Here is a 55,765-nt window from a genome sequence, read left to right as displayed (position 1 = left end):
CGTGTGGCGCCTCGTGTCCCCGGTCTTCTGGTCGGAGCACCCGGAGGTGGCCGACCCCGATCTCGTGCACGGCGACAAGGAGCACTGAAGATGTCGGTCGTTGTCGGCTACGACGAGTCCCCGGGCGCGGTCCGCGCGCTGCACGTCGCCATCGAGGTGTCGGCCGCGTTCGGCGAGCCGCTCGTGCTGGTCTACGGCGCGGCGGCGCCCGGCGCCCTCGGCGAGGAGTACACCGCGCACCGCGACGCCGTGCGGGAGGCAGGGCGCACCGCGCTCTCGCACGCCGTCGAGGTGGCCGCCGAGGCCGGGGTGCGGACCACCGTGGAGGTCATCGACCGCAAACCGGCGGAGGCCCTGATCGACGCCGCGACCCGCCATGCGGCAAGGGTCATCGTGGTCGGCAGCTGGGGTGAGAGCCCGCTGCGCGGGGCCCTGCTGGGCTCCACACCCCACAAACTGCTGCATCTCGCGCGCACTCCGGTGCTGTGCGTGCCCACCGAACCGTGAGCGCCGCCCTAGGCCGTCCGGCCCGCCACGGTCCACTTCGACGGCAGCTCGATCCGGGTGCCGTCGGTCGCGTGTTCCGCCGTGGTCAGCGGCAGGTCGCCGCTTGCGATGACCGTGAGACCGGCCGCGCGCAGATACTCGGGCACGGAGGCGTCGGCGACCTCGCCGGGCGCGATGCCGTGCCGGAAGATCGGCGCGAGCTTGGCCGGCGGTCCCGACGGGCTCTGCGCGAGGCCCAGCAGCACCGGCTTGGCGGTCTCGGAGAGTTCGACGAGGAAGACCCGGCCGCGCTCACCGACCAGAGTGGCGATCGCGTCCACCATCGACTGCCGGTCGTCGGGCTCGGCCTGGTGCAGCACGCCCCGCATGTAGATGTTGACGTCACCGAGCTCGGCGTGCAGCGTCTCCGCCTCGGCCTTCTCCACGGCGTCGAACACCCGGTAGGTCGCCTGCCCGGCGGGGTCGGCGCTCTTCGCGTGGTCGACGGCCGCCGCGGACAGGTCGGCGCCGACGACGCGCGGGAAGCGTTCGGCGAGGAAGCGGGTCTGGGTGCCGTTGCCGCAGCCCAGGTCCACCATCGGCAGGCCCGGATCGGTCAGGTGCGGTTCGAAGAGGGCCAGATGGCGTCCGGCGGTCAGGGCCGGCTCCGCGTCCCAGAACACCGCCCCCTGCTCGGCGGGCGCTTCACGCCAGAAGCCCTCCCAGGCCTCCCGGTACCGACTCGTCACGCTCATGACCGACTCCCCAGGTAGCGATGGCGGCCCGTCGTGAAGTGACGGGCGAGTACGGTCTATCGCGGCCCGGTTTCAGCCACAAGCGCGCGGCGCATACCTTCACTCCCCATTCGACATGGGAGCGCCGTCGTACGCCCGTCGGGGCGCACGGGGTCAGCGTCGCGGGAGCGTGAGTTCGAACCAGACGGTCTTGCCGGCGTTCCTCCGGCTCGTGCCCCACTCGCGTGCGAGCGTGCTCACCACCCGCAGCCCGCGCCCGGCCTCGTCCTGCGGGCCGGCACTGAGCAGGGTCGGCAGCTCGTGATCGTCGTCGTCCACCTCGCACAGCAGCGTGTCGCCCCGCACCAGGCGCAGTTCGACCGGGCGGCCGTGGGAGTGCCGTACGGCGTTGGTGACGAGCTCACTGACCATCAGCTCGGCGGGTTCGGCGAGGCCGGCCAGCCGCCACTCGTGCAGCTGCTCGCGGACGGCGGCGCGGGCCCGGCCGACCTCCGCCGGGTCGAGGGCGATCCGCCATTCGGCGACGTCCTGCGGCTCGATGCCGTTCAGACGGGCCATCAGCAGCGCCACGTCGTCCTTGCGGCCGCCGCGGGTGTTGAGGGCGCGGATGATCGTGTCGCAGGCGTCGTCCATGGAGGCGGCCGGGTGGGCGGCGGACTCGCACAGGGTCGCGAGCCCGACACCGATGTCTTCGCCGCGCACTTCGACCAGGCCGTCGGTACACATGACAAGCCGGTCGCCGGGCTCCACGCGCACGCGCACCGCCTCGAAGGGCACTCCGCCGACGCCGATCGGCGCCCCCGTGGGCAGGTCGAGCAGCTCGCTGCGCCCGTCGTCGGCGCGGACCAGGACGGGCGGGATATGACCGGCGTTGGCGATCTGCAGTTCGCTCGCGATCGGGTCGTAGACGGCGTACAGACAGGTCGCCAGGTAGCTGTCGCCGAGGCGCTGGGCGAGGTCGTCGAGGTTGCGCAGGAGCTGGGCGGGCGGCAGGTCCAGGGCGGCCATGGTCTGCACGGCCGTACGCAACTGGCCCATCATGGCGGCCGAGTTGAGGCCGTGGCCCATGACGTCGCCGACGACGAGGGCGGTGCGGGCGCCGGGCAGTTTGACGGAGTCGAACCAGTCACCGCCGACGCGACCGAGCAACGTACCCGGCAGGTAGCGGGTGGCGATGTCGCAGCCCGCCATGCGCGGCGGGATGTGCGGCAGCATGCTGTCCTGGAGGGTCTCGGCGACGCTCTCCTGGTAGGTGTACATGCGCGCGTTGTCGAGCACGAGGCCCGCGCGGGCGGCGAGTTCGGCGCCGGTGACGCGGTCCATGTCGTTGAACTCGACGCGCTCCGGGTGCCGCAGCAGGATCATGAAGCCGAGCACGACGCTGCGGGCCTTGAGCGGTACGACCAGCATGGAGCGGTTGGTGATCAGCGGCCGGATGTCACGCTTCTCGAACTGCGAGGCGATGGCGTGGCCCATCTGCTCGCTGATCCGCGGCACGAGCACGGGCTCACCGGTGGTCATGCACTGGAAGAACGGCGTGTGGGCCGGAAAGGGCATGGCCTCGCCGACCGGCACGACGTCTTCCCAGCGGCCGGGTTCGTCCGTGTGCTCGAGGGCGACCCGGTGCCACATGGTGGTCGTGTCCGGCACGCCCTCGGAGAATCCCTCGCCGGCGACGACCTGTTCGCGCAGATAGGTGCCGGCGACGTCGGTGAAGCGGGGCACGACGGCCCTGCTGACCTCGATGATGGTCTGCGCCAGGTCGAGGGAGGTGCCGATACGGCCGCTGACCTCGTTCAGGAACTCCAGCCGTTCGCGTACGGCGGCGTATTCGAGGTCCTCGACGTCGTCGGCCTCCTCCTGCGCTAACGGCAGCCCCTGAGCGGCGGCGCGGGCGGCCCGCTCCCGACGGGCCCTGCGCTCCACGCGCCGGGGCACGCCCCAGTCGGGCGTGACGGGCACCCGGTCGTTCTGGCTGAACTCAAGTACCGGATAGCCCAGTTCGAGGATCTGCCCCACGATGCGCGCGCTCTCGTCGACGCTCATGCTGGGCAGGATCTCGGGGAGCCTGTGGGCGAGTTCCTCGGCACCGGGAAAGTCGGTGTGCAGGGCGAAGCCGGGGGCGACGCGCTCGTAGCCGGAGTCGTCGTCGCGGTCATCCTGCTGGAGGCGGCCCACGTCGGCGCCGAGCACGAGCATGCGCTCCGGGCCGGGACCCACCAGGGGGTAGGCCCACCACAGGACATCGACCCGGTCACGCTCGGGCACGGTGAGGCGGGCGCGCCCCGCGGCGGGGTAGTACAGCCGTCCGTCGAGGGACGTCTCCAGGTCGTGACCGAGTCCGTCGTAGGCCGAGTACGCGCCGTACGGGGAGATGTCGTCGTCCTCGGGCAGCGCGCCGGAGACGGGCAGCAGATCGACCGCCGGACGTCCGATCGCCTCTTCCTTGGTGGCGCCGAACAGACGGCGTGCGCCGGAGCTCCAGTGGGAGACGAGGCCCTCGCGGTCCACGACGACCACGGCCAGCGGGATGCGTCCGGACACGGCGTGCTCCGCCACCGCGCCGTCCCTCTCGGTGCCACGGTCCATGGCCCAGGCCCTCTCTCCCCAAGGCTCCGCAAGATCTGCGCGCCCACACCACCGTACGGCTCCGGGCCGCGATGGTGTGCGGCAATGCGGGAATTGGTGTATCGGGATCACAACGACCGGTGGGGGTACCGGAGTTCCCGCCCGGCGCGCGTCCGTGCAGCACAGCCCCGGTGCGCGGGCACCGGCGTCAGTCCTCGTGACCCAGCTGAAGATCGCGTTCCGTACGGCCTCCGCCGGCGACCTGGAGGACGGTGGCGACCGGCGGGTAACCCGCGGCGATGACCGTGTACTCGCCGGTGGCCAGGTCGACGAACCGGAAGGTTCCGTCGGGGCCCGTCGTGAGCGTGTCCATGACGTTGCCGGCCGCGTCGAGGAGGGTGACGCGCGCGTCCTCGACGGGCCGTCCGCCGCCCGCCCGTACGGTCCCGCGCAGCAGGGCGCCGCCGGCGAGTTCGATGTCCTGACGGGTCTCGCGGGCCGCCTTGACGGTGACCGGGACGGCGGCGGGGCGGAAGGCGGGCGCGCTCGCGGCGAGGGTGTACTCGCCGGCGACCAGTTCGGTGATGACGTAGCCGCCCTCGCGCCCACTGCGGGTGGTGGCCACGACCTCGCCCTGGACGTCGGTGAGCGTGACGGTGGCGTCGACGGGTGTGCCGTCCGGGGTGAGCACCCTGCCGGCGAGGCGTCCGGCACCGCCGAGGACGATGTCCAGCTCGACGGGACGCTCCCCGACGGTCACGGTGACGGCCTGCGGCTGGTGGCCGCCGGCCGCGGCGATCATGACGTAGGTCCCGGAGCCGGGCATGGCCAGCGCGTAGTGCCCGTCGTCGCCGCTCGCACCGCGTCCGACCTGCTGCCCGGCGACGTCGATGAGGGTGAGCGCCGCGTGCGCGACCACGGTGCCGTCGTGGTGCTGCACGGTGCCGCGGACGGTGACCGCGCCGCCGCGCGCCGAACGGGCCGGAGGGATCTGGCTGTTCACCGGCGCCGATTCCGTCTCCGGGGCCGGGGCGTTGTGGGACACCAGGGGTTTCTCCTTGAGGAAGAAAGCGATGAGCAGGCCGAGGACGAGCACCGGCACGAGGTACAGGAAGATCCTCGGCATGGCGTCGGCGTAGGCCTGGATGTAGTCGTCGCGCAGGGCCGGGGGCAGGCTGTGGACGAGCTGCGGGGTGATGGACTCGGCCTCGGGCAGCCGGCCGCCCGCGCGCGGGGGGAGTCGTTCGGCCAGGGCGTCGGTGAGCCGGGCGGCGAAGAGGGTGCCGAAGACGGCCGCGCCGACGCTGCCGCCGATCTGCCGGAAGTAGTTGTTGGCGCTGGTGGCGGTGCCGAGGTCGGCGGGCCGCACCGAGTTCTGCACGGCGAGGATCAGGACCGGCATCACCATGCCGATGCCTGCGCCGAGGACGGCCATCCAGATGCTGTAGTGCAGCCGGGGCGTGTCGGTCTCCAGGCGGGACAGCAGCCACATGCCGACGGCCGCGAGGGCGCTGCCCAGCACGGGGTAGAGCTTGTAGCGGCCGGTGTGGCTGATGAGCTGGCCGCAGATGATCGAGGCGCCGACGATGCCGCCCATCATCGGCAGCATGAGCAGGCCCGACTCGGTGGCCGTGGCCCCGTCGACCATCTGGAGGTAGGTCGGCAGATAGCTGGCGGCGCCGAACAGGGCGACGCCGATCACGAGCCCGACCAGGCCGGTGACGTTGAAGACGGCGTCCCGGAACAGGCGGAGCGGGATGAGGGGTTCGGCGGCGAAGCGTTCGACGACGAGGAAGAGGACGGTGGAGAGCGCGGCGCCCGTGCCGAGGCCGAGGATGACGCGGGAGTCCCAGGCGTGCTCGGTGCCGCCCCAACTGGTCAGCAGGACCAGGCAGGTGGAGGCGGCGGCGAGCAGCAGACAGCCGAGGACGTCGAGCCGGGCCCTGGCCCGGGGCTTGGGGAGCTTCAGTACGACGGCGACGACGGCCAGGGTGACCAGCCCGAAGGGGACGTTGATGTAGAAGCACCAGCGCCAGGAGAGGTGGTCGGTGAAGTAGCCGCCCAGCAGGGGCCCGGCGACCGACGCCAGTCCGAAGGCGGCGCCGATCAGGCCCATGAAACGGCCGCGCTCACGGGCCGGCACGATGTCCGCGATGATCGCCTGGACGCCGATCATGAGCCCGCCCGCGCCGACGCCCTGGACCGCGCGGTAGGCGATCAGCTGGTCCATGGTCTGCGCCCGCCCGGCGAGCGCGGAGCCGACGACGAAGACGACGATCGCGAACTGGAAGACGCCCTTGCGGCCGAGGAGGTCGCCGAGTTTGCCGTAGATCGGCAGGCCGACGGTGGCGGTGAGCAGGTAGGCGGTGATCGCCCAGGACATCCTGTCCAGGCCGTGCAGTTCGCCGACGATCTTCGGCAGCGCGGTGGCGACGATCATCTGCTCCAGCGCCGCCAGCAGCAGCGCGAGCATCAGCCCGACGAAGACCAACCGCACGCGGCGCGGGCTCAGTTGGTTTCCGGCGCCTGGGGGCGGAGCCTGTGGAGGAGGTGCGGTGACGGTTTCGTCCTGCACCAGAGTCGTGCCGCCCACGGACCGCTCCCCTCGCCGTACCTGCTCACATTTCCCGCATTAGGCGACAACTACGAGCAAGCACGGCGAGTTACGGCACTGTCCCGGTCTCGGCGGAGATCCACTCGATCCGGTGAGGGGACCAAGGACCCGCGGGCGACCGGGACTTACTTCTCGACCTCGGTGGCGAGCTTGGCGAGCAGCGCGTCGTAGATCCGGCCGAGGCCCTTGGGCGCGAAGGTCTTCTCGAAGAAGCCGCCGATGCCGCCGGCGCCCTGCCAGGTGGTGGTGACGACCACCCGGGACTTGCCCTCGCCGGCCGGGGTGACCCGCCAGACGGTGACCATGGAGGAGTTGCGGTCCTTCTCGACGAGCTCGCCGTCGGTGGGCTCGCTGACCTCCAGGAGGCAGTCGCGCACGCGCTTGCTGGTGGCCTGGAGCTTCCAGTGGACGAGGGTGCCCTCGCCGTCGCCGCCCTCGCGCACCTCGTACTCGCTGAAGTGCTCGGGCAGCAGACGCTGCCGGGTGCCGCTGTAGTCGGCGAGGGCGTCGAACACCTTCTCCGCGTCCGCCGCGACGACCCGCTCCGTAGTGGCCTCGACCTGCGCCATTGACTTCCTCCAGGACCAGAGTTCTCGGGGTTGGAGCAAGCCAACCACCCCGCTGGCCGCCCACCCAAATCGGGGTCCCGAACTGCTCCCCGAAGCGATCGCACAGTGATCGAAAACGAAGCTCCGGCAGAGGTCGCACGATCAAGGGAACATGTGTTCTATTCTGAGGGCAGTGCTACCGAGGAGGCACCATGCGCTGGGAAAACCTCACCCTGGAGTCCGAACACAGCCGGGCCGACGCCGCGCTGTTCGGCGCGGACGCCGTGGTCACCCGCACCTTCGACACGCCCGAGTTCGCCGGGATCACGTTCCACGAGATCCGGGCCCGGTCGATCATCAACCGGGTGCCGGGCGCCTCGCGCATGCCCTTCGAGTGGACGGTGAACCCCTATCGAGGCTGCTCGCACGCGTGCGTGTACTGCTTCGCCCGCAAGACCCACAGCTATCTGGACCTCGACACCGGCCTCGGCTTCGACTCCCAGATCGTGGTCAAGGTGAACGCCCCGGAGCTGCTGCGCCGCCAGCTGTCCTCGCGCCGCTGGCAGGGCGACCACATAGCGATGGGCACCAATGTCGACTGCTACCAGCGCGCGGAGGGCCGCTACCGCCTGATGCCCGGCATCCTCGCCGCCCTGCGCGACCAGGCCAACCCCTACTCGATCCTGACCAAGGGCACACTGATCCTGCGCGACCTCGACCTGCTGAAGCAGTCGGCCGCGGTGACGGACGTCGGCATCTCCGTCTCGGTCGGCTTCGTCGACCCCGAGCTGTGGCGCACGGTGGAGCCCGGCACACCCGCCCCCGAGCGGCGGCTGGACGTCGTACGGACCCTGGCCGAGCACGGGCTCGGGTGCGGGGTGCTGATGGCGCCCGTGATCCCGTTCCTGAGTGACAGCCCGGCCCAACTGAGGGCCACCGTGCGGGCGATCGCCGCGTCCGGGGCGACCTCCGTCACTCCGCTCGTGCTGCATCTGCGGCCCGGGGCCCGCGAGTGGTTCATGGCGTGGCTCGCCCGGCGGCACCCGCACCTGGTGCGCCGGTACGAGCGGCTGTACGCCGACGGCGCCTACGCGCCGAAGTGGTACCAGCGCCGGATCACCCGCCAGGTCCACGAGCTGGCACAGGAGTACGGCATCGGGCCGACGCACGCGGGCATGCCCCGGCGGATCCCCGAGCCCGAGCCGGCCGAGCCCGCGATGACCGAACCGACCCAACTCACCCTCATTTGAGAGCATTCGAGGGCATCCCTCGACCCAATCGGGTCAAGTCTGATCATAAGATGTTCTTCCGGGCTCCCTTGCCGGGACGATGCGGCCAGGACCGTGACCCGCGCGGTCCGCGAACCTCCGTCCTGGGAAGGACCCCATGGGAAAACGCGCAGCCGTACTGTGCGGTGCCGCCGTCCTCGTCGCCGGGACCGTGACGGCCGTCCCCGCCCAGGCGCACTCCGCGCCCCTCAGCTGGAAGAAGTGCGGCACCGAGAAGTACCCGACGCTCCAGTGCGCGTCCCTGAAGGTGCCGCTCGACCACAGCGCCCCGCACGGGCGGCAGATCACCCTCGCGCTGTCCCGCGTCCCGCACACCGCGAAGAAGTACCAGGGCCCGCTGCTGGTCAACCCCGGCGGCCCGGGCGGGAGCGGCCTCACACTCGCCGGATTCGTCGCCTCGGCGCTGCCCAGGGCGGTCGCGGCCCAGTACGACGTCATCGGCTTCGACCCGCGCGGGGTCGGCAGGAGCAGCCCGGCCCTGTCCTGCCGGCCCGGTCACTTCTCCCCGGTGCGCTCCGACTCGGTGCCGAGCACCTGGCGGATCGAGCAGGCCAACCTCGACCGCGCCAAATCCTTCGCGCGGGCCTGCGCCAAGAAGTACGCGGACGTGCTGCCGTACATCGACACGGTCAGCGCGGCGCGGGACATGGACCGGATCCGGGTCGCGCTCGGCACGCGGAAGATCAACTACTTCGGCTACTCCTACGGCACCTACCTCGGCGCGGTCTACGCCAAGCTCCACCCCGGGCGGGTGCGGCGCGCGGCCCTGGACTCGGTCGTCGACCCGACCGGTGTCTGGTACGAGGACAACCTCGCCCAGGACCTCGCCTTCGACGACCGGCACCGCGCCTTCCTGGCGTGGGTCGCCAAGTACGACGCGCGCTACCGGCTCGGCACCGATCCGGCGAGGGTCGAGGACAAGTGGTACGCGATGCGGGCGGAGCTGGCGAAGAAGCCGGCCGGCGGCAAGGTGGGGGCCGCCGAACTGGAGGACACCTTCCTGCCCGGTGGCTACTTCAACGGCTACTGGCCCTATCTCGCGGAGGCGTTCGCGGCGTACGTGACCGCCGGGAAGACCGAGCCGCTGGTCAAGGCGTACGAGACCCTGGGCGCCTCCGACGCGTCGGACGAGAACGGCTACAGCGTCTACACGGCCGTGCAGTGCCGGGACGCCGCCTGGCCGCGCGGCTGGCCGCGGTGGCGGGCGGACAACCGGGCCGTGTACGCCAAGGCGCCGTTCATGACCTGGAACAACGCCTGGTACAACGCGCCCTGCGCGTTCTGGCCGACCGACGCGCTCCGCCCGGTGGACGTCGCCAACCGGAAGCTGCCGCCGGTCCTGCTCTTCCAGGCGACCCACGACGCCGCCACCCCCTACCAGGGCGCCGTCACGGTCCACCGCCGGCTGGCCCGCTCCAGCCTCGTCGTCGAGCGCGGCGGCGGCAACCACGCCGTCACCCTGGGCGGGAACGCCTGCCTGGACAAACACCTCGCGGCCTATCTGCGGGACGGCACGGTGCCGCGCGGCACGGGCACGGTCGACGCGACGTGCGAGGCACGCCCCGACCCGAAGCCGCTGAACTCCAAGTCGGCGTCACCGGGCACCGAACTGCACGAGCTGGTCGGGTTCCGGCCCTGAGCGAACCGGCGGTCCGCCGGGGGCGTTGTCAGACCCGTGGTCCAGGATGGACGCATGAGTGAGCTGACCAGGATTCCCGCCCCCGACGGGGTCGCCCCCGCCGCCCAGTACTCGCATGTCGTGCTCGGCCGGGGCCGTTTCGTCGCCGTCTCCGGTCAGCTCGCCCTCGACGAGGACGGCAGGATCGTCGGCGAGGGCGACCCGGCGGCGCAGGCCCGCCAGGTCTTCGAGAACCTGCGGCGCTGCCTGGCCGCGGCCGGGGCGACCTTCGACGACGTCGTCAAGCTCACCTATTTCGTCACGGACATGGCCCATATGCCCGCCGTCCGCGCGGCCCGCGCGGAGCACATACCCGACGACCGGCTGCCGGCCGCGTCGGCGGTCGAGGTCGCCGGGCTGGTGCGGCCGGAGTTCCTGATGGAGGTCGAGGCGTACGCGGTGCTGCCGGACTGAGCGGTGCTGCCGGATTATTCGGAGGCGGCCGTCCGGCCCGCTGCCTATCGTCCCCTCATGAGCGACGACCTCCTACGGATCCGCCCCATGACCCTGGCCGACTGCCACCGTGTCGCCGAGATCCGGATCGGCGGCTGGCGCAGTGCCTACCAAGGCCTGATGCCGCAGTCCTATCTCGACGGGCTCGACGTGAGCGAGGACGCCGAACGTCGCCGCACCCACTTCTCCCGGGCCGACGGCAGCGTGGTGAACCTGGTCGCCGAGCGGGACGGCGAGGTCGTCGGCTGGGCCTGCCACGGCCCCTACCGGGCCGGCGAGACGCGCACCGAGGACGCCGAGTTGTACGCCCTCTACGTCGATCCCGGCCGGTACGGCACCGGACTGGGCCACGCCCTGATCCAGGAGTCCGTGCGCCTGTGCACGGCGGCCGGGCACGCCCGGATGCTGCTGTGGGTCCTCGAGGGCAACGCCCGGGCCCGGCGCTTCTACGAGCGGGCGGGCTTCCGGGCCGACGGCGCCGTGGAGCCCTTCGAGGTGGGCGGGGTGGAGGTGCCGGAGGTGCGGTACGGGCGGGCGCTGGGGGCTCATCGCTGATGCGGGATCCTCGCCAGGGCCCGTACGGCCGCCTCCGCCAGGGCCGGGTGGGCCAGGGCCTCGTTGAGGACCTGGCGGGCGCGGGCGTCGCCCAGCGCGCCGAGGCCCTCCACGCAGGCCAGCGCCACGCGGCGGTAGGGGTCGTGCGGGCGCAGACGTCGTTGCAGGGTGGTGATCAGGGCGGGGACGGCCTCGGGGGCGCGCAGTTCGACCAGGAGCCGGACGGGGTGCAGGGCGTAGGCGACGCGGAGTTCGTTGGTGGCGAGGGCGGCCGCCGCGCGGGCCGTGCGCGGGTCGCCGAGGCGGGCGAGGGCGTGGGCGGCGGAGACACAGCGCTCCGGGTCGCGGTGGTTCAGCAGCAGGACGAGTGACTCGAAGGCCCGCCGGTCCCCGGCCAGGCCCAGCCGGAACGCGGCCAACTCCCTGGCCCACAGCGGCTGTCCGGGCGCGGTGAGCACGCCGGCCAGTTCGTCGAGGTCCTCGGTCGCCGCCAGACTCTCGTACGCGGCCGACGCCCCGGCCTCCTGCCGTAAGCGCTCCGTGAGTGATCGCAACTCTTCGTCCATGAAAGGGAGCGTAGGCAAGCGATCGTCTTCGCGGGACCTACATCACAAAGACGAGGTCTGGCGCGCTCGTTACCCGCCGGTTAAGCTCATTGGAGCGAGTCACCCACTCGCAGAACTGCTTGCAGCGGCCTGGTGACGCAGCCGCCGCGAGTGTGTGTCGGTTCGGTACATCGAGTACCGCAGGACGACCCGGCTCCGGGACAGGGCCGGTCGGATTCACCGTTCCCCGAGGCGTGTGCGCGCTCTCGGCGACGGTCCCGGGCGTGTGCGCCCGTAGCCCGGCAGTACACCCGCATTCACTCCTTTCCGCACCCGGTGCGCCTTCCCGGCGCACCCGGGCGCGTTTCCAGTCGTCACCCTCATTCCTGGAGTCCCGCGATGGCCACTCCCCTGTCCGACACCCCTCTGTCCCCGCTCACGACCGTCGCCGTCGTCGGCCTCGGCACCATGGGCACCGGCATCGCCGAGGTCCTGGCCAAGGCCGGTCGCGAGGTCATCGGCATCGACATCAGCGAGGCCGCGACCGCCAAGGCCGTCGCCGTCCTGGAGTCCTCGACCGCCCGCGCCGTGCAGCGCGGCCGGCTGACCGAGGACGAGCGCGCGGAGGCCCTCGCCCGCATCCGCACCTCCACCGACCTGCGGGCCGCGGCCGACGCGGACCTGGTCATCGAGGTGGCTCCGGAGTCGTACGAGATCAAGCACCAGATCTTCCGTGAGCTGGACGGGATCGTGCGCCCCGAGACGATCCTGGCCACCGGCACCAACGCGCTGTCGGTCACGCGTCTCGCCGCCGACTCGGCCCGCCCCGAGCGCGTCCTCGGCCTGCACTTCTTCAACCCGGCCCCCGCCATGCGGCTGGTCGAGGTGGTCTCCTCGGTGCTGACCGCGCCGACGGCCGTCTCCGCGGTCACCAACCTCGCCCTGGACCTCGGCAAGGAGCCCGTCGCGGTCGGCGACCGGCCCGGATTCGTCGCCGACGGGCTGCTGTTCGGCTACCTCAACCAGGCCGCCGCGATGTACGAGGCGAAGTACGCCTCCCGCGAGGACATCGACGCCGCCATGCGGCTCGGCTGCGGACTGCCGATGGGCCCGCTGGCCCTGCTCGACCTGATCGGCATCGACACCGCCCGCACGGTCCTGGACGCCATGTACGCCGAGTCCCGCGACCGGCTGCACGCCCCCGCGCCGATCCTCAAGCAGCTCAGCGAGGCCGGCCTGACGGGCCGTAAGTCGGGCCGCGGCTTCTACACCTACGAGGCCCCCGGCAGCGCCACCGTCGTGCGGGACGGGCTGACGCCGCCGGAGGGCGCCGCCCTCACCCCCGGCCGTACCGTCCGCTCCGTCGGTGTCGCGGGCTCGGGCACCATGGCGTCCGGCATCGCGGAGGTCTTCGCCAAGGCCGGCTACGAGGTCGTGCTGGCCGCCCGCAGCGACGAGAAGGCGCAGGCCGCGAAGGCCCGGATCGGCAAGTCGCTGTCCCGCTCCGTCGACAAGGGGCGGATGACCGCCGAGGCCGCCGCGCAGACCCTCGACCGCATCACCGCGGCCGGTACGTACGACGCGTTCGCCGACGTCGACCTGGCCGTCGAGGCGGTCGCCGAGGACCTGGAGATCAAGCGGCAGCTGTTCGCGACGCTGGACAAGGTCTGCAAGCCGGGCGCGGTGCTGGCCACCACCACCTCGTCGCTGCCCGTCGTGGCCTGTGCCCGCGCCACCTCGCGCCCGCAGGACGTGATCGGCATGCACTTCTTCAACCCGGCGCCGGCGATGAAGCTGGTCGAGGTCGTCCGTACGGTCCTGACGGTCGACGACGTCCACGCGACGGTCCGCGAGGTCTGCGCGAAGGTCAGGAAGCACGCGGTCGACTGCGGCGACCGGGCCGGGTTCATCGTGAACGCGCTGCTGTTCCCGTACCTGAACAACGCGATCAAGATGGTCCAGGAGCACTACGCCTCGCTGGACGACATCGACGCGGCGATGAAGCTGGGCGGCGGCTACCCGATGGGCCCGTTCGAGCTGCTGGACGTCGTCGGTCTCGATGTCTCGCTGGCGATCGAGAAGGTGCTGCACCGCGAGTTCCGCGACCCGGGCCTGGCCCCGGCGCCGCTCCTGGAGCACCTGGTCGCCGCGGGCTGCCTCGGCCGCAAGACGGGCCGGGGCTTCCGCGAATATGCCCGGCGCTAAGGGGCGCCCCGGCGACTGGTTCGCAGGCGGTCAGGAGTGGGGCGGGCTGCTGGACCCCGGCGGCCCTCCCCCGGCCGCCCGGCGCGGCCCGCCCCCGCCCGCCCCGGGCGGGGGAAACCCCGTACATGCGCATCAAGCTGCGCACATGCAGTACGTTCGGGTCATGTCCCAGCCCGCCAAGTCCTCACGTACCTCAGCCGCGTCCGACGCGCCGGAAAGTGCCGCCGGCAGTCGCGCGGCCGCCCAACGGCTCAAGATGCGCCGCGAACTGGCGGCCGCGGCGATGGAGCTGTTCGCGACCAAGGGGTACGAGGCGACCACCGTCGACGAGATCGCGGCCGCGGCCGGGGTCGCCCGTCGTACCTTCTTCCGCCACTTCCGCTCCAAGGAAGAGGCGATCTTCCCCGACCACGACGACACCTTGATCCGCGCCGAGGCGGTCCTCAACGCGGCACCCGCGCACGAGCACCCGCTCGACACCGTGTGCCGCGGCATCAAGGAAGTCATGAAGATGTACGCGGCCCGGCCGGAGATCTCGGTCGCCCGCTACAAGCTCACGCGCGAGGTGCCCACCCTGCGCGAGGCGGAGATCGCCTCGGTGGCCCGCTACGAGCGCCTGTTCACCCGCTATCTCCTCGGCCACTTCGACGAGCACGCCCACGACGACGACGCCAACGACGACCCGCTGCTGGCGGAGGTCGCCGCGTCCGCCGTGGTCACCGCGCACAACCACGTCCTGCGGCGCTGGCTGCGCGCGGGCGGCCAGGGCGACGTGGAGTCGCAGCTCGACCACGCCTTCGCGATCGTGCGCAGGACCTTCGGGACCGGGATCGGGGCGGGCCGGGACACCACACCGCGCAGCTCACCGGCCTCCGTGGCCGCGCAGGGCGAGGTGCTGGTGACGGTCGCCAGGACCGACGCCCCGCTGGACGAGGTGATGCGGACGATCGAGCAGGCGCTGAAGGAGCGGGTCTAGGCGGTCCCGGCCCGGGGGCCCTGGGCCCCACGCCGTGCGCACGCGATGGATCCCCGGTGGGAACCATCGCGTGGGCTCGTCCGTCCTCCATGTCGAGGCACGATCTTCGTGGTGTGCGACGGAAGCGAGTTGCCATGCAGGCGGACGACCCGACCAAGCTCGAAGCCACTCTCGCCGACGGACGGCGCCTGACCCTGTCGCTCCCGCGGAGCGACGCGAGGTGGGCCGCGGACGGCATCCAGGGCCTGCGCGTCGTCCCGCCCACGCACACGGGCCGCGGCGAGGAGCCGCCCGCCCTCCCCGACGAGCCGATGCTGCCCCTGAAGGTGGCCCTGCTCGGTCTGGACGGCTAGCCCCGAGGCCCGACACCCGACGCCAGGCCGCCCCGTGACCGGGGCGGCTTTTTCGTGCCCGCGGACCCATGCCGTGTCCGGCCGACAACTTTCGGATGGACGGCAGAGGGCGACCGATAGCGCCCGATTGATACCTACTCGCGAGTAGCTTTGATCGATCATCGCTCATTTGTTACGTAAAGATTTCATCTGAGAGCAACTTCTGGCACCCAGTGCCTTGCCGGATGACACGCGGTGCCATACGTTGAAGTAGTCCGGGCGGCCGGCGTGCAGAGACCTTTCGTACGCCGGCTGTCCCCGCAAGTCCCTCCCGGGGCCTGCGCGCCCGGACGCCTGCGTCACAGGCAACCTCCCGCGCCACAAAGCGCTGCCGAACAGCACAGCTCGCCGAACCGACGGCACCCACAAAAAATCCCTCAGCAGCACCGACGTAACCCTCAGCACCCCTCCCTCAGGGTGCGTATCGCCGGAGGCAACACCGTGACCACTCAGGCCATTCTGGACGCGATCCAGTCGCCGGACTCGACGCCGGCCGACTTCGCCGCCCTGCCGCTCCCCGAGTCGTACCGCGCGATCACCGTGCACAAGGACGAGACGGAGATGTTCGCGGGTCTGGAGACCCGCGACAAGGACCCGCGCAAGTCGATCCACCTCGACGAGGTGCCGCTGCCCGAACTGGGCCCGGGCGAGGCCCTGGTGGCCGTCATGGCCTCCTCGGTCAACTACAACTCCGTGTGGACCTCGATCTTCGAGCCGCTGTCCACCTTCGGCTTCCTGGAGCGCTACGGCCGCACCAGCGAGCTGGCCAAGCGCCACGACCTGCCGTACCACATCATCGGCTCCGACCTCGCGGGCGTCGTCCTGCGCACCGGCCCCGGCGTCAACTCCTGGAAGCCCGGTGACGAGGTCGTCGCGCACTGCCTGTCCGTCGAGCTGGAGTCCTCGGACGGCCACAACGACACCATGCTCGACCCCGAGCAGCGCATCTGGGGCTTCGAGACCAACTTCGGCGGCCTCGCCGAGATCGCGCTGGTCAAGTCCAACCAGCTGATGCCCAAGCCGGGTCACCTCAGCTGGGAGGAGGCCGCCGCTCCGGGTCTGGTCAACTCCACCGCGTACCGCCAGCTGGTCTCCCGCAACGGCGCCGGCATGAAGCAGGGCGACAACGTCCTGATCTGGGGCGCGAGCGGCGGACTCGGCAGCTACGCCACGCAGTTCGCGCTCGCGGGCGGCGCCAACCCGATCTGTGTCGTGTCCTCGCCGCAGAAGGCGGAGATCTGCCGCTCGATGGGCGCCGAGGCGATCATCGACCGCAACGCCGAGGGCTACAAGTTCTGGAAGGACGAGAACACCCAGGACCCGAAGGAGTGGAAGCGCTTCGGCAAGCGCATCCGCGAGCTCACCGGCGGCGAGGACATCGACATCGTCTTCGAGCACCCCGGCCGCGAGACCTTCGGCGCGAGTGTCTTCGTCACCCGCAAGGGCGGCACCATCACCACCTGCGCCTCGACCTCGGGCTACATGCACCAGTACGACAACCGCTACCTGTGGATGTCGCTGAAGCGGATCATCGGTTCGCACTTCGCCAACTACCGCGAGGCCTGGGAGGCCAACCGGCTCATCGCGAAGGGCAAGATCCACCCCACCCTGTCGAGGGTCTACTCCATCGAGGAGACCGGCCAGGCCGCGTTCGACGTGCACCGCAACCTCCACCAGGGCAAGGTCGGCGTCCTCTGCCTCGCCCCCGAGGAGGGCCTCGGCGTGCGCGACGAGGAGATGCGCGCCAAGCACATCGACGGCATCAACCGCTTCCGCAACGTCTGAGACACCCGAGGTCATAGATGACTGAGCGTCAGAACGCCGACGGGGCAAGGGAGAAGGACCGGCCGTGGCTCATGCGCACGTATGCCGGTCACTCCACGGCCGAGGCGTCCAACGAGCTGTACCGGCGCAACCTCGCCAAGGGCCAGACCGGCCTGTCGGTCGCGTTCGACCTGCCGACGCAGACCGGCTACGACTCCGACCACATCCTCGCCCGCGGCGAGGTCGGCCGGGTCGGCGTGCCCGTCGCGCATCTCGGTGACATGCGCCGGCTGTTCCAGGACATCCCCCTGGAGCAGATGAACACCTCGATGACGATCAACGCCACCGCCATGTGGCTGCTGGCGCTCTACCAGGTCGTCGCCGAGGAGCAGGGCGCGGACATCACCAAGCTCCAGGGCACGACCCAGAACGACATCGTCAAGGAGTACCTGTCGCGGGGGACGCACGTCTTCCCGCCGGGGCCCTCACTCCGGCTGACGACGGACATGATCGCGTACACGGTCTCCCACATCCCGAAGTGGAACCCGATCAACATCTGCAGCTACCACCTGCAGGAGGCGGGCGCCACGCCGGTCCAGGAGATCGCGTACGCGATGTCCACCGCGATAGCGGTTCTCGATGCCGTGCGCGACTCAGGGCAGGTCCCCGCCGAGAAGTTCGGGGACGTCGTGGCCCGTATCTCCTTCTTCGTGAACGCGGGCGTCCGCTTCATCGAGGAGATGTGCAAGATGCGGGCGTTCGGGCGGATCTGGGATCAGGTCACGCGCGAGCGCTACGGCATCGAGAACCCCAAGCAGCGCCGCTTCCGGTACGGCGTCCAGGTCAACTCCCTCGGTCTGACCGAGGCGCAGCCGGAGAACAACGTCCAGCGGATCGTGCTCGAGATGCTGGCCGTGACGCTGTCGAAGGACGCCCGTGCGCGTGCCGTGCAGCTGCCCGCCTGGAACGAGGCGCTGGGTCTGCCCCGGCCCTGGGACCAGCAGTGGTCGCTGCGCATCCAGCAGGTCCTGGCGCACGAGAGCGATCTGCTGGAGTACGAGGACATCTTCGCCGGCTCGCACGTCATCGAGGCGAAGGTCGCGGCGCTGGTCGAGGAGTCCCTCACCGAGATCGAGCGGATCCAGGAGATGGGCGGCGCGATGGCCGCCGTCGAGTCCGGCTACCTCAAGTCGCAGCTGGTCTCCTCGCACGCCGAGCGCCGCGCTCGTATCGAGTCCGGCCAGGAGAAGATCGTCGGCGTCAACATCTTCGAGACGACCGAGCCCAACCCGCTGACCGCCGACCTGGACACCGCGATCCAGACGGTCGACCCGGCGGTCGAGGCCCGGGTCATCGCGGGCCTGGAGCACTGGCGCGACACCCGCTACCAGCCGCCCTTCAACCACCCGCGCCCGTGCAAGGCGCTGGACCGGCTGAAGGAGGCCGCCAAGGGCACGGACAACCTCATGGAGGCCACCCTGGAGTGCGCCCGCGCCGGCGTCACGACCGGCGAGTGGGCCGGGGCCCTGCGCGAGGTGTTCGGCGAGTTCCGGGCGCCCACGGGTGTCTCGTCGGCTCCGGTTGCCGTCGCGGCCGAGGAGGGCAGCGCGCTGTCCCTCGTCCGCCGCAAGGTCCAGCTGACGGCGGAGGACCTCGGCGTCGGCAAGCTGCGCTTCCTGGTCGGCAAGCCCGGCCTGGACGGGCACTCCAACGGCGCCGAGCAGATCGCCGTCCGGGCGCGGGACGCCGGCTTCGAGGTGGTCTACCAGGGCATCCGGCTGACGCCGGAACAGATCACGGACGCGGCCCTCGCCGAGGACGTGCACGCGGTCGGCCTGTCGATCCTCTCCGGTTCGCACGCTCAGCTCGTGCCGGACGTGCTGGAACGACTCCGTGTGGCCGGTGCCACAGATATACCCGTGATCGCCGGTGGCATCATCCCGAATGGTGACGCCGAGCAGCTCCGGGCCGCCGGAGTGGCCGCCGTCTTCACCCCGAAGGACTTCGACATCACCGGAATCATCGGCCGCATCGTCGACGAGATCCGGAAAGCGAACAAGCTCGACCCCCTGGAGGTCCCCGCATGACGACCGTCAACCGCCTTCGCCCGCGGCGCTCCTGCCTGGCTGTACCGGGCTCGAACCCGCGCTTCCTCGAGAAGGCGCAGGGTCTCCCGGCTGACCAGGTCTTCCTCGACCTCGAGGACGCGTGCGCCCCGCTCGCCAAGCCCGAGGCGCGGCACACCATCGTCAAGTTCCTCAACGAGGGCGACTGGACGGGCAAGACGAGGGTCGTGCGCGTCAACGACTGGACGACCGAGTGGACGTACCGTGACGTCGTCACCGTCGTCGAGGGCGCCGGCCAGAACCTCGACTGCATCATGCTGCCGAAGGTGCAGACGGCCGAGCAGATCGTCGCCCTCGACCTCCTGCTGACCCAGATCGAGAAGACGATGGGCTTCGAGGTCGGCAAGATCGGCATCGAGGCGCAGATCGAGAACGCCCAGGGGCTGAACAACGTCAACGAGATCGCGACGGCCTCCCAGCGTGTCGAGACCATCATCTTCGGCCCGGCCGACTTCATGGCGTCCATCAACATGAAGTCGCTGGTCGTGGGCGAGCAGCCGCCCGGCTACCCGGCGGACGCCTACCACTACATCCTGATGAAGATCCTGATGGCCGCCCGCGCCAACAACCTCCAGGCGATCGACGGCCCCTACCTCCAGATCCGCAACATCGACGGCTACCGCGAGGTCGCCCAGCGCGCCGCCGCGCTCGGCTTCGACGGCAAGTGGGTGCTGCACCCGGGCCAGGTCGAGGCGTCCAACGAGATCTTCTCGCCGTCGCAGGAGGACTACGACCACGCCGAGCTGATTCTGGACGCGTACGACTACTACACGTCCGAGGCGGGCGGCAAGAAGGGCTCCGCGATGCTCGGCGACGAGATGATCGACGAGGCCAGCCGCAAGATGGCGCTCGTCATCTCCGGCAAGGGCCGCGCGGCCGGCATGCAGCGCACGTCGAAGTTCGAGATCCCGGAGGCCTGAGCGCGATGCAGTTCGGACGCACCTACGAGGAGTTCGAGGTCGGGGCGACGTACAAGCACTGGCCGGGCAAGACGGTCACGGAGTACGACGACCACCTGTTCTGTCTCCTGACGATGAACCACCACCCCCTCCACATGGACACCAACTATGCGGAGAAGACGACGGACTTCGGCAAGAACGTCGTCGTCGGGAACTACATCTACTCGCTGCTGCTCGGCATGAGCGTGCCGGACATCTCCGGCAAGGCCATCGCCAACCTGGAGATCGAGTCGCTCAGGCACGTGGCGCCGACCTTCCACGGCGACACCATCTACGGCCAGACGACCGTGCTCGACAAGTGGCCGTCGAAGTCGAAGAACGACCGCGGGATCGTCTACGTCGAGACCAAGGGCTACAAGCAGGACGGCACGCTCGTGTGCGTGTTCCGCCGCAAGGTGATGGTGCCGACCGAGACGTACATCAAGGAGCGCGGCGGCGAGCAGCCCGGCCGCCCCGAGCTCAAGGAGCAGGAGAAGTAGCCATGGCGCGACTCGCCCAGACCGCCGGTCTGACCGACATCCAGCAGGAGATCCTCTCCACCGTCCGCGACTTCGTGGACAAGGAGATCATCCCGGTCGCGACCGAGCTGGAGCACCGCGACGAGTACCCGCAGCAGATCGTCGACGGCCTCAAGGAACTGGGCCTGTTCGGCCTGATGATTCCCGAGGAGTACGGCGGTCTGGGCGAGTCGCTCCTGACGTACGCCCTGTGCGTCGAGGAGATCGCCCGCGGCTGGATGTCGGTCTCCGGCATCATCAACACCCACTTCATCGTGGCGTACATGCTCAAGCAGCACGGCACGCAGGAGCAGAAGGACCACTTCCTGCCGAGGATGGCGGCCGGCGACATTCGCGGCGCCTTCTCGATGTCGGAGCCGGGCCTGGGCTCCGATGTGTCGGCCATCACATCGAAGGCGGTGAAGGACGGCGAGGAGTACGTCCTCAACGGCCAGAAGATGTGGCTGACGAACGGTGGAACGTCAAGTCTGGTCGCCGTACTCGTCCGAAGTGACGAAGGACACCCTGAGGGCACGGCGCCCCACAAGTCGATGACGACCTTCCTCGTCGAGAAGGAGCCCGGCTTCGGAGAGGTCCGCCCCGGCCTCACCATCCCCGGCAAGATCGACAAGATGGGCTACAAGGGCGTCGACACGACCGAGCTCATCATGGACGGCCTGCGCATTCCGGCCGATCGGGTGCTCGGCGGCGTCACCGGCCGAGGTTTTTACCAGATGATGGACGGCGTCGAGGTCGGCCGCGTCAATGTGGCGGCGCGTGGCTGCGGTGTCGCTCAGCGTGCGTTCGAGCTGGGTGTTCAGTACGCCCAGCAGCGACACACCTTCGGCAAGCCGATCGCCCAGCACCAGGCCATCCAGTTCAAGCTGGCCGAGATGGCTACCAAGGTCGAGGCCGCGCATGCGATGATGGTGAACGCGGCACGCAAAAAGGACTCCGGGGAACGAAACGACCTTGAGGCTGGGATGGCGAAGTACCTCGCCTCCGAGTACTGCAAGGAGGTCGTGGAGGACGCCTTCCGGATCCACGGCGGCTACGGCTTCTCCAAGGAGTACGAGATCGAGCGCCTCTACCGCGAGGCTCCGATGCTGCTGATCGGCGAAGGTACCGCCGAGATCCAGAAAATGATCATCGGTCGCAGGTTGCTCGAAGAGTATCGGTTCCAGGGCTGAATATCCGGATACGGGGTGTTTTCTTGGAGAAGAAGATCACACCCCGTCAGCGCTGTTCAGCCGCCGACTCGGCTTCCTGGCTTGCCCAGTTGTGGCCCGCGACCGGTACCATCCCGGGAAAGCCGCCGTCCCCTGATACCGCGCGGCATCATCCGCTACGAAGGTCATCCATGCCCCACAGCCAAACCTCTGCACCACGCGACAGCCAGGTCGGCGGCGTACGCCTCGCGCGCGGAGCATCGCCGTGGCTTCTCCCGACCGTCGCCACCGCAGCCGTCAGCCTGCTGCGCGCACGCCGCTCCGGCGTCGCCAAGGCCGTCGCCGTGCCCGCCACCGCTCTCGCGGCGGGCATGCTGTGGTTCTTCCGCGACCCCGAGCGCGAGATCGCCCAGGGCCGGGTCATCTCGCCCGCCGACGGTGTGGTGCAGAGCATCATGCCGTGGAAGGACGGCCGCACCCGCGTCGCGATCTTCATGAGCCCGCTGAACGTCCACGTCAACCGCGCGCCGCTGTCGGGCACGGTGACGTCCGTGGAGCACATCCCGGGCGGGTTCGTTCCGGCGTTCAACAAGGAGAGCGAGAACAACGAGCGCGTCGTCTGGCACTTCGACACCGAACTCGGCGACATCGAGATGATCCAGATCGCCGGCGCGGTGGCCCGCCGCATCGTCCCCTACATCCCGCAGGGCACGAAGGTCGAGCAGGGCGACCGTATCGGTCTGATCCGCTTCGGCTCGCGTGTCGACATCTACCTGCCCGAGGGCGTGGAGGTCGCGGTCGAGGTCGGGCAGAAGACCGTGGCTGGGGTGACTCGCATTGACCGTGATTGATCCCGAGACCCAGCCGGGCTGGGTGCCCGAGGCCGACGAGGTCGACGAAGAGGAGGAGATGCCTCTTTCTCTCCGCCTGTCGATAGCGGACACCCTCACCCTCGGCAACGCCACGTGCGGCTTCATGGCGGTGTACTTCACCACCACCGGCATCCTGATCCCGCACCTCACCGGCAGCCAGGAAACCGGCATGGCCCGCCACAGCGCGGCCACGGCGGTCATCCTGATGCTGTGCGCGGCGGTCTTCGACCTGTTCGACGGCCTGGTCGCGCGGAAGCTGCGCTCCTCCCCGATGGGCGCGGAGCTGGACAACCTCTCCGACCTGATCAGCTTCGGTCTGGCGCCGGCGTACTTCGTCCTGGTCTACGGCATGGTCGCCGACGACGCGCACCAGCGGGTGGCGGCGGTCGGCGCGATCGTCGTGTTGCTGGCGGTGGTGCTGCGGCTCGCGAGATTCTCCTGCGTGACGCCGCCGAACGGCATGTTCCAGGGCATGCCCTCGCCGTTCGGTGCGCTGACGGTGGTCTCGATCGTGCTGCTGGAGCTGCCGTTCGTGGCGACGCTGCTGGCGATCCTCGGTACCGCCTGGCTGATGGTGAGCCGGGTCGAGTACCCGAAGCCGCGGGGGCGGCTCGCCGTGGCGATGCTCGCCTGGATCGTGGTCAGCATGGGGCTGCTCGCCGCGTGGGCCTTCGACGCGCCGAGCGGGCAGCTGTTGCTGCAGACGGGTTGCGCGCTGCAGCTGGTGATGGGTGCGGTGATTCCGCTGTTCGCCACGGCTCGCCGGGTGAACAACTTCCGTGACAACCGGCGGGAGGCGCGGGCGGCGCAGCTGCCGTAGCGGGTTCTACGTCGCTGAAGGGGCTCCGAGCTGATGGCTCGGGGCCCCTTCGGTGTTTTTCTCGCCCCCGCCGCCCCTACCCGTCCCATCCTTCTGGGGCTCCGCCCCAGACCCCGCTCCTCAAACGCCTGAGGGGCTGACTTACCAGCCCGTCCGGCGTTTGAGGACGAGGCCCTTTCGGGGCCGACAGCGGGGGTGTGGGGGCGGCAGCCCCCAGGGGACGGCGTCAGGCCAGGAAGTCTGACGCGATCCGCTCCGCCACCCGCTCCAGGATCGGGCCCGCCTCCGCGATGCACTTCGCCACGTCGGGCTCGGTGTCCGTCAGCGGGTAGGCCCGGCGGATTCCGGCCCGGCCCAGTGCCTCCGGTGCCAGGGCGAGGCGGCCGCAGACCGCGACGACCTCCTTGTCGGCGGCGCGGGCCGCCGCGGCGACGCCCGCGGGGGCCTTGCCGTGCAGGGTCTGCTCGTCGAGGGAGCCCTCGCCGGTGATGACGAGCGTCGCCCGCTCCAGCGCGGGCGCGAAGCCCAGCACGTCCAGCATGACCTCGATGCCGGGGCGGAAGCGGGCGCCCAGCAGGAGGGCGCCGTAGCCGATGCCGCCGGCGGCGCCCGCGCCCGGTGCCACGGCGTGTTCGGCGGCGCCGGCGCCGACCGACTCCTCCAGCACCTTCGCGAAGTGCCCGAGGGCCGCGTCCAGCGTCTCCACGTCGTCCGGCGAGGCGCCCTTCTGCGGGCCGTACACCGCCGGCGCGCCCTTGGGGCCGGTCAGCGGGTTGTCTACGTCGCTGGCGAGGACCAGGTCGACCGAGGCCAGCCTGGGGTCGAGGCCCGAGAGGTCGGCCGTGGCCAGGTCACTCAGGCCCGCGCCGCCCGGGGTCACCGGCTCGCCGTCCGCGTCGAGGAAGCGCGCGCCGAGCGCCGTCAGCATGCCTGCGCCGCCGTCCGTGGTGGCGCTGCCGCCCACGCCGAACACGATCGTGCGGGCACCGGCGTCCAGGGCGGCCCGCAGCAGCTCTCCGGAGCCGTAGGTGGACGCCGTGAGCGGGGCGAAGACTCCCGCCGGGAGTCGCTGGAGACCGCTCGCCTCCGCCATCTCCACGACCGCCGTGTCGCCGCGCAGCGCGAACGCCGCCGTCACCTCGTGTCCGAGGGGCCCGGCGACCCGGATCTCGCGGCGCTCGAAGCCGGCCGCGACCGCCGCGTCCACGGTCCCGTCGCCGCCGTCGGCCACGGGCATGGCCTCCACGTCGAGGTCCGGCACGATCCGGCGCAGACCGGCGGTCACACGCTCGGCGACCTGCACGGCCGTGAGCGACCCCTTGAACTTGTCCGCGGCGATGAGCACGCGCTGTGTCACCTGTTTTCCCCTTGCTCTCCGGGCCTCGCGCACGTCAAGGCCAGTCGCGCCGCTGTGACCATAACCGGAGTCCGCCCCCGCCGTCATGCGCCGACCGGACGTTGAGAACCTGCTGCGGCCTCCCTGTGCAGACGCGCGGAATCGGGTAAACCGGTCCTATGACCCCTGTGGGCACCGAGCCAGAGCTCGGCGACCGCGTCCTCGGGGGCTGGCTGGGCCGGATCGCGGGCAACATGCTCGGCAAGCCGGTCGAGCAGGGCGACCTGTGGACGCGGGACCGTATCGACCGCTATCTGCGGCAGGCCGCCGCCCTGCCCCTGACCGACTATCTGCCGGAGCCCGTCGACGAGAGCGACGGCTTCGAGCTGCGGCCCGAGTGGCGCCAGTGCGTACGCGGCCGTATCCACGGCAGCTGCCGTGACGACGACGTCGACTACGCGATCCTCGGCCTCGACCTGCTGGAGACCCACGGCTTCGGCTTCAGCACCGAGCAGGTCGGCGACCTGTGGCTGCTGCGGCTGCCGTATCTGCAGACCTTCACGGCGGAGCGGGCGGCGTACCGCAATCTCGCCAACGGTCTGAAGCCGCCGCTCACGGCCACGTACGACAACCCGTACCAGGAGTGGATCGGCGCCCTCATCCGCGCCGACATCTACGGCTGGACCTGCCCCGGCCACCCGCGCCGCGCTGCCTCGCTCGCCCGCCGGGACGCGGTGCTGTCGCACACCGGCAACGGCGTGTACGGCGCGATGTGGGCGGCCGCGCTGGTCGCGGCGGCGTTCACGGCGCCAACGATCCGCCGGGCGGTCGACGAGGCGCTCGCGGTGATCCCGGCCGGCAGCCGGCTCGCCCGCACCGTGCGCCGGGTCGCCTCGCTCCATGACACCCGGATGACCTGGGAGGACACGCTCACCACGGTCGCCGAGGAGACCGCCGGGCTCGGCTGGATCCACACCGTGCCGAACGCGGCCGTGCTCACCGCCGGGCTGCTGTACGGCGACGGTGACTTCACCCGCAGCATCACGCTCACCGTGCGCGGCGGCCTGGACACCGACTCCAACGGGGCGACGGCCGGCTCGGTGGCGGGTGTGCTGACCGGGGCCGAGGCGATCCCGGACCAGTGGACGGCACCGCTGGAGGACACGGTCCGCAGCGCGGTGTTCGGGTTCGACGGGGCGCGGATCAGCGAACTGGCCCGGCGGACGGTTCGGCTGGCGGAGGCGGAGGTCTGACCGGTGGGGGCGGAGGTCTGACCGGTGGGGCGTGTGAGGTGCCGGGGACGGGGCGCGTGGGTGTCCGGGGCGGGGGCGTCGGCATCCGGGGCGGGGCGCGTCGCCGTCCGGGGCGGGGCGCATCGGCATCCGGGGCTGGGCGCGTCACCGTTGGAGGCGGGGCGCATCGGCATCCGGGGCTGGGCGCGTCACCGTTGGAGGCGAGGCGCATCGCCGTCCGAGGCGGGGCGCATCGCCGTCCGAGGCGGGGCGCACCGGCACCCGAGGCGAGGCGCACCGGCACCCGAGGCGGGGCGCATCGCCGTCCGAGGCGGGGCGCACCGGCACCCGAGGCGAGGCGCATCGCCGTCCGAGGCGGGGCGCACCGGCACCCGAGGCGAGGCGCATCGCCGTCCGAGGCGGGGCGCATCGCCGTCCGAGGCGGGGCGCACCGGCACCCGAGGCGGGGCGCGTCGGCGTCCGAGGCGGGGAGCCGAGCCTCCCCGAGCCGCGCCTGTGCTCCCCGAGCGGGGGCTGACGGCCCCGGCCCGGTCACCCGGGCTGGTTACTCTTCCTGGATGACGTCGACCCAAGACTTCGCCACGTACATCGCGGGCCTCCCCCGCGTCCTCGCCGGTGCCGCCGCCCTCTTCCGGGACGGCGAGGGCCGGGTGCTGCTCGTGGAGCCCAACTACCGTGAGGGCTGGGCGCTTCCGGGTGGCACGATCGAGTCCGACGACGGTGAGACGCCCCGCGAGGGTGCGCGCCGCGAGACGGCCGAGGAGATCGGCCTGGACCGGGAGCTCGGCCGGCTGCTCGCGGTGGACTGGGTGCGCGGCGCGGGACGGCCGCCGCTGGTCGCCTATCTGTACGACGGCGGGGTCCTCGGCGAGGACGACCTGAAGGCGATCCGGCTCCAGGAGGAGGAGCTGCTGTCCTGGCGACTCGTCGCACGCGAGGAGCTCACCGCGCATCTGCCGGGCGCCCTGGGGCGACGGGTGCTGGCCGCACTGGACGTCCTCGCGGACGGCGGGGGCACGGCGGAGCTGGAGAACGGCAACCGGGTCGGCTGACCTGGAGGCGGGCTCAGCCTCGGTGTCCCGGGGGCCTCATGTCCACCTCGCGCGGCGCCTCGTCACCTCGAATATCCATTCGCCGCCCGCACGGCCCCCGCCCTAACCTCGGCGGCATGACCAAGCCCCTCGTGGCCCTCCTCAGCGGGGCCGGTGTCTCGACCGATTCCGGGATCCCCGACTATCGCGGCCCGGCCGGGCTCTGGCAGCGGGACCCCGAGGCGCAGAAGCTCGTGACGTACGAGTACTACATGGGCGATCCGGAGATCCGGCGGCGCTCGTGGCAGATGCGGCGCCAGACCCACGCGCTGCGGCCCGAGCCGAACGCGGCGCACCGGGCGGTCGCCGAGCTGGAGCGGTCCGGGGTGCCGGTCCGGGTGATCACGCAGAACGTGGACGGGCTGCACCAGCTCGCCGGGATGCCCGCGCGCAAGGTGCTCGAACTGCACGGCACCGCGCGGCGGGTCGTGTGCACCAAGTGCCATGCGCGGGGGTCGATGGACGACGCCCTCGCCCGCGTCGAGGCCGGTGAGGCGGACCCGCCGTGTGCGCAGTGCGGCGGAATCCTGAAGTCGGCGACGGTGATGTTCGGGGAGCGGCTGGACCCCGTGGTCCTCGGCGAGGCCGTCGCGATCACCAAGGCGTGCCAGGTGTTCATCGCCGTCGGCACCAGTCTCCAGGTGCAGCCCGCGGCCGGGCTCGCCGGCGTGGCCGCCGACCACGGAGCGCGGCTCGTCATCGTCAACGCCGAGCCGACGCCGTACGACGAGATCGCCGACGAGGTGATCCGCGAGCCGATCGGCACCGCGCTGCCGAAGCTGCTGGCCGGGATCGGCGCGACGTAGGGGTCCGGCTAGGCGCGGATCCCGTCGCACGTGATGTGCAGCTGCCGCGGGCCACGCAGCACGGCGTTCTGCCGGTAGGGGGGCGGGTCCTGGAGCAGCCGCGGGTTCTCCAGTCTCCGGGCCAGCTCCGCCAGGGCGAACTGGGTCTCCAGCCGGGCGAGCGGTGCGCCGAAGCAGCTGTGGATGCCGCTGCCCAGGCCGAGGTGCTGGATGTCGGGGCGGTCCGGGTCGAAGCGGTCCGGGTCCTCGAAGCGCTGCGGGTCGCGGTTGCCCGAGGCCAGGACCAGCCAGAGCGGGGCGCCCTTGGGGATGGTGACGCCGCGGACCTCGATGTCGGCGAGGGTGGTGCGCTGCGGCACCAGTTGCACCGGCGGCTCGAAGCGCAGCAGTTCCTCGACGATGGGCACGGCCAGCCGTGGATCCTCGCGCAGCCGCCGCAGGACGTCGGGGTGGCGCAGCAGGGTCAGCATTCCGTTGGTGATGAGGTTGACGGTGGTCTCGTGGCCCGCGATCAGCAGGAGGGCCGCGGTGCTGAGGAGTTCCATCGTCGACATCGGGCCGTCCCCGCCCTTGGCCGTCGCCAGCCGGGAGAGCATGTCCTCGCCGGGGTTCTTGCGGCGCTCCTCGATCAGGCCGGCCAGGTACATGCCCAGTTCCATCCGGGCGTCGTGGGCGCCCTTGCCCGGCCCGGCGGCATCCGCGTCCGGGTCGGGGTCCAGGCTCGCGGCGAGGGTGTCCGCCCAGACGTGGAAGCGCGGCTCGTCCTCGCGGGGCACACCGAGCAGCCGGCAGATCACCGTCACCGGGAAGGGGTAGGAGAACTCCTCCACCAGGTCGAAGCGGCCCGGGTCGCCGATGCCGTCGATGAGGCCGGTCACGATGTCGTGGAGCTCCGGGCGCATCCCGTCGACGCGGTGCGGGGAGTGGGGCGGGCCGAAGGGCCGGTTCGTCATGCGGCGCAGCCGGTCGTGTTCCGGCGGGTCGAGCTTCAGGAAGCCCGGCGGCAGGGCGCCCTCCTCCGGGCCCGGCTCGGCCAGCGGGTCGGCGGTGTTCGAGGCCAGGTTGCGGGCGTCGGAGCTGATCCGGGGATCGTGCAGCAGGCTGCGGATCTCGTAGTAGGTGCTGATCACGTACGGCCCGCCGGCCTCGTGGTGGACCGGGGTCCGCCGCAGCTCCTCGTAGATCGGGTACGGGTCGGCCCGGTTGGCGTAGTCCAGGATCCGGTGCAGCAGGGATTGCGTCATGGCAGGTCCTTGTGGCCGTGCGGGTCAGTGCGCGGGCGTGAAGGTCATCCGGCGGTCGGCCGGCGAGTAGCCGCTGAGGGTCACGGTGGGGCCGTGGGTGGGCACCGACGGGTCGGGGAAGTCCGCGTCGATCGGGCGCTGCCCGTCCGGGCGCCGGTCGACCGTGGCGAACGGCGGCGGGAAGGGCGCGGTGGTCTCGATCAGTTCCTGGTAGAACGGCAGCCACCGGGCGTGGTCGAACGCCACGGCGCCCACGACGCGCCCCTGGTAGCCGTACACGGCGGTGAAGCGGTGATCCTTGAGCGAGCCCTGCGAGACGAGGATCTCCGTGCCCAGCGACGGCACGCCGACCGACTTGATGTTCACTCCGAACTGCGAGGACCAGAAGGACGGCACCTCCAGGTGGGGAACGCGGTCGGTGCTGTCGCTGAGCATGTTGTGCGCCGCGACCGCGGCCTGGCTGACGGCGTTGCCCCAGTGCTCCAGGGCCAGGAACTGGTAGCCGAACAGGGGGTGCGGGCAGCGGGCGACGTCGCCGGCGGCGTAGATGTCGTCGGTGACGATGCCGCGGATGTCGAAGGCGCGGCAGCCGGCGTCGCAGGCGATGCCCCGGGGGCCGGCCCCGAGTCCGGACCCGGCGAGCCACTCGGTGTTGCGGGTGGCGCCGAGCGAGACGATCACCACGTCGCACTCCACGGTGGAGCCGTCGGACAGCCGCGCGGCGCGCACCCTGCCCGAGGCGTCGCCCTCCAGCGCGGTCACCATGACCCCGCACCGCAGGTCCACGCCGTGCTCGCGCTGCATCTCGGCGGCGACCGCCCCGACGACGCCGCCGAGCGCGCCGACCAGGGGCGCCGCGCCGCGTTCGGCGACGGTGACGGGCAGGCCGCGCTCCCGGCAGGCTGCGGCGATCTCCGAACCGGTGAACCCGGCCCCGATGACCAGGACCCGGCTGGGTCCGGCGTCGAGCCGCCGGGCGAGCGCGGCGCTGTCGTCGCGGGTCCGCAGGACGAAGACGCCGTCGAGTTCCGCCTCGGCCTCGCGCGGCCACCGTCGCGCCCGCACTCCGGTGGCGATCAGTAGCCGGTCGTAGGGCACCTCGTCGCCGTCGGCCAGCCGCACCACGCGGTCGGCCATGTCCAGGCCGGCGGCCGCGACGCCGAGCCGCCAGGTCGCGTCGACGGATCGCAGCCTCGGCAGCGCGGTGCGCTCGGCGGCGGCCCTGCCGAGCAGCACCTGCTTGGACAGCGGGGGGCGGTCGTACGGTTCATGGGGTTCGTCACCGATCATGGTCAGGGTCCCCGTGAAGCCCTTGGCCCGCAGGGTTTCGGCGGCCCGCAGGCCGGCCAGCGAGGCGCCGACGACGACGATGCGGCCCTCGCGTCTGAGGTGTTCCAGCGATCCGTCAGCGTGCACCGGGCACCGCCTCGGCCGGTACGTCCACGGCGTCGACGAGGATGGCCCGGACGGGGCAGGCGGCGACGGCCTGGGCCACCTTCTCGCGCTGTCCCTCGTCGACCTCGGGGTTGTACAGCAGCGCCTCCTCGCCGTGCATGGCGAAGGTCTCGGGGGCGAGGAACGCGCACTGCGCGTATCCCTGACAGCGGTTCAGATCGACGGCGAGCCTGACCACGGGTTCGTCCTCTCCACTGGGTCCCGTTCCACCCCTCTGCGACCACTCTCGGGGGCCGCGGGGGATGCCACGACGAGGAGCGGACCGATCGAGTGAGCGGCCCTGTCAGGGGGAGGCCGCGGGACGGCGGCCGCGGAGGATGTTCAGGCTGAGGATCAGTGCCCAGGCCGGGAAGACCAGTTCGGACCAGGGCACGTCCGCTCCCACCACGAGCAGCGTCAGGCCCGCCAGATAGCCGAGGACTACGAGCGGGCGCGGGAGGGCGCCGAGCCGGCGGCCGATGGTCGACGTCGTGATGATGAACACCGCCGCCATCCGCATGGAGTACGTGGTCAGCAGGGCGTAGGCGAAGTCGCGGCCGAACGGGGAGCCCTGCTGACCGCTCTCGTCGAGCACGGTCCCGGCCGCGGCGGCGGCGCCGAACAGGGTGGCGACGAAGATCAGGCCGCTGCCGAGGAACACGGTGGAGACGAACCGGTCCTCCCCCTCGCGGGCCTGCTCGCGCAGGGCGCCCATGAACCACAGGAACGCGATCCCGGCGAAGGGGAGCAACTCGAGCGCCGTCCGTACGGCGCCGCGCTGTGCGGCGTCGACGGTCACGTCGCCGTCGGCTCCGCTCGGCAGAGCGGTGCGGACCAGGACGATCGACGCGGCCATCAGGACCGCGAACACCACCCCGGCCATCCCGGCGGCCCAGGGTGTCGCGAGGCGTTCGCGCTTGCGCTCCATGGTGTCCCGCTTTCTGCCTGTGCCTCCTCCGTACAGACATCAGGGATCCCGGGACCGGCGCCACCGGAGTCACCCGGGAGGGAGCGCGGTGTGCGGCATACGGGTCACTCGGCGGGCGTCGCTCAATCCGCTGCGCGGGCGCGGCGATTGGCGCAAGAATGCGATCATGACCTCTGCGATACGCCATGTGACGATCGACTCCGCCGACGCCTACGGTCTGGCCGGCTTCTGGTCCCAGGTGCTGGACCTGCCCGTGCACGAGGACGACAAGCCGGGCGACGAGGAGGTGCTCATCGAGGGGGCGGGGCTGCTGTTCGTCACCGTGCCGGAGCCCAAGGCCGGCAAGAACCGGGTGCATCTGGACCTCCAGCCGCAGGATCGCACCCGGGACGAGGAGGTCGAGCGGGTCCTCGCGCTCGGCGCCGCCCTGGTCGACGACCGCCGCCGCCCGGACGGCAGGGGCTGGGTCGTGCTCGCCGATCCGGAGGGCAACGAGTTCTGCGTGGAGCGCGGAGTGGCCGAGCTGGCCGGCTGAGGCAGCGGGCTCAGAACAATGCCGTACCGCTCTCGAAGTCCAGCAGCCGCTGCTTGCGGTCCAGTCCGCCGCCGTAGCCGGTGAGGCTGCCGTTCGCGCCGACGACGCGGTGGCAGGGGACGATGATGCCGATCGGGTTCTTGCCGTTGGCGAGGCCGACCGCGCGGGAGGCGCCGGAGTTGCCGAGGGTGTCGGCGAGTTCGCCGTAGGAGCGGGTCTCGCCGTACGGGATCTTGCGCAGCTGCTCCCAGACGGTGCGCTGGAACGGCGTTCCGGTCAGGCGCAGTTCGAGGGTGAACTCCTTCAGCTCGCCCGCGAAGTAGGCCTCCAGCTGTTCCTCCGCCTCGGCGAAGAGGGACTCGTCACGGGTGCCGAAGGAGTCCTCGGCCGGGCGGTGGCGCTGGTCGGTCATGTAGAGGCCGCACAGGACGCCGTCCTCGGCGACGAGGGTGAGCGGGCCGTAGGGGCTGTCGATGACGGTGTGCTGTTTCACTGACTTTCCTTACACGGGGAGGAAGTTGATCGGGTGGCTGTCCGTCGCCCACAGGTACTGGACGGCGTACGCCCGCCAGGGGCGCCAGGCCGCCGCACGGGCCGTGAGGGCCGCCGGGGTGGAGGGCAGGCCCAGTTCCCGGGCCGCGCGGCGGATGCCGAGGTCGGTGGGGAGGAAGGCGTCGGGGTCGCCGAGGGCGCGCATCGCGATGACGTCGACGGTCCAGGGCCCGAAGCCCGGCAGCGCGAGGAGTCTCGCGCGGGTCTCGGGCCAGTCGCTGTCAGGGCCCAGGCGCACCTCGCCGTCGGCGAGCCCGCGCACCAGGGTGGTGAAGGTGGTGCGTCGCGTGCGCGGCATCGCCAGTGAATCCGGGTCCACCGCGGCCAGCGCCTCGGGCGACGGGAACAGGTGGGTGAGGCCGCCCTCGGGGTCGTCGACCCGCTCGCCGTGGGCGGTGACCAGCCGGGCCGCATGGGTGCGGGCGGCGGCCGTGGAGACCTGCTGTCCGAGCACGGCCCGTACGGCGAACTCGGCCTCGTCGACGGTGCGCGGCACCCGGCGTCCGGGCGCCTTGTCGACGAGCGGGGCGAGCACCGGATCCGTGCGCAACTGGTCGTCGACCGCGACCGGATCGGCGTCCAGGTCGAGCATCCGGCGGCACCGGCTGATCGCGACGGTCAGGTCGCGCAGGTCACCGAGGGTGAGCCGGCAGGCGATGTGGTCGGGCTGCGGGGTCAGGGTCACGACGCCGTGGCCGTAAGGCAGCCTGAGTGTGCGCCGGTAGGCGCCGTCCCGCCACTCCTCGACCCCGGGTACGGCGGTCGCCGCGAGGTGGCCGAAGAGGTTGTCGGGGTTGAGCGGGGCGCGGAACGGCAGGCGCAGGGTGAGGGCGCCGGTGGTGTTGCCCGGGGTGCTGCGGGGTGCGCGGGCGCGCAGGTCGGTCGGTGAGAGGGCGAAGACCTCGCGGACGGTGTCGTTGAAGGTGCGGATGGAGGCGAAGCCGGCCGCGAAGGCGATGTCCGCCATGGGCAGGGGCGTCGTCTCGATGAGGAGGCGGGCCGCCTGGGCGCGCTGGGCGCGGGCCAGCGCGAGCGGGCCGGCGCCGAGTTCGGCGAGGAGCTGGCGTTCGATCTGACGGGTGCTGTAGCCGAGCCGGGTGGCGAGGCCGGGCACGCCTTCGCGGTCCACGACGCCGTCGGAGATCAGCCGCATCGCGCGGGCCACGAGGTCGGCGCGCTGGTTCCACTCCGGGGAGCCGGGGCTGGTGTCCGGGCGGCAGCGCTTGCAGGCCCGGAATCCGGCCTGCTGGCAGGCGGCCGCGCTCGGCAGGAACCGCATGTTGTGCGGCTTGGGCGGGACCGCCGGGCAGCTGGGCCGGCAGTAGATGCCGGTGGTGACGACCGCTGTGAAGAACCATCCGTCGAAGCGGGCGTCCTTGGACTGGACGGCGCGCACACAGCGTGCCGTGTCGATGTGCATCCCCTTCTGCATACGTCCAGCATCGACGACGGGGACGGCGGCGGCTGGCGAGAATCCGACATCAACCTCGGCTGTCCTGGGAGCCGCCGGATCACATCACGTCAGCCAGACCTAGACACATGAAGAATCGTTCATATGTTCCTGTGCGGTGGGTAAGATACCCCTCATGGGTCATGGAGCCGTCACCACCGCGCAGGACGCCCCCGAGCGCGTACGCCTGGACGCGGCCAACGTGGCCAAGGTCGCCACCACCCTCCAGGCCCTGTCCACGCCGTCCCGGCTGCTGATCCTGGCGCGGTTGCGCGAGGGACCGCTGCCGGCCACGGAGTTGGCGGCCGAGGTGGGCATGGAGCAGTCCGCCTGCTCGCACCAGCTGCGTCTGCTGCGCAATCTGGGCCTGGTGGTGGGCGAGCGGCGCGGCCGGTCGGTGGTGTACGCGCTGCACGACCACCATGTCGCCGAACTGCTCGACCAGGCCGTGTACCACGTGGAGCATCTGCGCCTCGGCATCAGCGACGCGGCCGAGTGAACCGCGCCGCCATGCCCGGCGGCGTCAGGACGCGCTCGGGCCCGGAGCCGGGCCCACGCCCCTCAACTGCTGTACGGTCCCGCCCAGTCGCGGCCGCAGCCGCTCCAGCAACTCCGGTTTGCCGCTGACCACCCAGCGGGTGCCGACGAGGTACTTCCCGCCGTAGACGGCGGCCGAGTCCAGCCAGGTCAGCTTGTACTTCTCCGCGGGGAACGTCGTGATCAGGTAGTCGCCCTCCTCGGTGTGGCAGACCCCCTCGCGCAGTTCGTCCGCCTCGGTCCGGATCTTGACCTTGCAGCCGGTCAGGTCGCCGATCACCTCGACCTTCGCGGGCGCCACGACACCGGCCACGGTCGCGGAGACGTTCGTCGGGCCGGTCCGCGCGCCGGCTCCCTTGTCGCCGCCACCGCCGCACGCGGTGGCGGTGAGCAGGAGGACCAGACCGCCCGCCGCCGCGACGAGACCCGTGCTTGCGCTGCTTCCTCGGTGTGACTGCACGAAGGTGGTACGGATCAAGGCCGGGCGGCGTTCACCTCGCGCGGCCCGGCGGACTCGGTCGGCAGCCAGCGGTCGGCGTAGGCACGCAGCCCGTCGAGCCGGGCGCCGCGTGCGACGTAGCCGAGGTGGCCGTCGGGCCGTACGAGGCCCTGGGCGACGGCCGGCCAGGGGCTCCGGTCGCCGAGGCGGTGCACGGTGACCAGGTCGGCGCGGCCGGCCAGGACCGGGGCGAGCCGCTCGTCGGGCCAGAGGTGCGGCGGCCCGGCCAGCAGCAGATGCCAGCCGGGTGCGGCGGTCCGCGACTGGAGTCCGCGGGGCAGATCGGGCAGCCGGTCACCGGCGCGCGGGCCACGGCGGGGCGGCCGGGTGCCGGCCGTCGAGGCGGGGCTGCGGCGGTAGTGGATGCCGAGTTCGGCGACGGTGCGGAAGATCCTCCGGCGAGGTACCGTCGCGTGCCTCACCAGCGGTACGAGGTGCGGGACCAGGCGGGCACGGGCGAACCGCAGGACGGGGTGCGCACCGGCGCCGACGGCGAACGCGCGGTCGGTGAACCGGCGTACGGCGTGGCCGACCGGGGCACGCTCGGCCTCGTAGGTGTCCAGCAGCTCCGCGGGCGCGGCGCCCCGGCAGACCATGGCCAGCTTCCAGCCCAGGTTGAGGGCGTCCTGGATGCCGGTGTTCATGCCCTGTGCACCGGCCGGGCTGTGGATGTGGGCCGCGTCGCCCGCGAGGAAGAACGGCCCGTAGCGGTAGCGGGCGGCGCCGCGGTTGTGGAGCCGGAACTCGGTCATCCACACGGGATCGCGCAGGACGAGCCCTTCGGCGCCCTGGCGATCGGCGATCCGCTGCAGCAGCGGCACCGTGACCTCGCCCTCCGCGGCGTCGGACGGCCGCATCGCGAGCATGCGCCAGGGGGCGGGCGAGCCGAGCGGGAAGAAGAACGCCATCCCGTCCCCGGTCATGTACGAGTGCACGGCCCCGGGCTCCAGGCCGTCCACCTCCAGGTCGGCGAGCAGATACGTCTGCGGGTAGGCGTAGCCCTCGAAGCCGATGCCGGCCTGGGCGCGCACGGTGCTGTGCGCGCCGTCGCAGCCGACGACATGACGGGCCGTCACGCTCTCCTCGGTGCCGTCCTTGCTCCGCAGCAGGCAGTCGACGTACGAACCGTGCCGTTGCAGCCGGACCAGCTCGGTGCCGCGTTCGACGCTCACGCCCCGGTCGGCGAGGTGCTCACCGAGCACGCCCTCCGTCTCGGCCTGGGAGAGGAACAGCAGGAAGGGGTACGGCGTGTCGGTCACGCCGAGGTCGAAGAGCGGCACCGACACCGTGCGCCGCGCCAGATGCAGCCGCAGCCCCACCGCGGGGTTGCCGCGCGCCACGAGTTCCTCGGACACCCCGAAGCCGGCGAGCGTCTCCAGGGTGCGCGGCTGGATGCCGAGCGCCCGGGACTCCCGTACGCGGTCCAGGGAGCGGTCTACGACCCGGAACCGGGTGCCGTAGGAGCGCAGTTGGGCGGCGAGCGCGAGTCCGGTGGGACCGGCGCCCACGATCAGCACGTCCAGGGGTGGCGCCATGGGTCCATGGTAGGCACGGCGTTCCTGGACCTGCCGGGCGGCCCGGGGATCACGGAGCGGCCGTACGAGGTGAACCCGGCGTTGGTCGAGTTCCGCACGGCCTGTTCCCGGTAAGGCCGAGCCGCCGTGTTCCCGGTGAGCCCGAGGCGCTCGGGGACGCGGGCGTGGGGGCGGCGCGCAGGCCCCGGACCGATGGGGACTTGCCGCCCTGGTCCGCCGGGCCGCCGACCGCGCGTGGATCGACGCCGAGCCGCGTCCGGGCAAGCGGCAGACCGCGCCGAGCATGCCGATGCGCGACGGCGAGAGCCGGCGGCGACAGCGGGCACACGGCCACCCTCGACCGTTACGCCCGGATCGCCAAGCCTCACCATTACGGCGAAACGCCGTTCTACGGCGTGCTGTGGAGCACCACCCTTCAGCAGAAGATCCCGGAGGAGTCGCTGTCCCGCGTCAGCTCCTACGACTGGTTCGGCTCGCTGTCCCTGGCCTCGCTCGGCCTGCTGGTCGCGGGCCCGGTCGCCGAGGCCACGAGCCTGACGGCGGCCCTCGCCGCCTGCAGCCTGTCCGTGGTGCTGGCGACCGCCGTCAGCGTCACGTTCCCGCAGGTCCGCGGCCTTCGGCCGGGCCGCGACCAGGAGGAACCCGCGGGATCCCGGGCCGGCTAGCCGCAGTGCCGGGCGAACGCCTCGTACGCCCGGTCGTCGAAGAGAACGAAGCGCACCTCTTCGACCGAGGTCGGTGTGTCGCGCACGGTCTCCACCGCGATGCGGGCGCCGTCGTCCATCGGCCAGCCGTAGACGCCGGTGGAGATCGCCGGGAACGCGACCGTCCGGGCGCCCAGTTCGTCGGCGACGCGCAGGGACTCGCGGTAGCAGGAGGCGAGCAGGTCCGAGCGGTCCTCGTCGGCCGACCAGACCGGGCCCACCGTGTGGATCACCCATCGCGCGTCCAGGTTCCCGGCCGTCGTGGCGACCGCCTGGCCCGTGGGCAGGCCCTTGCCGTACCGGGAGGCGCGCAGGTCGCGGCACTCGGCGAGGATGGCGGGGCCGCCGCGGCGGTGGATGGCGCCGTCGACTCCTCCCCCGCCGAGGAGAGAGGAGTTCGCGGCGTTGACGACGGCGTCGGCCGTCTCTCGGGTGATGTCGCCCTGCGCGAGCCTGATGGTGGTCATGACTGCCTCTATAGCAGGGCCCTGCGGCCCGTGCAGGTTCATTCCCGGGCGACCGGCAGCGAGCGCACTCCGTGGACCGTGCTCGTCGAGAGGGCGAGCGACTCGGGCGGGGCCGTCAGGTGCGGGCCCGGGAGCCTGCGGAACAGGGTGGCCAGGCCCAGGCGGACCTCGGCTGACGAAGAAGACACGGATTTCTCTTACGGCGAGGCCTCAACTACCGGTAAACCCGGGGCGTTTGAGCCGACTCACGGTTCCTGTCGCAGGCGCCGCCACACCGCCTTGGCCGCGTTGTGTCCCGACATGCCGTGGACGCCGGGTCCGGGCGGGGTCGCCGACGAGCAGATGAAGACGGCCGGGTGCGGAGTGGCGTAGGGGAAGAGCGACAGCTTGGGGCGCAGCAGGAGTTGGAGTCCGGAGGCCGCGCCGGAGCCGATGTCGCCGCCGACGTAGTTGGCGTTGCGCGCGACGAGTTCGGCCGGGCCGGCCGTCGCGCGGGCGAGGACGCGGTCGCGGAACCCCGGGGCGAAGTGCTCCAGTTGGCGCTCTATGGCGTCCGTGAGATCTCCGGTCCAGCCGTGGGGCACATGCCCGTACGCCCAGAAGACCTGCTTGCCCTCGGGGGCCCGGGTGGGGTCGGCGACGCCGGGCTGCACGGTGATCATGAAAGGCCTGTCGGGCGCGCGGCCCTCCCGGGACACGGCACGCAGTGCGATGTCGATCTCGGCGCTGCTCCCGCCGATCTGCACGGTGCCGGCCCGGCGGGCCTCCGGCGCGGTCCACGGCACCGGGCCGTCCAGCGCGTAGTCGATCTTGAAGACGCCGGGGCCGTAACGATAGCCCTGGTAGTAGTTGCCGAAGCCGGCGATGCGGGCCAGGGCCGTGGGTGAGGTGTCGAAGACGTACGCGCGCGCGGGCGGCAGGTCGTCGAGCCGCTTGACCTCGTAGTCGGTGTGGACGGTGCCGCCGAGATCCTTGAGATACGCGGTGAGGGCGTCGGAGATGGACTGGGAGCCGCCGCGGGCGACCGGCCAGCCGCGGGCGTGGGCGGCGAGGGCGAAGACCAGGCCGATCGCGCCGGTGGCGAAGCCGCCGAGCGGGGCCATGACGTGCGCGACGAGGCCGGCGAAGAGGGTCCTGGCCCGCTCGTCCTGGAAGCGGCGCATCAGCCAGGTGGCCGGCGGCAGCCCGACCAGGCCGAACCGGGCGAGGGTGACCGGGTCGCGGGGCAGTGCCGTCAGCGGCAGGGACATGAAGTCGCGGGCCAGGGTGTCCCACTTGGCCAGGAACGGCTCGACCAGCCTGCGGTACGGCCCCGCGTCACGGGGGCCGAAGGAGGCGGCGGTCTCGGCGACGGACCGGGCCAGCACGGCGGCGGTGCCGTCGGAGAAGGGGTGCGCCATCGGCAGGTCGGCGTGCAGCCACTCCAGGCCGTACCGGTCGAGGGGCATGGCGCGGAACGCCGGTGAGTTGATGCCGAGGGGGTGGGCGGCGGAGCACGGGTCGTGCCGGAAGCCGGGCAGGGTCAGCTCCTCGGTGCGGGCTCCCCCGCCGACGGTGTCACGCGCCTCGAAGACGGCCACGGCAAAGCCGCGGCGGGCCAGCTCCACGGCAGCGGTCAGTCCGTTCGGCCCCGCACCCACCACGACCGCATCGAGCATCGACGGCACCTTCGGACCCCTTCGTCAGCCGATGGCCATTGGAGGTCAGGATATGCCTGGGCACCGACAACACCGGGGCGCGGGTAAAGTCCGCCGGGTGACGCACCGCTTCCGCTTCCCCGTGCCGGCGGCCGACGCCTGGCACTGGTTCGAGCTGGCGGACACGGGCCGGATGCTGCGGCAGATCACCTTCCGGGGCCCCTCCCGCGTGCCCGTGGTCGCCGTCGAGGCGGTCGGGCTCGCGGCGGCCAGGCAGGCGTGCGGGGAGTGGGGCGCCCGGCTCTACGAGGTCGTGTACGGGGTGCCGGAGCGGGAACCGGTGGCGGCACCGCCGGACGCGGAGGCCGTGGACCTGCGGGACTTCGAGCTCGCGTGGGGCCGCGCGCGTGCGTACCGCCAGTGCGAGGTGCGGCACGACACCGGCCCGCTGCCCGTCGGCACTCGCCTGACCGGCACCTTCACCGTCTCGCCCTGGGGACCCGGGGTGACGGGCGTGTTCGTCGACGCCGGTCTGCCCGCCCCGGGCTTCGTGGACGCCGCGGTTTTGCTCGAGGCCGGGTGCCAGTGGCCCGCGGCCGGGACAGAGGCCGATTTCGAGGTGGTGGACCTGCGTGTCGGGGGCGGGCAGCCCCGGATCAGACTCCGTCCGACAGCAGTCCCGCCACCCGGCGAGCCGTGGCCGCGTCCCGGGCGGCGGTGAACGGCAGGACATTGCCGCCGGTGATGCGGAACGGCTCGCCCGCGCGGGTCAGGTGGGCGCCGCCGGCCTCCTCGACGAGGAGGATGCCCGCCGCGTGATCCCACGCGGCCTCCCAGCTGAACGCGGTGGCATCCAACTCGCCGCGGGCCACGGCGAGATACTCCAGGCCCGCCGAGCCGCAGGGGCGCGGCGCGATGCCGTCGGTGCGCAGGCCGAGGAGCGCGCGCTTTTGCTCCTCGGTGGTGTAGTCCGGGTGGGACGTGGCGACTTGGAGGTCACGGCCGGGCACCGGCGCGCCGCAGCGCAGCCGCTCGCCGTCGAGGCGGGCGCCCTGGCCCCGTACGGCCGTGGCCAGTTGGCCGCGGGCGGGGGCGTAGGTCCAGGAGGCGAGGAGCACGCCGCGCTGCGCGAGCGCGACCAGCGTGCAGAAGCCGTCGTCGCCGTGCACGAACTGCCGGGTGCCGTCGACGGGGTCGACGATCCAGACCGGGGCGTCGCCGCGCACCGCCTCGTAGGTCACCGGGTCGGCGTGCACGGCCTCCTCGCCGACCACGACGGAGCCGGGCAGCAGCGCGCCGAGCGCCTCGGTGAGGTACTTCTCGGCGAGCCGGTCGGCGTCCGTCACCAGGTCGTGCGGTCCGCTCTTCTGGTCGACCTCGTCCTCGGCGAGCTGACGGAAGCGGGGCATGATCTCGGCGGCGGCCGCCCTGCGGACCGCCTCTTCCACGTGGGCCGAGTGCTGTGCGAGAAACTCTTCGATGGTTTCGTTGGTTCGGATCACGTGTCAATAAGAACATGCCCCGCTGACAATCCCCGCCCGCCCGGTGGCCGCCGGATGGCATCGGCGTGAACTCCAGGGGCGGGAACCCGCAGGTCAGGGGCGTTCTCTCAGCGTCCGACCGTTTTCTCAGCGTCCGACCGCGTACCCCTGCATGCCCCGCGGGTTCGCCGCCGCCGACAGGACGCCGGTCTGCGGGTCCCGCGCCACCGCGCACAGCCGGCCCTCGGACCAGGCGTCACCGACGGTCACGTCATGACCACGCTGCCGCAGCTCCGCCACCACCGCCTCATCCGTGCGGGACTCCACGGTCACGCTCCCCGGCCGCATCCCGCGCGGGTAGAAGGAGCCGGGGAAGCTGTCGTTGTGCCAGTTCGGGGCGTCGACGGCGCCCTGGAGGTCGAGACCGCCGCGCACCGGGGCGCGCAGGGCGACCGCGAGGAAGAAGTGCAGCTGCCACTGGTCCTGCTGGTCCCCGCCGGGCGTGCCGAAGGCCATGACGGGCACACCGTCGCGCAGGGCGATGGAGGGGGTGAGGGTCGTACGGGGGCGCCGTCCCGGGGTCAGCGAGTTCGGCAGGCCCTCCTCCAGCCACGTCATCTGGAGCCGGGTGCCGAGCGGGAAGCCCAGTTCGGGCACGACGGGGTTGGACTGGAGCCAGCCGCCGCTGGGGGTGGCCGCGACCATGTTGCCCCAGCGGTCGACGACGTCGAGGTGGCAGGTGTCGCCCCGGGTGCCGCCGTCGGCACGGACGTCGGGCTCACCCGGCACGGGGGACGTCGGGCGCTTGGCGACGGTCGGCTCCCCGACGCCCAGCGCGTCGAAGCCCGGTCCGACGGTGGCGGCCACGCGCGCGTGCGCGCACAGTCGCGGTGTCCGGCCGCCCGGACTGCCGGGCCGCAGCTCGAGGGACGCCTTGTCGCCGACCAGCTCCCGCCGGGCCGCGTTGTACTCGTCCGAGAGCAGCTCGGCCAGCGGCACCTCGGCCGCGTCGCCGTACCAGGCCTCCCGGTCCGCCATGGCCAGCTTGCAGCCCTCGATCAGCAGATGGACGTACTCGGCCGACCCGTACCTGGGCAGCTCGGGCGGGAGCAGCGCGAGCTGCTGGAGGAGGACCGGGCCCTGACTCCAGGGCCCGGCCTTGCACAAGGTCCAGCCGTTCCAGTCGTACGTCGCCGGCGCCTCGTAGGTCGCGGACCAGCCGGCGAGGTCGGCGGCCGTGAGCGTGCCGGAGTGCCGCTCGCCGCTGGTGTCCATGGTCGGGCGCCCGGCCTGCCGTACGAGGGCCTCGGCGATGAACCCGGACCGCCATACCTCCCGGGCCGCCTCGATCTGCGCGACCCGGTCCCCGGCCCCGGAGACCTCGGCGAGCAGTCGTTTCCAGGTGGCGGCGAGAGCCGGGTTGCGGAACAGCTCGCCGGGCCGGGGCGGCCGCCCGCCCGGCAGATACACCTCCGCGGACGAGGTCCACTCGGTCTCGAACAGCTCCCGCACGGTCTCGACGGTCTCCCCGACCCGCTCCACGGGCGCGTGCCCGTGCTCGGCGTAACCGACGGCGTGGTCGAGCACCTCGGCGAGCGTCTGTGTCCCGTGGTCCCGCAGCAGCACCATCCAGGCGTCGAAGGCACCGGGCACCGCGGCGGCCAGCGGTCCCGTCCCCGGCACGAGCTCCAGCCCGAGCCCGCGGTAGTGCGCGACGCTCGCCCCGGCCGGCGCCACGCCCTGTCCGCACAGGACCCGCACCTCGCCGCCCGCCGGGGCGACGAGGATCGGCACCTCGCCGGCCGGCCCGTTGAGCTGCGGCTCGACGACGTGCAGCACGAACGCGCCGGCGACGGCGGCGTCGTAGGCGTTGCCCCCACGCTCCAGCACGGCCATCGCGGACTGCGAGGCGAGCCAGTGGGTGGAGGACACCATGCCGAAGGTGCCCTGGAGGGTGGGGCGGGTGGTGAACATACGGGCTCTCACCTCGCTGTTGACGCGCGTCGGACGGTCGAATCCGCACTCAGGATCGGGCCTGGGCAGAGTCTGGGGAGAGTCCGAGGAGTTCGGACCGGAGCCCGCCTCCGCCCGCTCCCCCAGCAGGCTATCGATCGCCCTGCGCCCCTTCTTCCCCGCCCAGCACTGATATTCCCTGTCAGCGAGCCTGGTCGCGCTTCGGCCCGATGCCCTTGATCCTGCTCGGAGTTCCGTCCGGGGCGAACGAGTGGTGGAAGGTGAAGGCGTGCGGCGTGGAGCCGTGGTCGTGGAGGTGTTCCAGCCTGGAAACCCCGTCCTGCCAGGTGGGTATCACGCCGTCGGAGACCCACCAGAGCACGTAACTCGGGTGCCCTGTCCTCTCGAACCAGTCGTAGCGCCTGTTCAGCGCCTCGCGGTGCGGACCGGTGTAGATGGCGTCGAAGGCGGGGCACAGGTCGGTCCAGAGTGAGAGGGTCGCGTCCAGGGCGATGGTCTCCACAGTGATCCCCTTGCCGTACCAGGTCGGTACGGCGAACTCTCCCCACACCCCCCAGTTCAGGTCGAAGTGTGTGCCGCGGTCGCGGTCTGCCGCTTCAGCGCGAGCGAGGTAACCGGGGTGTTGGCTGATCTTCCGGTAGACGGCCTCGCCTCTGTCGTGGAGTTCGCGCGTCAGAGGTGTGGGATCGGCGAGAGGTGACTTCAGGACGCCGAATGTGTACAGCGCGAGATGGGGCATGCGTCTCTCTCCGCGAGTGGCTCAGCCTTGAGGAACTCCTTTGCGACCGTGGGCGATCGCCGAAGACCAGGTGAAGGTAGCTGCCTCTGCGAGCCATGTCGAAGTTGCGTTTTCGCTGTCCAAATGGCCTCCCGCACAGGCCCAGCAAATGCCGCGAGGCAGTCTGTCCTACTTGGGCGGCAGGCTCCCGGCGAAAGCGCGTCCCTCGTCGATCCACCCGCCCAGGACGTCGTCCTCCGTGACAGCGGTCCCTGCGACGAGGATCCAGCCACGCATCGGGCGGCCGGTCATGTCGACGACGCGGGTGCCGGGCCGGGCCAGGGCCGCGTCGGTGTTGTCAGGGCCGACGCGCACCATGAGATCGTCGCCGCTCACACCCACGGCCATGTTGCCGCGGTACAGGAAGGCGATCCCGCCGAACATGCGCTTTTCCGCGATGTCGGGATCAGTGCCGAGCCGTTGCCTGACCCGTTCGGCCAGTCCTTCGTCGTACGCCACGAAGGTTCCTCCTAGGGCCTGTTTCCAGTCTTGTTTCCAGTCTTGGTCATGTGAAGGGGTGGATCACGCGTGGGCACGGCAGAACTCGCGGACGGCGTGGTCGAATCGCTCCGGGGTCTCGAGGTTGCTGACGTGGCCAACACCAGGAAGTACCACAAGCTCGGCATTCGGAATCGCGTCCTCGAACGCATGGGCGACACTCAAGGGTGACCGTGCGTCGAGCTCACCCCAGAGGAGCAGCGTCGGCACCGTGATCGTGGGCAGCAGGTCGCGCTCGTCGGCCTCGGCCATCATGAACAGCTGCGCTCCCATGGTCTCCGGCCGCACGTCGTGCGCCATCGTGTCGAGCAACGGCACGAACGCGGCGGGAGGATCACCGGCGAACAGCCCCGGCAGCGTCGGATCGAACCGCTCCCGGGGTACCGCGAGCATCCGCTTGGCCCCCTCGACCCGGGCCGCCACCTCCTGCGGTGGCAGCGAGCCCTTCCATCCGGCGTAGGTGTCGACCAGGATCAGCGTCCTGACCAGCTCCGGGCGGTGGCGATACAGCTCCAGCGCGACCGTCCCGCCCCAGGAGAGCCCTGCGACGTGGGCCGGGCCGAGCCGCAGCGCCTCGATCACGGCGGCGAGGCAGTGCGCGAAGTCCGCCAGGCCGAAGCCGGCCGGCAGATCCGACGAACGCCCCGCGCCGGGCTCGTCCCAGGCCACCACCGTGAACTCATCGGCCAGACCCGAGAGTTGCGGCTGCCACATACGACCGTCCACCCCTGCCCCGTGCACGAGAACCAGGGGCGGGCCCTCACCCACGCGCGCATAGGCGACTTCCACCCCGCTGACCCGCACTGTCGCCATGCCACCAGGCTAGGCGCGGCTGCGGGCGGTGTCGCGGCGTGCAGCTCGGGCGCGCACCAAAGCGCTCGCAACCCATACGCCTAGTGCATGGCGAGCCGGTGTTCGAGGTCGCGCAGGTCCTTGCCGATGGAGGTGCGGACCTGGCGGGCCAGGAGGGGTGCGGCCAGCCGGTAGAAGCCGCCCTCGCCGCCCCGGACGCGGATGCGGGCGAGGGTGCCGCTCGGGTCCGGCTCGAAGGTGTAGGTGACGTGCATGGGCATGGGGCCGGCGACGGAGATCATGTCCAGTAGCCCGGGCGGTTCGTACGCCGCCACGCGCAGGACGTAGTCGATGCGCCGGCCGAGGAAATGCGCTGTTCGGGTGACCTCGGCGCCCACGCCGAAGCCGCCCTCGTCCGCCTCCCGGGTCAGCTCCGCGGTACGGATGCCCTGGGTCCACTCGGCATCATGGCGCCAGTCCATGGCGTAACGGGCCACCTGCTCGGGCGGGAGCGGGATCACGCGTTCCGCGGACACGTCGATCGTCATCGTGCTGCTGCCTTATCTTGCCTTGCCTCGCCCGACCGGGGGTTGGGGAGTGGGTCCCCGGGACTGCGTCCAGGATCCTCGACGTGGGTGGTGGGCGCACGACGAGAACAGCCTGCCGCCTCAATCGGTGCTCGCGGACAGCAGAAGGCCGGCGATCCGACCGGGATCGTCGGACATGGGTGAGTGCCCGCAGCCGGGCAGCCGGACATGGGTGGCTCCTGGCAGGAGCCGGGCCGCGCGGTGGGCCTGGTGCCGGGGCGTCAGAAGGTCCCGGGTGCCCCAGGCGACCGTGACCGGGACGCTGGGGGTGAAGCCGGTCAGCCGGTAGGCGCGTGCTGCTCGGCGTGTGGCTTTGAAACCGGGTGCACGCGCCAGGTCGCGCAAGGCGCCGTCGGCCGCCTCTGACGTCATCCGCCAGGGACGTGCTACGAGTTGCCAGAACGCGAAGGTGCGGCCCAGGGAACTGCCGGTCACCCGAGCCGTGCGGTGGCCGAGGCTCTCTGCCATCGTGCGCGCGATCCGGAGCGAGCCGAGGGCGTAGGCGGCCTCGGGGCCGTTCCACAAGCCGATCGGGGACAGGGCGACGACGCTGCCGACGACGCCCATCCGGGCGAGTTCGAGTGCGACGGCCCCGCCGAGCGAGTTGCCGACGACGGGCGGGCGTGTGAGGCCGACCGCGGAGAACCACGTGGCGACTTCCGCGGCGAGTGCCTGGACAGTGGGAACGGTGCCACCTGGTAGCTGCGGACTGTCGCCGAACCCAGGCAGATCGACGGCCATGACCTCGCGTTCGCGGACCAGCAGCTCGATGACGGGGGCCCAACCCTCCCGGTCCAGCTGCCGAATCACAACCAGGGGCGGCCCCGCGCCGCGTCGGCTGCTGGCGAGGAGGATATCCGACATATGGGGAGCATAAGGGGCAGGCCGCCTCCGGGCACCTCACCGCTCATACAGCTCGCCGCGCTGATCGAAATCGGGCGGTGGCCTGCCACCTGGACAAACCTGCGGTCCGCTTCAGCCTTCCGAGCCCGGGCCCCGCGCGACCCGCCGCGGCGGAGTGAAGGTGTAGAGGTCGAGCACGTCGGGGCAGGGTGCGACCCCGGGACCGCCTGCCCGGACCCAGTCGATGATGTCCTCGGTCGCGTCGGGGTCGTTGACGAGGCCGAGCCAGACGGGGCGGGCGCCCGCGGCGCGGCCCGCCGTGGAGGGCTGGACGACGATCACGTTGGCGTGTTCGCACACGTCGAGGCAGTCGGAGATGCGCACGGGCACGTTCTCGGCGAGGCGCGCGGACTGCTCGGCGTGATCGACTCCGGGCACCTTCGGGGTCCCGCAGCAGCAGTCCCGGCACACGACGACCCGGCTGGGTACCGGCTGATTCGAGGGTGTCCGCACGTCAGTGCCTCTCCATGTGAGCGGTCGGCCGCAGGAAGCGGACAACCGGGTGGCCGGGATCGTCGGTGACCTCGGCTCGGACGCCGTAGACCCGCTCGATGAGGGCGGGGGTGAGGACCTCCGCCGGGGTGCCCTCCACGACCGCCCGGCCGTCGCGCAGGACCAGGAGGCGATCGCAGTACATCGCGGCAAGGTTGAGGTCGTGCAGCGCGATCACGGTGGTGACCGGGAGGTCCGCGACGAGGTCCAGCAGGTCGAGCTGGTGCTGGATGTCGAGGTGGTTGGTGGGTTCGTCGAGGAGGAGCTCGCGGGGCTCCTGCGCGAGGGCGCGGGCGATCTGGGCGCGCTGGCGTTCACCTCCGGAGAGGGTGTGCCAGGACTGGCCGGCCCGGTCGGTCAGTCCGGTGCGTTCCAGGGCCGCCGCGACCGCCCCGGCGTCGGCGGCCGTGGCCGGGGTCCAGGCGCGGCGGTGCGGGATGCGGCCGAGGGCGACGACGTCACGGACGGTCAGTTCGGTCTGGGTGTCGGCGTGCTGTTCGACGGTGGCGACGCGCCGGGCGACAGCCCGGCGGCCGACCTCGGCGAGCGGGCGTCCGTCCAGGGTGACGACCCCGGCGGTGGGAGCGAGAATCCCGGCGAGAATCCTCAACAGCGTCGACTTTCCCGAACCGTTGGGGCCGAGCAGTCCGACCGTCTCGCCGGGGCGCAGCACGAGGGTGACGCCGTCGACGACGACCCGGCCGGCGACCCGGCGGACGACACCCCGGGCCTGGAGGATGGTCATGCCTTCCTCCGTCCCCGGTGGAGCACGGCCACGAACGCCGGTACGCCGATGAGGGACGTGACGACGCCCACCGGGACCTCCTGGGGGTCGAGGACGGTGCGGGCGGCGGTGTCCACCCACACCAGGAAGACGGCTCCGGTCAGCGCCGTGACCGGCAGCAGGCGGGCGTGGCCGGAGCCGGTCAGGGCGCGGGTGGCGTGCGGCAGGACCAGGCCGACGAAGCCGATCGCGCCGGCACAGCTGACCAGGGCCGCGGTGAGCAGCGCGGTCGTGCAGAGCAGGACCAGGCGGGTGCGGGCGACCCGGACGCCGAGTCCGGCGGCGGCGTCCTCGCCGAAGGCGAAGGCGTCCAGGGTGCGGGCGTGGCCGAGGCAGACGGCGAGGAAGACGGCCAGGACGGCGGCGCAGAGCAGCACTTGTCCCCAGTCGGCGCCGGCGAGCGAGCCCAGCAGCCAGAACAGCACGCCTCGGGTGGTCTCGGCGTCGGCGGAGGTCAGCACGACGAACGAGGTCAGCGCGGAGAACAGCTGCATGGCCGCCACCCCGGACAGCACGACCCGGTCGGTGCTGCCGCCGAGGACATGGCTGAGCAGCAGCACCAGCGCGAAGGAGGCCAGCGCGCCAAGGAAGGCGCCCGCGGACAGCGACACCACTCCCCCGCCCACCCCGAGCACGACGACGGCGACGGCTCCGGTGGACGCGCCGGAGGACACCCCGAGCACGAACGGGTCGGCCAGCGGGTTGCGCAGCAGCGACTGCATCACCGCCCCGCACACCGCGAGTCCGGCTCCGCACACGGCGGCGAGCAGGGTGCGCGGCATCCGCAGGTTCCACACGATGCCGTCCCGCAGCGGCGCCAACGTGCTCTCGCCGAGGCCGAGATGGGCTGCGACGGCGGCCCACACGTCCGCCGTGGAGATGTCGGCGGGCCCGATCGTCACCGCGACGGCGACCGAGGCGAGCAGCGCGGCCAGTCCGAGGCCGGCCAACAGCGGCGTACGGACGCTCACTTGGCGCGTCCGTCGAGGCCGAAGCCGCGCAGTGCCTCGGCGACCTGCTCGATCCCCTCGACCGTGCGGATGGAGGGGTTCATGGCCTGTCCGCTGAGCAGGACGAAGCGCTTCTTCTTCACCGCGGTCAGGTTGCGGGTGGCGGGGTTGGTCTCCAGGAAGCGGATCTTGGCCGCGGCGGTCTCGGCGGTCTGCTGCTTGCGCGTGAGGTCGCCGAGCACGATGACGTCGGGGTCGCGGTCGGCGACGGTCTCCCAGTTGATCTGGGGCCATTCGTCGTGGGTGTCGGAGAAGACGTTCCGCGCGCCGACGGCACGGGTGATGGCGCCGGGCGCGCCGCAGCAGCCGGCGAGGTAGGGCGACTGGGAGTTGGCGAACCAGTACATGAGGGAGACCCCGGAGGCGTCCAGCCCGTGGGTCGCCTGGCGCACCCGCTCCTTCAGCCGGGCGATCAGCTGCTCGCCGCGCGCGTCGACGCCGAACGCGCGGGCCAGGTCGCGGATCTCGCCGTACACCGCGTCGAGGGTGAGCGGCTCGCCGCGCGATCCGTCGCCGCCGCTGTCGTTGTCCTTGCCGGCCGCGCAGTCGGAGGGCGAGACGTACGTCGGCACGCCCAGCTTCTCGAACTGCTCACGGGTGGCGACGCCGCCCTTGCCGAGCGTGGAGACGAACGAGGCGGTGACGAAGTCCGGTTCGGCGTCCAGGACCTTCTCGAAGGAGGGGTTGTCGTCGGCCAGGCGGGGCACGCTCGCGCCTGCCTTCTCCAGGCCCTTCATCACCGGGTCCGTCCAGGTCGCCGTACCGGCCATGCGGTCGGCGAGGCCGAGGGAGAGCAGGATCTCGGTGGTGCCCTGGTTGAGGGAGACGACGTGCCGCGGGGGCGACTTGAGGGTGACCTGGTGGCCGCAGTTGGCGATCGTGCGTGGGTAGCCGGCGCCGTGGGGCTTCGCGGTGTCCGCCGCGGAACCGCCGCCGCAGGCGGTGAGCAGCAGGGCCGAAGCCAGGAGCAGGACGGCGGAACGGGACATGGGCATGCCTCGGGGGTCGGGGCTCGTACGCGGAGCCTGGCCTACGGACGTCCTCCCCGCCGGGTCGGCGCGGAGGTGCCAGCAGGTCTTCGGACTCGGGTTCGTCCGGTCGGGGCGCCTTCCCGGTCTCCCAGTGGCGTGCCGTGCCCCGCCCGTCCCCCTCACCGCTGCGCGTCAGTTCCGGATTCGCACCGGATTCCCTGGCCTCGGATGTGGCTCGACTGGCCCGACGAGGCTATCAAGTCCGTACGACGGTCAGGTCGTGCGATCGGTCAGGTCGTGCCATCGGTCACGGGGTACGGCACGAAGGTGCTGGTGTGCTGGTCGATCCGCAGGGTCCGGCCGAGCGGCGGCGCGGCCCGCTGGGGGCAGTCGAGGCGTTCGCAGACGCGGCAGCCCATGCCGATGGGGGTGGCGGCGGAGGGGCTGGTGAGGTCGAGGCCGTCGGAGTAGACGAGCCGGTGCGCGTGCCGGATCTCGCAGCCCAGCCCGATGGCGAACGTCTTGCCGGGCTCGCCCCAGCCGCCGCGGGCCCGGGTGACCGCGCGGGCCGTCCACAAGTACCGCTGCCCGTCCGGCATTTCGGCGATCTGGACGTGGATCCGGCCGGGCGCGGCGAACGCCTCGTAGACGTTCCACAGCGGGCACGTGCCGCCGGCCCGGGAGAAGTGGAAGCCGGTCGCGGACTGCCGCTTGGACATGTTGCCGGCGCGGTCGACCCGCACGAAGGAGAAGGGGACGCCGCGCAGCCGGGGGCGCTGGAGGGTGCTCAGCCGGTGGCAGACGGTCTCGTAGCCGAGGCCGTGCCGGTCGGTGAGGCGCTCGATGTCGTAGCGGACCTCCTCGGCCGCCGCGTGGAAGGCGGTGTACGGCAGCACGAGCGCGGCGGCGAAGTAGTTGGCGACGCCGATGCGGGCCAGGGTGCGGGCGGGCGAGTCGGCCGGGAAGTCCTCGGCGGCCTGCCGGTCCAGTTCGGCTCCGTACTCCAGCAGCGCGAGCTGCGTCGCCATGCGGAAGGCGCGCTGGCCGGGGCGCAGCCGGGCCGAGAGGTGGAGGGTGCGGGTCGTCTCGTCGTAGTGGTGCAGATGGTCGCCGGAGCCGGTGGACACGTGGTCGTCGGATCCGGTGGACAGACGGATGCCGTGCGCGTCGGCGAGGCGTGCGGTCAGGGCCCTGAGGACCTCACCGGGCCGGATGCCGATCTCCCCGGCCAGTTCCTCGGCGGCGAGGTCGGTGTCGTGGAGGTAGTTCTGGCGCCGGTAGAAGAAGTCGCGGATCTCCTCGTGGGGCGAACGCGGCACGTCACCGGCCGTGTTGCGGCCGTCGGCCGGTCCGGCGAGCCGTTCGGACAGCAGTTGGTTGCGCCGGCCCAGGTCGAGCAGCACCTGTGCGACCGCCGGCATCCGTGAGGCGAGTTCGGCGAGGTCGGTCGCGGAGACCCGTGCGGCGGCGATCTCGCCGGTCAGCGCCTCGCGCAGGTCGGCCACCAGACGGGCGGTGTCGCGTTCGGAGAAGAAGCCCGCATCGACGCCGAAGGTCTCGGTGAGCCGGAGCAGGACGGGCACGGTGAGCGGGCGGGAGTCGTGCTCCATCTGGTTCAGGTAGCTCGGCGAGATCGCGAGGACGCGGGCCAGTTCGGCCTGGCTCATCCGGCGCTCCTCGCGCAGCCTCCGCAGCCGCGCGCCCGCATAGGTCTTGCTCACCCTGAGCTCCTGTCGGATCCGGTACGGGACCCGGTCAGCGTATGCGAACCGGTGCCGTTCGCACCCTTCGCAAGCTTGGCAATCGACGGCGAGAAGATTCGCAGAACTTGGCATGAGTCCACCATTGATGGCACTTAGTGCCGATGTCAGAGTCTTTCTGCGGCCCGCCGAACCACCCTGGAAAACGGCAGAATTGCTCAGCTCCGCCCTGCGGGTGAGGGCGAGCCGCCGCCCCTACACGACACGCAGTGCCAGCCCGTGCCGCGACCGGCGTCGGCTTGGCATACGCAACAGACCGAGGAGACGGTGACAGTCATGACCGAGGCGAGCACACGGGCGGCGGAACTCGCGTCGCGCTGGGCCACCGACCCGCGCTGGCAGGGCATCGAGCGCACGTACACCGCCGAGGACGTCGTACGGCTCTCCGGCAGCGTCCGCGAGGAGCACACCCTGGCCCGGCGCGGCGCCGAGCGGCTGTGGCGCGGGCTGCACGAGCGGGACTACGTCCACGCGCTCGGCGCCCTGACCGGCGGCCAGGCCGTGCAGCAGGTCAAGGCGGGCCTCCAGGCGATCTACCTGTCCGGCTGGCAGGTCGCCGCCGACGCCAACCAGGCCGGGCACACCTACCCGGACCAGAGCCTGTACCCGGCCAACTCCGTTCCGCAGGTGGTCCGTCGGATCAACAACGCGCTGCTGCGCGCCGACCAGATCGCCACCGCGGAGGGCGGCGAGGACCGCACGGACTGGCTGGCCCCGATCGTCGCCGACGCCGAGGCCGGGTTCGGCGGTCCGCTGAACGCCTTCGAGCTCACCAAGGCGATGATCGCGGCGGGCGCGGCCGGCATCCACTACGAGGACCAGCTGGCCTCGGAGAAGAAGTGCGGCCACCTCGGCGGCAAGGTGCTCGTGCCGACCTCGCAGCACATCCGCACCCTCAACGCGGCCAGGCTCGCCGCCGACATCGCCGGCACACCGACGGTGATCATCGCCCGTACCGACGCGCTCGCGGCGAACCTGCTCACCTCCGACGTCGACGAGCGGGACGCCGAGTTCGTGACCGGCGAGCGCACGGCGGAGGGCTTCTACCGGGTGCGCGCCGGCATGGCGCCGGTGATCGCGCGCGGCCTCGCGTACGCCCCCTACGCCGACCTGATCTGGGTGGAGACCGGTACGCCGGATCTCGCGCAGGCTCGGGAGTTCGCGGAGGCGATCCACGCCGAGTACCCGGACCGGATGCTCGCCTACAACTGCTCGCCGTCCTTCAACTGGAAGGCGGCGCTGGACGACGACCAGATCGCCAAGTTCCAGCGGGAGTTGGGGGCGATGGGGTACCGGTTCCAGTTCATCACGCTGGCCGGGTTCCACTCCCTCAACCACGGGATGTTCGACCTCGCGCGGGGTTACGCCGAGCACGGGATGACGGCGTACGTCGACCTTCAGGAGCGGGAGTTCGCGGCGCAGGCGCAGGGGTTCACCGCCGTCAGGCACCAGCGCGAGGTCGGGACCGGCTACTTCGACCTGGTCTCCACCGCCGTCAACCCCGCCTCCTCGACCACCGCACTCGCGGGGTCCACGGAGGAAGAGCAGTTCCACTGAGGAGGAGAACCCGATGTCCGTTACCGCACTGGCTCACCAGGTCCGCGTCCTCGGCGCCCCCGGGCACCGTCACGACGAGATCCTCACGCCCGCCGCCCTGGAGTTCGTGGGCCGGCTCGCCGACGCGTTCGGGGAGCGCCGCCGGGAACTCCTCAAGGAGCGCCGCAGGCAGGCGCTGCGACTGGCGTCCGGCTCGCCGCTCGACTTCCCCATGGTCACCTCCGCCGTCCGCGCCGATCCGAGCTGGCGTGTCGCACCGCCCGCCCCCGGGCTGACCGACCGCCGCGTGGAGATCACCGGCCCGCCCGACCGTCGTATGGCCGTCAACGCGCTCAACTCCGGCGCCCAGGTGTGGATGGCGGACTTCGAGGACGCCACCGCACCCCTGTGGGACAACGTCGTCGGCGGGCAGCTCACCCTGCTCGACGCCGTCGAGCGCCGTATCGACTTCACCTCACCGGAGGGCAAGGAGTACCGGCTCGGCGAGCGGACCGCCACCGTCGTGGTGCGCCCCCGGGGCTGGCACCTCGACGAGGAGCACCTGGAGTACGACGGGCGTCCCGTGCCCGCCGCCCTCGTCGACTTCGGCCTGTACTTCTTCCACTGCGCGCGGCGTCAGATCGACGCCGGACGCGGGCCCTACTTCTATCTGCCGAAGCTGGAGAACCGGTACGAGGCCCGGCTCTGGAACGACGTCTTCGTCCTCGCCCAGGAGCTGCTGGACATCCCACGCGGCACGATCCGGGCCACCGTCCTCATCGAGACGATCACCGCCGCGTTCGAGATGGAGGAGATCCTGTACGAGCTGCGGGAGCACGGCTCCGGGCTCAACGCGGGCCGCTGGGACTACCTGTTCAGCCTGATCAAGACCTTCGGCCACCGCACCGACTTCCTGCTCCCCGACCGGGCGCGGGTCACGATGACGGCTCCCTTCATGCGGGCGTACACCGAACTGCTCGTGCGCACCTGCCACCGCCGCGGCGCCCACGCGATCGGCGGCATGGCCGCGCAGGTGCCGGGCCGGGACCCGGCCGCCAACGAGGCCGCGCGGGCCAAGGTCCGGCTGGACAAGGAGCGGGAGGCGGAGGACGGCTTCGACGGTTCCTGGGTGGCCCACCCGGGGCTCGTGCCCGTGTGCCGTGAGGTGTTCGACGATGTCCTCGGCGAACGGCCGCATCAGCTCGACCGTACCCGCGACGACGTGGATGTCACGGCCGCCGACCTGCTGTCGGTGCGCCGGATGGGCGGACCGCCCTCCCCGGAGGGCGTGCGCTCCAACGTCGCCGTCGCGCTGCGCTACTTCGCCGCCTGGCTGCGCGGTCAGGGCGCGGTGGCACTGGACGGCCTGATGGAGGACGCGGCCACCGCCGAGATCGCGCGGGTGCAGATCTGGCAGTGGCTGCGGCACCGGGTGGTCGAGCGGGAGACGGTGCTGCGGCTGCTCGACGACCAGGTCGCGGCGCTGGGCGCGGAGTACCCGTGGGCGCCGGTCGACGAGATCCGCGCGCTGTTCGAACGGACGGCGCTGGCGGGCGAGTTGCCGCAGTTCTTCACGCCGGACGCCTACACCCGGCACCTCGTCCGGCGGACGGCGGCCGGAGCATGAACGGAGGCATGAACGGGGGCATCAGCGGAGGCATTGCGCGCGTCGGCGTCGTCGGCGGCGGGCAGATGGGGGCGGGGATCGCGCAGGTGTGTGCGCGGGCCGGACTCGACACCGTGGTCTGCGAGGTGGACGCCCTCGCGGCCCGCGCCGCGCGCGAGCGGGTGGCGGCGTCGCTCGACCGTGCCGTACGGCGCGGCGGGCTGGCGGCGGCCGAGGCGCGGGAGGCCCTGGACCGGCTGGCGTTCACCGGCAGCCTCGACGACCTGGCCGACCGGCAGCTCGTCGTCGAGGCCGTCGTGGAGAACCCGGACGCCAAGACCGAGGTGTTCGCCGCGCTCGACAAGATCGTCGAGGATCCGGCGGCCCTACTGGCCACCAACACCTCCTCCCTGCCGGTCATGCGGCTCGGCATGGCCACGAGCCGCGCGGACCGGGTCGTGGGCCTGCACTTCTTCCAGCCCGTTCCGGTCCTGCCGCTGGTGGAGGTCGTGACCTCCCTGCACACGTCGGCGGCGACGCTCGCCGCGGTCGAGGACTTCGCGGCCGGTGCGCTCGGCAAGACCGTGATCCGCTCCCGGGACCGGGCGGGCTTCGTCGTCAACGCGCTGCTCGTCCCGTATCTGCTGTCCGCGATCCGGATGGCGGAGTCCGGCTTCGCCACGGCCGCCGACATCGACGCCGGCATGGAACTGGGCTGCGCCCACCCCATGGGCCCGCTCAGGCTCGCGGATCTGATCGGTCTGGACACCGTCGACGCGATCGCCGAGTCGCTCTACGACGAGTTCAAGGAACCCCTCTACGCCCCTCCCCCGCTGCTGCGGCGGATGGTGGAGGCGGGGCTGCTGGGCCGCAAGACCGGCCAGGGGTTCCACCGGTACGGCGGGTAGGCTGGCCGTGCAGCTGGTTCGCCCCGTCAGCCGGACGGGATGCGTCGCAAGAGGGAACCCGGTGGGAATCCGGGACTGCCCCGCAGCGGTGAGCGGGAACGACCGCCGTCATACGCACTGGGTCCGACGTACCGGGCCTGGGAAGCGACGGCCAGTAGGTGTCCTCACGACGTGAGGACGTGCCCGCGAGTCCGAAGACCTGCCATCTGCCCGTGTGCGGACCACTCCGCGCGCGGACATCCCGGTGACCTCGTGGGCGGGTCGGCGTACACAACCGAACGGACGGCCGTGCGGCCCCCGTTGTCCGGTTCGTCACCCCTTCGCGCTCGCGTCCCGTCCCCGGGATCTCAGGGATTCATCTCGCGAAGGAGATCTCCGTGACCACCGAGTCCGCAGCCGCGGCAGC

General features: G+C 71.8%; 56 protein-coding genes and 2 riboswitches (2 of these 58 only partly in view). Of the genes, 27 read left to right on the top strand and 29 right to left on the bottom strand.

Going from position 1 to position 55,765, the window contains the following annotated elements:
• Together ACIRD7_RS03145 and ACIRD7_RS03140 are read left to right on the top strand one after the other, a co-directional pair.
• Positions 1-88: the end of an APC family permease gene (locus ACIRD7_RS03145; RefSeq protein ID WP_403448978.1), read on the top strand. It extends 1,409 nt beyond the left edge of the window; 88 of the gene's 1,497 nt are visible here — the last part of the coding sequence; its start codon lies off the left edge, out of view; its stop codon occupies positions 86-88.
• A 2-nt stretch (positions 89-90) separates the two neighbouring features.
• Entirely contained in the window at positions 91-507 is a 417-nt protein-coding gene (locus tag ACIRD7_RS03140; protein ID WP_403448975.1) for a universal stress protein, read from the top strand.
• Positions 508-515: 8 nt separating this feature from the next.
• Here the strand turns inward: ACIRD7_RS03140 and ACIRD7_RS03135 are convergent, their stop codons facing one another.
• From ACIRD7_RS03135 to ACIRD7_RS03120, 4 genes are all read right to left on the bottom strand, one after another.
• On the bottom strand, positions 516-1,241 hold the full coding sequence (locus ACIRD7_RS03135; protein ID WP_403448974.1) for a class I SAM-dependent methyltransferase: 726 nt from the start codon (positions 1,239-1,241) through the stop codon (positions 516-518).
• Between the two features lie 153 nt (positions 1,242-1,394).
• Entirely contained in the window at positions 1,395-3,830 is a 2,436-nt protein-coding gene (locus ACIRD7_RS03130) for a SpoIIE family protein phosphatase (protein ID WP_403448972.1), read from the bottom strand.
• Positions 3,831-4,017: 187 nt separating this feature from the next.
• Positions 4,018-6,402: an MFS transporter gene (locus ACIRD7_RS03125; RefSeq protein ID WP_403448970.1), complete on the bottom strand. Its 2,385-nt coding sequence runs from the start codon at positions 6,400-6,402 to the stop codon at positions 4,018-4,020.
• Between the two features lie 146 nt (positions 6,403-6,548).
• A complete protein-coding gene (locus ACIRD7_RS03120) occupies positions 6,549-6,992 on the bottom strand; it encodes an SRPBCC family protein (protein ID WP_403448967.1) in 444 nt (147 codons plus the stop codon).
• 191 nt (positions 6,993-7,183) lie between these two features.
• On the opposite strand from ACIRD7_RS03120, the gene ACIRD7_RS03115 reads away from it, so the two are divergent.
• From ACIRD7_RS03115 to ACIRD7_RS03100, 4 genes are all read left to right on the top strand, one after another.
• On the top strand, positions 7,184-8,221 hold the full coding sequence (locus ACIRD7_RS03115) for an Rv2578c family radical SAM protein (RefSeq protein WP_403448964.1): 1,038 nt from the start codon (positions 7,184-7,186) through the stop codon (positions 8,219-8,221).
• A gap of 136 nt (positions 8,222-8,357) precedes the next feature.
• On the top strand, positions 8,358-9,899 hold the full coding sequence (locus ACIRD7_RS03110) for an alpha/beta hydrolase (RefSeq protein ID WP_403448962.1): 1,542 nt from the start codon (positions 8,358-8,360) through the stop codon (positions 9,897-9,899).
• 54 nt (positions 9,900-9,953) lie between these two features.
• Complete coding sequence (locus ACIRD7_RS03105) at positions 9,954-10,352, top strand: RidA family protein (protein ID WP_403448959.1); 399 nt, start codon at positions 9,954-9,956, stop codon at positions 10,350-10,352.
• A 57-nt stretch (positions 10,353-10,409) separates the two neighbouring features.
• Positions 10,410-10,946: a GNAT family N-acetyltransferase gene (locus ACIRD7_RS03100; protein ID WP_403448957.1), complete on the top strand. Its 537-nt coding sequence runs from the start codon at positions 10,410-10,412 to the stop codon at positions 10,944-10,946.
• On the opposite strand, the gene ACIRD7_RS03095 is transcribed toward ACIRD7_RS03100, so the two are convergent.
• Positions 10,937-11,512, bottom strand: a complete 576-nt coding sequence (locus ACIRD7_RS03095) for an adenylosuccinate lyase (RefSeq protein ID WP_403448954.1) — start codon at positions 11,510-11,512, stop codon at positions 10,937-10,939. The two genes, ACIRD7_RS03100 and ACIRD7_RS03095, sit on opposite strands and share 10 nt — an antisense overlap.
• Positions 11,513-11,890: 378 nt before the next feature.
• Between ACIRD7_RS03095 and ACIRD7_RS03090 the strand changes: the two genes are divergently transcribed.
• The 10 genes from ACIRD7_RS03090 to pssA all read left to right on the top strand — a co-directional run bounded on the left by ACIRD7_RS03090 (position 11,891) and on the right by pssA (position 23,271).
• A complete protein-coding gene (locus ACIRD7_RS03090; protein ID WP_403448952.1) occupies positions 11,891-13,696 on the top strand; it encodes a 3-hydroxyacyl-CoA dehydrogenase family protein in 1,806 nt (601 codons plus the stop codon).
• 163 nt (positions 13,697-13,859) lie between these two features.
• Positions 13,860-14,672: a TetR family transcriptional regulator gene (locus ACIRD7_RS03085; protein WP_403448949.1), complete on the top strand. Its 813-nt coding sequence runs from the start codon at positions 13,860-13,862 to the stop codon at positions 14,670-14,672.
• Between the two features lie 134 nt (positions 14,673-14,806).
• Positions 14,807-15,025: a hypothetical protein gene (locus ACIRD7_RS03080; RefSeq protein ID WP_403448946.1), complete on the top strand. Its 219-nt coding sequence runs from the start codon at positions 14,807-14,809 to the stop codon at positions 15,023-15,025.
• A gap of 480 nt (positions 15,026-15,505) precedes the next feature.
• Positions 15,506-16,849, top strand: a complete 1,344-nt coding sequence (ccrA, locus tag ACIRD7_RS03075) for a crotonyl-CoA carboxylase/reductase (RefSeq protein WP_403448945.1) — start codon at positions 15,506-15,508, stop codon at positions 16,847-16,849.
• Between the two features lie 17 nt (positions 16,850-16,866).
• Positions 16,867-18,915, top strand: a complete 2,049-nt coding sequence (locus ACIRD7_RS03070; protein ID WP_403448942.1) for a protein meaA — start codon at positions 16,867-16,869, stop codon at positions 18,913-18,915.
• Positions 18,912-19,874 carry a CoA ester lyase gene (locus tag ACIRD7_RS03065; protein WP_030948307.1) on the top strand — a complete coding sequence of 321 codons (963 nt, stop codon included), beginning with the start codon at positions 18,912-18,914 and terminating at the stop codon, positions 19,872-19,874. The genes ACIRD7_RS03070 and ACIRD7_RS03065 overlap by 4 nt, the downstream gene beginning before the upstream one ends.
• A gap of 5 nt (positions 19,875-19,879) precedes the next feature.
• Entirely contained in the window at positions 19,880-20,392 is a 513-nt protein-coding gene (locus ACIRD7_RS03060) for a MaoC family dehydratase (RefSeq protein ID WP_391687126.1), read from the top strand.
• Positions 20,393-20,394: 2 nt separating this feature from the next.
• Positions 20,395-21,600, top strand: a complete 1,206-nt coding sequence (locus tag ACIRD7_RS03055; protein ID WP_402699282.1) for an acyl-CoA dehydrogenase family protein — start codon at positions 20,395-20,397, stop codon at positions 21,598-21,600.
• Between the two features lie 170 nt (positions 21,601-21,770).
• Positions 21,771-22,430: a phosphatidylserine decarboxylase gene (locus ACIRD7_RS03050; RefSeq protein ID WP_003996602.1), complete on the top strand. Its 660-nt coding sequence runs from the start codon at positions 21,771-21,773 to the stop codon at positions 22,428-22,430.
• A 22-nt stretch (positions 22,431-22,452) separates the two neighbouring features.
• Entirely contained in the window at positions 22,453-23,271 is an 819-nt protein-coding gene (gene pssA / locus ACIRD7_RS03045; protein WP_403451631.1) for a CDP-diacylglycerol--serine O-phosphatidyltransferase, read from the top strand.
• 226 nt (positions 23,272-23,497) lie between these two features.
• Here pssA and ACIRD7_RS03040 read toward each other — a convergent pair whose 3' ends face one another.
• The gene (locus ACIRD7_RS03040) at positions 23,498-24,616 is read right to left on the bottom strand and encodes a glycerate kinase (protein WP_403451629.1); all 1,119 of its coding nucleotides are present in this window, start codon (positions 24,614-24,616) and stop codon (positions 23,498-23,500) included.
• Between the two features lie 170 nt (positions 24,617-24,786).
• Here ACIRD7_RS03040 and ACIRD7_RS03035 point away from each other — a divergent pair, with 170 nt between their 5' ends.
• From ACIRD7_RS03035 to ACIRD7_RS03025, 3 genes are all read left to right on the top strand, one after another.
• Positions 24,787-25,860, top strand: coding sequence for an ADP-ribosylglycohydrolase family protein (locus ACIRD7_RS03035; protein WP_403448938.1), 1,074 nt, complete (start codon positions 24,787-24,789; stop codon positions 25,858-25,860).
• 557 nt (positions 25,861-26,417) lie between these two features.
• The gene (locus ACIRD7_RS03030) at positions 26,418-26,912 is read left to right on the top strand and encodes an NUDIX domain-containing protein (protein ID WP_403448935.1); all 495 of its coding nucleotides are present in this window, start codon (positions 26,418-26,420) and stop codon (positions 26,910-26,912) included.
• Between the two features lie 116 nt (positions 26,913-27,028).
• Positions 27,029-27,757 carry an SIR2 family NAD-dependent protein deacylase gene (locus ACIRD7_RS03025; RefSeq protein ID WP_403448933.1) on the top strand — a complete coding sequence of 243 codons (729 nt, stop codon included), beginning with the start codon at positions 27,029-27,031 and terminating at the stop codon, positions 27,755-27,757.
• A gap of 8 nt (positions 27,758-27,765) precedes the next feature.
• On the opposite strand, the gene ACIRD7_RS03020 is transcribed toward ACIRD7_RS03025, so the two are convergent.
• From ACIRD7_RS03020 to ACIRD7_RS03005, 4 genes are all read right to left on the bottom strand, one after another.
• Entirely contained in the window at positions 27,766-29,001 is a 1,236-nt protein-coding gene (locus ACIRD7_RS03020; protein WP_403448931.1) for a cytochrome P450, read from the bottom strand.
• Positions 29,002-29,025: 24 nt separating this feature from the next.
• Complete coding sequence (locus tag ACIRD7_RS03015; RefSeq protein ID WP_403448928.1) at positions 29,026-30,417, bottom strand: NAD(P)/FAD-dependent oxidoreductase; 1,392 nt, start codon at positions 30,415-30,417, stop codon at positions 29,026-29,028.
• Complete coding sequence (locus ACIRD7_RS03010) at positions 30,407-30,634, bottom strand: ferredoxin (protein WP_403448927.1); 228 nt, start codon at positions 30,632-30,634, stop codon at positions 30,407-30,409. The genes ACIRD7_RS03015 and ACIRD7_RS03010 overlap by 11 nt, the downstream gene beginning before the upstream one ends.
• A gap of 105 nt (positions 30,635-30,739) precedes the next feature.
• The gene (locus ACIRD7_RS03005; protein WP_403448924.1) at positions 30,740-31,363 is read right to left on the bottom strand and encodes a hypothetical protein; all 624 of its coding nucleotides are present in this window, start codon (positions 31,361-31,363) and stop codon (positions 30,740-30,742) included.
• A 166-nt stretch (positions 31,364-31,529) separates the two neighbouring features.
• On the opposite strand from ACIRD7_RS03005, the gene ACIRD7_RS03000 reads away from it, so the two are divergent.
• Positions 31,530-31,898, top strand: a complete 369-nt coding sequence (locus ACIRD7_RS03000) for a VOC family protein (RefSeq protein ID WP_403448921.1) — start codon at positions 31,530-31,532, stop codon at positions 31,896-31,898.
• 10 nt (positions 31,899-31,908) lie between these two features.
• Here the strand turns inward: ACIRD7_RS03000 and ACIRD7_RS02995 are convergent, their stop codons facing one another.
• Entirely contained in the window at positions 31,909-32,391 is a 483-nt protein-coding gene (locus ACIRD7_RS02995) for a methylated-DNA--[protein]-cysteine S-methyltransferase (protein ID WP_403448918.1), read from the bottom strand.
• A gap of 9 nt (positions 32,392-32,400) precedes the next feature.
• Positions 32,401-33,870, bottom strand: a complete 1,470-nt coding sequence (locus ACIRD7_RS02990) for an AlkA N-terminal domain-containing protein (protein ID WP_403451627.1) — start codon at positions 33,868-33,870, stop codon at positions 32,401-32,403.
• Positions 33,871-34,036: 166 nt separating this feature from the next.
• On the opposite strand from ACIRD7_RS02990, the gene ACIRD7_RS02985 reads away from it, so the two are divergent.
• Complete coding sequence (locus ACIRD7_RS02985) at positions 34,037-34,399, top strand: metalloregulator ArsR/SmtB family transcription factor (protein WP_217212654.1); 363 nt, start codon at positions 34,037-34,039, stop codon at positions 34,397-34,399.
• Between the two features lie 24 nt (positions 34,400-34,423).
• Here the strand turns inward: ACIRD7_RS02985 and ACIRD7_RS02980 are convergent, their stop codons facing one another.
• Both ACIRD7_RS02980 and ACIRD7_RS02975 read right to left on the bottom strand, forming a co-directional pair.
• Positions 34,424-34,912: a hypothetical protein gene (locus ACIRD7_RS02980; protein ID WP_403451626.1), complete on the bottom strand. Its 489-nt coding sequence runs from the start codon at positions 34,910-34,912 to the stop codon at positions 34,424-34,426.
• Positions 34,912-36,471: an FAD-dependent monooxygenase gene (locus ACIRD7_RS02975; protein ID WP_403448916.1), complete on the bottom strand. Its 1,560-nt coding sequence runs from the start codon at positions 36,469-36,471 to the stop codon at positions 34,912-34,914. Before ACIRD7_RS02975 ends, ACIRD7_RS02980 begins: the two co-directional genes overlap by 1 nt.
• Before the next feature lie 395 nt (positions 36,472-36,866).
• Here ACIRD7_RS02975 and ACIRD7_RS02970 point away from each other — a divergent pair, with 395 nt between their 5' ends.
• Positions 36,867-37,136: a hypothetical protein gene (locus ACIRD7_RS02970; RefSeq protein WP_403448913.1), complete on the top strand. Its 270-nt coding sequence runs from the start codon at positions 36,867-36,869 to the stop codon at positions 37,134-37,136.
• Here the strand turns inward: ACIRD7_RS02970 and ACIRD7_RS02965 are convergent.
• Genes ACIRD7_RS02965 through ACIRD7_RS02955 form a run of 3 tightly spaced genes read right to left on the bottom strand, consistent with a single transcriptional unit; the run spans position 37,133 to position 39,300 of the window.
• Positions 37,133-37,642: an O-acetyl-ADP-ribose deacetylase gene (locus ACIRD7_RS02965; RefSeq protein WP_403448910.1), complete on the bottom strand. Its 510-nt coding sequence runs from the start codon at positions 37,640-37,642 to the stop codon at positions 37,133-37,135. The two genes, ACIRD7_RS02970 and ACIRD7_RS02965, sit on opposite strands and share 4 nt — an antisense overlap.
• 38 nt (positions 37,643-37,680) lie before the next feature.
• The gene (locus ACIRD7_RS02960) at positions 37,681-37,830 is read right to left on the bottom strand and encodes a hypothetical protein (protein ID WP_403448909.1); all 150 of its coding nucleotides are present in this window, start codon (positions 37,828-37,830) and stop codon (positions 37,681-37,683) included.
• Positions 37,831-37,887: 57 nt separating this feature from the next.
• On the bottom strand, positions 37,888-39,300 hold the full coding sequence (locus ACIRD7_RS02955; RefSeq protein ID WP_403448906.1) for a phytoene desaturase family protein: 1,413 nt from the start codon (positions 39,298-39,300) through the stop codon (positions 37,888-37,890).
• 97 nt (positions 39,301-39,397) lie between these two features.
• On the opposite strand from ACIRD7_RS02955, the gene ACIRD7_RS02950 reads away from it, so the two are divergent.
• Entirely contained in the window at positions 39,398-40,000 is a 603-nt protein-coding gene (locus tag ACIRD7_RS02950; protein ID WP_403448903.1) for a hypothetical protein, read from the top strand.
• Here the strand turns inward: ACIRD7_RS02950 and ACIRD7_RS02945 are convergent.
• The 12 genes from ACIRD7_RS02945 to ACIRD7_RS02890 form a co-directional block, all read right to left on the bottom strand.
• Positions 39,936-40,781 carry an inositol monophosphatase family protein gene (locus ACIRD7_RS02945; RefSeq protein ID WP_403448900.1) on the bottom strand — a complete coding sequence of 282 codons (846 nt, stop codon included), beginning with the start codon at positions 40,779-40,781 and terminating at the stop codon, positions 39,936-39,938. The two genes, ACIRD7_RS02950 and ACIRD7_RS02945, sit on opposite strands and share 65 nt — an antisense overlap.
• A 126-nt stretch (positions 40,782-40,907) precedes the next feature.
• On the bottom strand, positions 40,908-42,734 hold the full coding sequence (locus tag ACIRD7_RS02940; RefSeq protein WP_403448897.1) for a gamma-glutamyltransferase family protein: 1,827 nt from the start codon (positions 42,732-42,734) through the stop codon (positions 40,908-40,910).
• Between the two features lie 181 nt (positions 42,735-42,915).
• Positions 42,916-43,473, bottom strand: a complete 558-nt coding sequence (locus ACIRD7_RS02935) for a DUF3291 domain-containing protein (protein WP_403448894.1) — start codon at positions 43,471-43,473, stop codon at positions 42,916-42,918.
• Between the two features lie 168 nt (positions 43,474-43,641).
• The gene (locus tag ACIRD7_RS02930) at positions 43,642-43,971 is read right to left on the bottom strand and encodes a TfoX/Sxy family protein (RefSeq protein WP_403448892.1); all 330 of its coding nucleotides are present in this window, start codon (positions 43,969-43,971) and stop codon (positions 43,642-43,644) included.
• A 63-nt stretch (positions 43,972-44,034) separates the two neighbouring features.
• Positions 44,035-44,823, bottom strand: coding sequence for an alpha/beta fold hydrolase (locus ACIRD7_RS02925; RefSeq protein WP_403448889.1), 789 nt, complete (start codon positions 44,821-44,823; stop codon positions 44,035-44,037).
• An 80-nt stretch (positions 44,824-44,903) separates the two neighbouring features.
• Positions 44,904-45,350 (bottom strand): SRPBCC family protein, encoded by a 447-nt coding sequence (locus ACIRD7_RS02920; protein WP_403448887.1) that lies wholly within the window; start codon positions 45,348-45,350, stop codon positions 44,904-44,906.
• A 120-nt stretch (positions 45,351-45,470) separates the two neighbouring features.
• On the bottom strand, positions 45,471-46,253 hold the full coding sequence (locus tag ACIRD7_RS02915; protein ID WP_403448884.1) for an alpha/beta fold hydrolase: 783 nt from the start codon (positions 46,251-46,253) through the stop codon (positions 45,471-45,473).
• Between the two features lie 111 nt (positions 46,254-46,364).
• On the bottom strand, positions 46,365-46,745 hold the full coding sequence (locus tag ACIRD7_RS02910) for a (2Fe-2S) ferredoxin domain-containing protein (RefSeq protein ID WP_403448881.1): 381 nt from the start codon (positions 46,743-46,745) through the stop codon (positions 46,365-46,367).
• Position 46,746: 1 nt separating this feature from the next.
• Positions 46,747-47,529: an ABC transporter ATP-binding protein gene (locus ACIRD7_RS02905; protein WP_403448879.1), complete on the bottom strand. Its 783-nt coding sequence runs from the start codon at positions 47,527-47,529 to the stop codon at positions 46,747-46,749.
• Entirely contained in the window at positions 47,526-48,539 is a 1,014-nt protein-coding gene (locus ACIRD7_RS02900) for a FecCD family ABC transporter permease (RefSeq protein ID WP_403448876.1), read from the bottom strand. Before ACIRD7_RS02900 ends, ACIRD7_RS02905 begins: the two co-directional genes overlap by 4 nt.
• Positions 48,536-49,567 (bottom strand): ABC transporter substrate-binding protein, encoded by a 1,032-nt coding sequence (locus tag ACIRD7_RS02895; RefSeq protein ID WP_403448873.1) that lies wholly within the window; start codon positions 49,565-49,567, stop codon positions 48,536-48,538. Before ACIRD7_RS02895 ends, ACIRD7_RS02900 begins: the two co-directional genes overlap by 4 nt.
• A gap of 62 nt (positions 49,568-49,629) precedes the next feature.
• A riboswitch (cobalamin riboswitch) is annotated at positions 49,630-49,808 on the bottom strand.
• 31 nt (positions 49,809-49,839) lie between these two features.
• Complete coding sequence (locus ACIRD7_RS02890) at positions 49,840-51,270, bottom strand: short-chain fatty acyl-CoA regulator family protein (protein WP_403448870.1); 1,431 nt, start codon at positions 51,268-51,270, stop codon at positions 49,840-49,842.
• Between the two features lie 315 nt (positions 51,271-51,585).
• On the opposite strand from ACIRD7_RS02890, the gene aceA reads away from it, so the two are divergent.
• The 4 genes from aceA to metE all read left to right on the top strand — a co-directional run.
• A complete protein-coding gene (gene aceA, locus ACIRD7_RS02885; RefSeq protein WP_403448867.1) occupies positions 51,586-52,866 on the top strand; it encodes an isocitrate lyase in 1,281 nt (426 codons plus the stop codon).
• 13 nt (positions 52,867-52,879) lie between these two features.
• A complete protein-coding gene (gene aceB, locus ACIRD7_RS02880) occupies positions 52,880-54,472 on the top strand; it encodes a malate synthase A (RefSeq protein WP_403448864.1) in 1,593 nt (530 codons plus the stop codon).
• 20 nt (positions 54,473-54,492) lie between these two features.
• Entirely contained in the window at positions 54,493-55,359 is an 867-nt protein-coding gene (locus ACIRD7_RS02875; RefSeq protein WP_403451624.1) for a 3-hydroxybutyryl-CoA dehydrogenase, read from the top strand.
• Positions 55,357-55,581: riboswitch (cobalamin riboswitch) on the top strand. It overlaps the preceding gene by 3 nt.
• Before the next feature lie 155 nt (positions 55,582-55,736).
• Positions 55,737-55,765 carry the 5' end (the start) of a 5-methyltetrahydropteroyltriglutamate--homocysteine S-methyltransferase gene (gene metE, locus ACIRD7_RS02870; RefSeq protein ID WP_403448862.1) on the top strand. Its footprint extends 2,290 nt past the window's final position, so only the first 29 of its 2,319 coding nucleotides appear in the window; its start codon is at positions 55,737-55,739; the stop codon falls past the right edge of the window.

The sequence above is a fragment of the Streptomyces sp. NPDC093568 genome (genome assembly GCF_044764945.1).
Lineage (GTDB): Bacteria > Actinomycetota > Actinomycetes > Streptomycetales > Streptomycetaceae > Streptomyces.
This window is presented reverse-complemented; position numbering and strand designations above follow the sequence as displayed.

Excerpts from the sequence above, each read along its gene's own strand:
- ACIRD7_RS03020 (WP_403448931.1), bottom strand. The coding sequence starts at position 29,001 with ATGACGCAATCCCTGCTGCACCGGATCCTGGACTACGCCAACCGGGCC.
- ACIRD7_RS03065 (WP_030948307.1), top strand. The coding sequence starts at position 18,912 with ATGACGACCGTCAACCGCCTTCGCCCGCGGCGCTCCTGCCTGGCTGTA.
- ACIRD7_RS03030 (WP_403448935.1), top strand. The coding sequence starts at position 26,418 with ATGACGTCGACCCAAGACTTCGCCACGTACATCGCGGGCCTCCCCCGC.
- ACIRD7_RS02920 (WP_403448887.1), bottom strand. The coding sequence starts at position 45,350 with ATGACGATCGACGTGTCCGCGGAACGCGTGATCCCGCTCCCGCCCGAG.
- ACIRD7_RS02895 (WP_403448873.1), bottom strand. The coding sequence starts at position 49,567 with ATGTCCCGTTCCGCCGTCCTGCTCCTGGCTTCGGCCCTGCTGCTCACC.
- ACIRD7_RS03120 (WP_403448967.1), bottom strand. The coding sequence starts at position 6,992 with ATGGCGCAGGTCGAGGCCACTACGGAGCGGGTCGTCGCGGCGGACGCG.
- ACIRD7_RS03135 (WP_403448974.1), bottom strand. The coding sequence starts at position 1,241 with ATGAGCGTGACGAGTCGGTACCGGGAGGCCTGGGAGGGCTTCTGGCGT.
- ACIRD7_RS03080 (WP_403448946.1), top strand. The coding sequence starts at position 14,807 with ATGCAGGCGGACGACCCGACCAAGCTCGAAGCCACTCTCGCCGACGGA.
- aceA (WP_403448867.1), top strand. The coding sequence starts at position 51,586 with ATGACCGAGGCGAGCACACGGGCGGCGGAACTCGCGTCGCGCTGGGCC.
- ACIRD7_RS03100 (WP_403448957.1), top strand. The coding sequence starts at position 10,410 with ATGAGCGACGACCTCCTACGGATCCGCCCCATGACCCTGGCCGACTGC.
- ACIRD7_RS03085 (WP_403448949.1), top strand. The coding sequence starts at position 13,860 with ATGTCCCAGCCCGCCAAGTCCTCACGTACCTCAGCCGCGTCCGACGCG.
- ACIRD7_RS03140 (WP_403448975.1), top strand. The coding sequence starts at position 91 with ATGTCGGTCGTTGTCGGCTACGACGAGTCCCCGGGCGCGGTCCGCGCG.
- ACIRD7_RS03060 (WP_391687126.1), top strand. The coding sequence starts at position 19,880 with ATGCAGTTCGGACGCACCTACGAGGAGTTCGAGGTCGGGGCGACGTAC.
- ACIRD7_RS03050 (WP_003996602.1), top strand. The coding sequence starts at position 21,771 with ATGCCCCACAGCCAAACCTCTGCACCACGCGACAGCCAGGTCGGCGGC.
- aceB (WP_403448864.1), top strand. The coding sequence starts at position 52,880 with ATGTCCGTTACCGCACTGGCTCACCAGGTCCGCGTCCTCGGCGCCCCC.
- ACIRD7_RS03000 (WP_403448921.1), top strand. The coding sequence starts at position 31,530 with ATGACCTCTGCGATACGCCATGTGACGATCGACTCCGCCGACGCCTAC.
- ACIRD7_RS03055 (WP_402699282.1), top strand. The coding sequence starts at position 20,395 with ATGGCGCGACTCGCCCAGACCGCCGGTCTGACCGACATCCAGCAGGAG.
- ACIRD7_RS03070 (WP_403448942.1), top strand. The coding sequence starts at position 16,867 with ATGACTGAGCGTCAGAACGCCGACGGGGCAAGGGAGAAGGACCGGCCG.
- ACIRD7_RS02905 (WP_403448879.1), bottom strand. The coding sequence starts at position 47,529 with ATGACCATCCTCCAGGCCCGGGGTGTCGTCCGCCGGGTCGCCGGCCGG.
- ACIRD7_RS03115 (WP_403448964.1), top strand. The coding sequence starts at position 7,184 with ATGCGCTGGGAAAACCTCACCCTGGAGTCCGAACACAGCCGGGCCGAC.
- ACIRD7_RS03095 (WP_403448954.1), bottom strand. The coding sequence starts at position 11,512 with ATGGACGAAGAGTTGCGATCACTCACGGAGCGCTTACGGCAGGAGGCC.
- ACIRD7_RS02955 (WP_403448906.1), bottom strand. The coding sequence starts at position 39,300 with ATGCTCGATGCGGTCGTGGTGGGTGCGGGGCCGAACGGACTGACCGCT.
- ACIRD7_RS02935 (WP_403448894.1), bottom strand. The coding sequence starts at position 43,473 with ATGCCCCATCTCGCGCTGTACACATTCGGCGTCCTGAAGTCACCTCTC.
- ACIRD7_RS03110 (WP_403448962.1), top strand. The coding sequence starts at position 8,358 with ATGGGAAAACGCGCAGCCGTACTGTGCGGTGCCGCCGTCCTCGTCGCC.
- ACIRD7_RS03005 (WP_403448924.1), bottom strand. The coding sequence starts at position 31,363 with ATGGAGCGCAAGCGCGAACGCCTCGCGACACCCTGGGCCGCCGGGATG.
- ACIRD7_RS03090 (WP_403448952.1), top strand. The coding sequence starts at position 11,891 with ATGGCCACTCCCCTGTCCGACACCCCTCTGTCCCCGCTCACGACCGTC.
- ACIRD7_RS02965 (WP_403448910.1), bottom strand. The coding sequence starts at position 37,642 with ATGACCACCATCAGGCTCGCGCAGGGCGACATCACCCGAGAGACGGCC.
- ACIRD7_RS03025 (WP_403448933.1), top strand. The coding sequence starts at position 27,029 with ATGACCAAGCCCCTCGTGGCCCTCCTCAGCGGGGCCGGTGTCTCGACC.
- ACIRD7_RS02940 (WP_403448897.1), bottom strand. The coding sequence starts at position 42,734 with ATGTTCACCACCCGCCCCACCCTCCAGGGCACCTTCGGCATGGTGTCC.
- ACIRD7_RS02990 (WP_403451627.1), bottom strand. The coding sequence starts at position 33,870 with ATGCACATCGACACGGCACGCTGTGTGCGCGCCGTCCAGTCCAAGGAC.
- ACIRD7_RS03035 (WP_403448938.1), top strand. The coding sequence starts at position 24,787 with ATGACCCCTGTGGGCACCGAGCCAGAGCTCGGCGACCGCGTCCTCGGG.
- ACIRD7_RS03105 (WP_403448959.1), top strand. The coding sequence starts at position 9,954 with ATGAGTGAGCTGACCAGGATTCCCGCCCCCGACGGGGTCGCCCCCGCC.
- ACIRD7_RS02975 (WP_403448916.1), bottom strand. The coding sequence starts at position 36,471 with ATGGCGCCACCCCTGGACGTGCTGATCGTGGGCGCCGGTCCCACCGGA.
- ACIRD7_RS02915 (WP_403448884.1), bottom strand. The coding sequence starts at position 46,253 with ATGTCGGATATCCTCCTCGCCAGCAGCCGACGCGGCGCGGGGCCGCCC.
- ACIRD7_RS02925 (WP_403448889.1), bottom strand. The coding sequence starts at position 44,823 with ATGGCGACAGTGCGGGTCAGCGGGGTGGAAGTCGCCTATGCGCGCGTG.
- ACIRD7_RS02985 (WP_217212654.1), top strand. The coding sequence starts at position 34,037 with ATGGGTCATGGAGCCGTCACCACCGCGCAGGACGCCCCCGAGCGCGTA.
- ACIRD7_RS03130 (WP_403448972.1), bottom strand. The coding sequence starts at position 3,830 with ATGGACCGTGGCACCGAGAGGGACGGCGCGGTGGCGGAGCACGCCGTG.